Source organism: Mesorhizobium sp. M0615, assembly GCF_040320805.1.
In the GTDB taxonomy this organism is placed as follows: Bacteria; Pseudomonadota; Alphaproteobacteria; order Rhizobiales; family Rhizobiaceae; genus Mesorhizobium.
Window position 1 is genome coordinate 279771 of record NZ_JAMYQI010000005.1, and the last position, 56445, is coordinate 336215.

58 protein-coding genes, 2 tRNA genes and 1 riboswitch (2 of these 61 running past the window's edge) are annotated in these 56445 nt (G+C 64.2%); of the genes, 25 read left to right on the top strand and 35 right to left on the bottom strand.

Going from position 1 to position 56445, the window contains the following annotated elements; all coding sequences use genetic code 11:
• Both NKI46_RS10885 and sucD read left to right on the top strand, forming a co-directional pair.
• Window positions 1–892, top strand: partial view of a malate--CoA ligase subunit beta gene (locus tag NKI46_RS10885; protein WP_352746138.1) — the 3' portion only. It extends 293 nt beyond the left edge of the window; only the last 892 of its 1185 coding nucleotides appear in the window; its start codon lies beyond the left edge, outside the window; the stop codon is at window positions 890–892.
• 14 nt (window positions 893–906) lie between these two features.
• A complete protein-coding gene (gene sucD, locus NKI46_RS10890) occupies window positions 907–1806 on the top strand; it encodes a succinate--CoA ligase subunit alpha (protein WP_352746141.1) in 900 nt (299 codons plus the stop codon).
• 42 nt (window positions 1807–1848) lie between these two features.
• Here the strand turns inward: sucD and NKI46_RS10895 are convergent, their stop codons facing one another.
• A complete protein-coding gene (locus NKI46_RS10895) occupies window positions 1849–2781 on the bottom strand; it encodes a TauD/TfdA dioxygenase family protein (protein ID WP_352746143.1) in 933 nt (310 codons plus the stop codon).
• Window positions 2782–3180: 399 nt separating this feature from the next.
• Between NKI46_RS10895 and NKI46_RS10900 the strand changes: the two genes are divergently transcribed.
• Together NKI46_RS10900 and NKI46_RS10905 are read left to right on the top strand one after the other, a co-directional pair.
• Window positions 3181–4260 carry a sensor histidine kinase gene (locus NKI46_RS10900; RefSeq protein WP_023685214.1) on the top strand — a complete coding sequence of 360 codons (1080 nt, stop codon included), beginning with the start codon at window positions 3181–3183 and terminating at the stop codon, window positions 4258–4260.
• 60 nt (window positions 4261–4320) lie between these two features.
• A complete protein-coding gene (locus NKI46_RS10905; RefSeq protein ID WP_352652252.1) occupies window positions 4321–4728 on the top strand; it encodes a GcrA family cell cycle regulator in 408 nt (135 codons plus the stop codon).
• 198 nt (window positions 4729–4926) lie between these two features.
• On the opposite strand, the gene NKI46_RS10910 is transcribed toward NKI46_RS10905, so the two are convergent.
• Window positions 4927–5011: transfer RNA gene (locus NKI46_RS10910), tRNA-Leu, on the bottom strand.
• A 336-nt stretch (window positions 5012–5347) separates the two neighbouring features.
• Between NKI46_RS10910 and lipB the strand changes: the two genes are divergently transcribed.
• The gene (gene lipB / locus NKI46_RS10915; RefSeq protein WP_023751636.1) at window positions 5348–6091 is read left to right on the top strand and encodes a lipoyl(octanoyl) transferase LipB; all 744 of its coding nucleotides are present in this window, start codon (window positions 5348–5350) and stop codon (window positions 6089–6091) included.
• A gap of 19 nt (window positions 6092–6110) precedes the next feature.
• Here the strand turns inward: lipB and NKI46_RS10920 are convergent, their stop codons facing one another.
• From NKI46_RS10920 to NKI46_RS11050, 27 genes are all read right to left on the bottom strand, one after another.
• Window positions 6111–7361, bottom strand: a complete 1251-nt coding sequence (locus NKI46_RS10920; RefSeq protein ID WP_352562496.1) for a site-2 protease family protein — start codon at window positions 7359–7361, stop codon at window positions 6111–6113.
• A 460-nt stretch (window positions 7362–7821) separates the two neighbouring features.
• Window positions 7822–8505, bottom strand: coding sequence for an ABC transporter ATP-binding protein (locus NKI46_RS10925; protein ID WP_023685211.1), 684 nt, complete (start codon window positions 8503–8505; stop codon window positions 7822–7824).
• On the bottom strand, window positions 8502–9740 hold the full coding sequence (locus NKI46_RS10930) for a lipoprotein-releasing ABC transporter permease subunit (protein WP_031197678.1): 1239 nt from the start codon (window positions 9738–9740) through the stop codon (window positions 8502–8504). The genes NKI46_RS10925 and NKI46_RS10930 overlap by 4 nt, the downstream gene beginning before the upstream one ends.
• A gap of 104 nt (window positions 9741–9844) precedes the next feature.
• A complete protein-coding gene (proS, locus tag NKI46_RS10935; protein WP_023714314.1) occupies window positions 9845–11173 on the bottom strand; it encodes a proline--tRNA ligase in 1329 nt (442 codons plus the stop codon).
• Between the two features lie 728 nt (window positions 11174–11901).
• Window positions 11902–12186, bottom strand: a complete 285-nt coding sequence (locus NKI46_RS10940; protein WP_023823104.1) for a DUF1467 family protein — start codon at window positions 12184–12186, stop codon at window positions 11902–11904.
• The gene (gene mce / locus NKI46_RS10945; protein ID WP_023739140.1) at window positions 12183–12587 is read right to left on the bottom strand and encodes a methylmalonyl-CoA epimerase; all 405 of its coding nucleotides are present in this window, start codon (window positions 12585–12587) and stop codon (window positions 12183–12185) included. The genes NKI46_RS10940 and mce overlap by 4 nt, the downstream gene beginning before the upstream one ends.
• Window positions 12588–12684: 97 nt before the next feature.
• Entirely contained in the window at window positions 12685–14358 is a 1674-nt protein-coding gene (locus NKI46_RS10950; RefSeq protein ID WP_023690300.1) for a ribonuclease J, read from the bottom strand.
• 33 nt (window positions 14359–14391) lie between these two features.
• Window positions 14392–15213, bottom strand: coding sequence for a biotin--[acetyl-CoA-carboxylase] ligase (locus NKI46_RS10955; RefSeq protein ID WP_352746148.1), 822 nt, complete (start codon window positions 15211–15213; stop codon window positions 14392–14394).
• 4 nt (window positions 15214–15217) lie between these two features.
• Window positions 15218–16654: an NADH-quinone oxidoreductase subunit NuoN gene (gene nuoN / locus NKI46_RS10960; RefSeq protein WP_023706136.1), complete on the bottom strand. Its 1437-nt coding sequence runs from the start codon at window positions 16652–16654 to the stop codon at window positions 15218–15220.
• Window positions 16655–16672: 18 nt separating this feature from the next.
• Window positions 16673–18178 carry an NADH-quinone oxidoreductase subunit M gene (locus tag NKI46_RS10965; protein ID WP_023670808.1) on the bottom strand — a complete coding sequence of 502 codons (1506 nt, stop codon included), beginning with the start codon at window positions 18176–18178 and terminating at the stop codon, window positions 16673–16675.
• Window positions 18178–20151: an NADH-quinone oxidoreductase subunit L gene (gene nuoL / locus NKI46_RS10970; RefSeq protein ID WP_023746862.1), complete on the bottom strand. Its 1974-nt coding sequence runs from the start codon at window positions 20149–20151 to the stop codon at window positions 18178–18180. The genes NKI46_RS10965 and nuoL overlap by 1 nt, the downstream gene beginning before the upstream one ends.
• Before the next feature lie 10 nt (window positions 20152–20161).
• Window positions 20162–20470, bottom strand: a complete 309-nt coding sequence (gene nuoK / locus NKI46_RS10975; RefSeq protein ID WP_023670810.1) for an NADH-quinone oxidoreductase subunit NuoK — start codon at window positions 20468–20470, stop codon at window positions 20162–20164.
• A 7-nt stretch (window positions 20471–20477) separates the two neighbouring features.
• Window positions 20478–20738 carry a hypothetical protein gene (locus tag NKI46_RS10980; RefSeq protein WP_023670811.1) on the bottom strand — a complete coding sequence of 87 codons (261 nt, stop codon included), beginning with the start codon at window positions 20736–20738 and terminating at the stop codon, window positions 20478–20480.
• Window positions 20739–20740: 2 nt separating this feature from the next.
• Entirely contained in the window at window positions 20741–21361 is a 621-nt protein-coding gene (locus NKI46_RS10985) for an NADH-quinone oxidoreductase subunit J (protein WP_023670812.1), read from the bottom strand.
• Between the two features lie 124 nt (window positions 21362–21485).
• On the bottom strand, window positions 21486–21977 hold the full coding sequence (nuoI, locus tag NKI46_RS10990) for an NADH-quinone oxidoreductase subunit NuoI (RefSeq protein ID WP_023690956.1): 492 nt from the start codon (window positions 21975–21977) through the stop codon (window positions 21486–21488).
• On the bottom strand, window positions 21977–23020 hold the full coding sequence (gene nuoH, locus NKI46_RS10995) for an NADH-quinone oxidoreductase subunit NuoH (RefSeq protein WP_023685202.1): 1044 nt from the start codon (window positions 23018–23020) through the stop codon (window positions 21977–21979). The genes nuoI and nuoH overlap by 1 nt, the downstream gene beginning before the upstream one ends.
• A gap of 2 nt (window positions 23021–23022) precedes the next feature.
• Window positions 23023–25104: an NADH-quinone oxidoreductase subunit NuoG gene (nuoG, locus tag NKI46_RS11000; RefSeq protein WP_352746153.1), complete on the bottom strand. Its 2082-nt coding sequence runs from the start codon at window positions 25102–25104 to the stop codon at window positions 23023–23025.
• Complete coding sequence (locus tag NKI46_RS11005) at window positions 25104–25388, bottom strand: pentapeptide repeat-containing protein (protein WP_352460286.1); 285 nt, start codon at window positions 25386–25388, stop codon at window positions 25104–25106. Before NKI46_RS11005 ends, nuoG begins: the two co-directional genes overlap by 1 nt.
• An 11-nt stretch (window positions 25389–25399) precedes the next feature.
• Window positions 25400–26092, bottom strand: coding sequence for a helix-hairpin-helix domain-containing protein (locus tag NKI46_RS11010; protein WP_352460285.1), 693 nt, complete (start codon window positions 26090–26092; stop codon window positions 25400–25402).
• A 72-nt stretch (window positions 26093–26164) separates the two neighbouring features.
• Window positions 26165–27469, bottom strand: a complete 1305-nt coding sequence (gene nuoF, locus NKI46_RS11015) for an NADH-quinone oxidoreductase subunit NuoF (protein ID WP_023670819.1) — start codon at window positions 27467–27469, stop codon at window positions 26165–26167.
• 3 nt (window positions 27470–27472) lie between these two features.
• Entirely contained in the window at window positions 27473–27676 is a 204-nt protein-coding gene (locus tag NKI46_RS11020) for a hypothetical protein (RefSeq protein WP_023690953.1), read from the bottom strand.
• A complete protein-coding gene (locus NKI46_RS11025; RefSeq protein WP_352746157.1) occupies window positions 27676–29007 on the bottom strand; it encodes an NADH-quinone oxidoreductase subunit E in 1332 nt (443 codons plus the stop codon). The genes NKI46_RS11020 and NKI46_RS11025 overlap by 1 nt, the downstream gene beginning before the upstream one ends.
• Window positions 29008–30198 carry an NADH-quinone oxidoreductase subunit D gene (locus tag NKI46_RS11030; RefSeq protein WP_352746160.1) on the bottom strand — a complete coding sequence of 397 codons (1191 nt, stop codon included), beginning with the start codon at window positions 30196–30198 and terminating at the stop codon, window positions 29008–29010. It abuts the gene before it with no gap.
• Window position 30199: 1 nt separating this feature from the next.
• A complete protein-coding gene (locus NKI46_RS11035; RefSeq protein ID WP_352746163.1) occupies window positions 30200–30553 on the bottom strand; it encodes a hypothetical protein in 354 nt (117 codons plus the stop codon).
• An 11-nt stretch (window positions 30554–30564) separates the two neighbouring features.
• Window positions 30565–31167, bottom strand: a complete 603-nt coding sequence (locus tag NKI46_RS11040) for an NADH-quinone oxidoreductase subunit C (protein ID WP_352746166.1) — start codon at window positions 31165–31167, stop codon at window positions 30565–30567.
• A 4-nt stretch (window positions 31168–31171) separates the two neighbouring features.
• Window positions 31172–31753, bottom strand: a complete 582-nt coding sequence (locus tag NKI46_RS11045; protein ID WP_023670824.1) for a NuoB/complex I 20 kDa subunit family protein — start codon at window positions 31751–31753, stop codon at window positions 31172–31174.
• The gene (locus tag NKI46_RS11050; protein WP_023670825.1) at window positions 31744–32109 is read right to left on the bottom strand and encodes an NADH-quinone oxidoreductase subunit A; all 366 of its coding nucleotides are present in this window, start codon (window positions 32107–32109) and stop codon (window positions 31744–31746) included. The genes NKI46_RS11045 and NKI46_RS11050 overlap by 10 nt, the downstream gene beginning before the upstream one ends.
• Window positions 32110–32436: 327 nt before the next feature.
• On the opposite strand from NKI46_RS11050, the gene NKI46_RS11055 reads away from it, so the two are divergent.
• From NKI46_RS11055 to NKI46_RS11090, 8 genes are all read left to right on the top strand, one after another.
• Window positions 32437–33639 (top strand): winged helix-turn-helix domain-containing protein, encoded by a 1203-nt coding sequence (locus NKI46_RS11055; RefSeq protein WP_352746169.1) that lies wholly within the window; start codon window positions 32437–32439, stop codon window positions 33637–33639.
• 29 nt (window positions 33640–33668) lie between these two features.
• Window positions 33669–33873, top strand: a riboswitch (cobalamin riboswitch).
• A gap of 38 nt (window positions 33874–33911) precedes the next feature.
• Window positions 33912–34340, top strand: coding sequence for a DUF1636 family protein (locus NKI46_RS11060; RefSeq protein WP_352746171.1), 429 nt, complete (start codon window positions 33912–33914; stop codon window positions 34338–34340).
• A gap of 2 nt (window positions 34341–34342) precedes the next feature.
• On the top strand, window positions 34343–35395 hold the full coding sequence (gene cobW, locus NKI46_RS11065; RefSeq protein WP_023823115.1) for a cobalamin biosynthesis protein CobW: 1053 nt from the start codon (window positions 34343–34345) through the stop codon (window positions 35393–35395).
• A gap of 18 nt (window positions 35396–35413) precedes the next feature.
• Window positions 35414–39088: a cobaltochelatase subunit CobN gene (cobN, locus tag NKI46_RS11070; protein ID WP_352746174.1), complete on the top strand. Its 3675-nt coding sequence runs from the start codon at window positions 35414–35416 to the stop codon at window positions 39086–39088.
• Entirely contained in the window at window positions 39085–40551 is a 1467-nt protein-coding gene (cobG, locus tag NKI46_RS11075) for a precorrin-3B synthase (RefSeq protein ID WP_352746177.1), read from the top strand. The genes cobN and cobG overlap by 4 nt, the downstream gene beginning before the upstream one ends.
• Window positions 40552–40553: 2 nt before the next feature.
• Window positions 40554–41186 (top strand): precorrin-8X methylmutase, encoded by a 633-nt coding sequence (locus NKI46_RS11080; RefSeq protein WP_352746179.1) that lies wholly within the window; start codon window positions 40554–40556, stop codon window positions 41184–41186.
• Window positions 41183–41956, top strand: a complete 774-nt coding sequence (locus tag NKI46_RS11085; protein ID WP_031194705.1) for a precorrin-2 C(20)-methyltransferase — start codon at window positions 41183–41185, stop codon at window positions 41954–41956. The genes NKI46_RS11080 and NKI46_RS11085 overlap by 4 nt, the downstream gene beginning before the upstream one ends.
• On the top strand, window positions 41953–42717 hold the full coding sequence (locus tag NKI46_RS11090; protein WP_023830494.1) for a precorrin-3B C(17)-methyltransferase: 765 nt from the start codon (window positions 41953–41955) through the stop codon (window positions 42715–42717). Before NKI46_RS11085 ends, NKI46_RS11090 begins: the two co-directional genes overlap by 4 nt.
• On the opposite strand, the gene NKI46_RS11095 is transcribed toward NKI46_RS11090, so the two are convergent.
• Complete coding sequence (locus NKI46_RS11095; protein WP_352746183.1) at window positions 42681–43439, bottom strand: cobalt-precorrin-6A reductase; 759 nt, start codon at window positions 43437–43439, stop codon at window positions 42681–42683. The genes NKI46_RS11090 and NKI46_RS11095 overlap by 37 nt on opposite strands.
• Before the next feature lie 208 nt (window positions 43440–43647).
• Between NKI46_RS11095 and cbiE the strand changes: the two genes are divergently transcribed.
• The 8 genes from cbiE to NKI46_RS11135 all read left to right on the top strand — a co-directional run bounded on the left by cbiE (window position 43648) and on the right by NKI46_RS11135 (window position 50453).
• The gene (gene cbiE / locus NKI46_RS11100; protein ID WP_352746186.1) at window positions 43648–44874 is read left to right on the top strand and encodes a precorrin-6y C5,15-methyltransferase (decarboxylating) subunit CbiE; all 1227 of its coding nucleotides are present in this window, start codon (window positions 43648–43650) and stop codon (window positions 44872–44874) included.
• Entirely contained in the window at window positions 44871–45257 is a 387-nt protein-coding gene (locus tag NKI46_RS11105; protein ID WP_023690940.1) for a cobalamin biosynthesis protein, read from the top strand. Before cbiE ends, NKI46_RS11105 begins: the two co-directional genes overlap by 4 nt.
• Complete coding sequence (gene cobM, locus NKI46_RS11110) at window positions 45254–46018, top strand: precorrin-4 C(11)-methyltransferase (RefSeq protein ID WP_352746188.1); 765 nt, start codon at window positions 45254–45256, stop codon at window positions 46016–46018. Before NKI46_RS11105 ends, cobM begins: the two co-directional genes overlap by 4 nt.
• On the top strand, window positions 46015–46821 hold the full coding sequence (gene cobA / locus NKI46_RS11115; RefSeq protein WP_023746870.1) for a uroporphyrinogen-III C-methyltransferase: 807 nt from the start codon (window positions 46015–46017) through the stop codon (window positions 46819–46821). The genes cobM and cobA overlap by 4 nt, the downstream gene beginning before the upstream one ends.
• A complete protein-coding gene (locus tag NKI46_RS11120) occupies window positions 46818–48131 on the top strand; it encodes a cobyrinic acid a,c-diamide synthase CobB (RefSeq protein WP_023746871.1) in 1314 nt (437 codons plus the stop codon). The genes cobA and NKI46_RS11120 overlap by 4 nt, the downstream gene beginning before the upstream one ends.
• Window positions 48128–48895: an adenosylcobinamide-GDP ribazoletransferase gene (gene cobS / locus NKI46_RS11125; protein ID WP_031242630.1), complete on the top strand. Its 768-nt coding sequence runs from the start codon at window positions 48128–48130 to the stop codon at window positions 48893–48895. The genes NKI46_RS11120 and cobS overlap by 4 nt, the downstream gene beginning before the upstream one ends.
• Before the next feature lie 24 nt (window positions 48896–48919).
• A complete protein-coding gene (cobT, locus tag NKI46_RS11130; RefSeq protein ID WP_352746193.1) occupies window positions 48920–49930 on the top strand; it encodes a nicotinate-nucleotide--dimethylbenzimidazole phosphoribosyltransferase in 1011 nt (336 codons plus the stop codon).
• A 250-nt stretch (window positions 49931–50180) separates the two neighbouring features.
• Window positions 50181–50453, top strand: a complete 273-nt coding sequence (locus NKI46_RS11135) for a hypothetical protein (protein WP_155922523.1) — start codon at window positions 50181–50183, stop codon at window positions 50451–50453.
• Here the strand turns inward: NKI46_RS11135 and NKI46_RS11140 are convergent.
• The 3 genes from NKI46_RS11140 to NKI46_RS11150 all read right to left on the bottom strand — a co-directional run bounded on the left by NKI46_RS11140 (window position 50446) and on the right by NKI46_RS11150 (window position 51960).
• Window positions 50446–50598 (bottom strand): hypothetical protein, encoded by a 153-nt coding sequence (locus NKI46_RS11140; RefSeq protein ID WP_352746196.1) that lies wholly within the window; start codon window positions 50596–50598, stop codon window positions 50446–50448. The two genes, NKI46_RS11135 and NKI46_RS11140, sit on opposite strands and share 8 nt — an antisense overlap.
• A 32-nt stretch (window positions 50599–50630) precedes the next feature.
• Window positions 50631–50706 (bottom strand) — tRNA-Lys (locus NKI46_RS11145).
• A gap of 345 nt (window positions 50707–51051) precedes the next feature.
• Window positions 51052–51960, bottom strand: coding sequence for a PhzF family phenazine biosynthesis protein (locus tag NKI46_RS11150; RefSeq protein ID WP_352746199.1), 909 nt, complete (start codon window positions 51958–51960; stop codon window positions 51052–51054).
• Window positions 51961–52073: 113 nt separating this feature from the next.
• Between NKI46_RS11150 and NKI46_RS11155 the strand changes: the two genes are divergently transcribed.
• The 4 genes from NKI46_RS11155 to NKI46_RS11170 all read left to right on the top strand — a co-directional run bounded on the left by NKI46_RS11155 (window position 52074) and on the right by NKI46_RS11170 (window position 55655).
• Window positions 52074–53360: an efflux RND transporter periplasmic adaptor subunit gene (locus NKI46_RS11155; protein WP_023741650.1), complete on the top strand. Its 1287-nt coding sequence runs from the start codon at window positions 52074–52076 to the stop codon at window positions 53358–53360.
• Between the two features lie 4 nt (window positions 53361–53364).
• Window positions 53365–54069, top strand: a complete 705-nt coding sequence (locus tag NKI46_RS11160) for an ABC transporter ATP-binding protein (RefSeq protein ID WP_023685174.1) — start codon at window positions 53365–53367, stop codon at window positions 54067–54069.
• Window positions 54066–55283, top strand: a complete 1218-nt coding sequence (locus NKI46_RS11165; RefSeq protein ID WP_023685173.1) for an ABC transporter permease — start codon at window positions 54066–54068, stop codon at window positions 55281–55283. Before NKI46_RS11160 ends, NKI46_RS11165 begins: the two co-directional genes overlap by 4 nt.
• A gap of 129 nt (window positions 55284–55412) precedes the next feature.
• On the top strand, window positions 55413–55655 hold the full coding sequence (locus tag NKI46_RS11170) for a hypothetical protein (protein ID WP_023690325.1): 243 nt from the start codon (window positions 55413–55415) through the stop codon (window positions 55653–55655).
• Here NKI46_RS11170 and NKI46_RS11175 read toward each other — a convergent pair.
• Window positions 55652–56371 (bottom strand): NUDIX hydrolase, encoded by a 720-nt coding sequence (locus tag NKI46_RS11175; protein WP_023668380.1) that lies wholly within the window; start codon window positions 56369–56371, stop codon window positions 55652–55654. The two genes, NKI46_RS11170 and NKI46_RS11175, sit on opposite strands and share 4 nt — an antisense overlap.
• A 5-nt stretch (window positions 56372–56376) precedes the next feature.
• A protein-coding gene (locus tag NKI46_RS11180; protein ID WP_352746202.1) for an endonuclease/exonuclease/phosphatase family protein crosses the window boundary here: on the bottom strand, window positions 56377–56445 show its final stretch. It continues 1044 nt past the right edge of the window; 69 of the gene's 1113 nt are visible here — the last part of the coding sequence; its start codon lies beyond the right edge, outside the window; it ends in the stop codon at window positions 56377–56379.

The window sequence follows — 56445 nt, forward strand, 5'->3', positions numbered from 1 at the left end:
CGAGGAAGCCGTCGACATAGCGCAGGAGCTCTATGTCGGCTTCGTCCTCGACCGCAAGGAAGAGCGCGTCATGATCGTGGCTTCGGCTGCCGGCGGCATGGAGATCGAGGACATCGTCGAAAAGGCGCCGAACTCCATCCTGCGCACATCGGTCGATCCCGGCGTCGGCATGCAGCGTTTCCAGGCGCGCGAAATCGCCTTCGGGCTCGGCCTCGACCACAATCTGATCGGCAAGGCGACCGAGACCATCTTCAGCTGCTACCAGGTGTTTCGCGACTACGACGCCTCGATGCTGGAGATCAATCCGCTGGTGGTGACCCGCGACGGCAATTTGATCGCGCTCGACGCCAAGATGTCGTTCGACGAGAACGCGTTGTTCCGACGGCCGGAAATCTCCGAGCTGCGCGACAAAAGCCAGGAAGATCCGCGCGAAACCTTCGCCAGCGATCGCGGCCTCTCCTATGTCGGCCTCGACGGCAACATCGGCTGCATCATCAATGGCGCAGGGCTCGCCATGGCGACCATGGACATGATCAAGATCGCCGGCGGCGAACCGGCCAACTTCCTCGACATCGGTGGCGGCGCCTCGCCCGAGCGGGTGGCGAAATCCTTCCGCGCCGTGCTCGGCGACAAGAATGTCGAGACCATCCTGGTCAACATCTTCGCCGGCATCAACCGCTGCGACTGGGTCGCCGAAGGCGTCATCAAGGCGATCCGCGAGGTCGGCGTCAACGTGCCGCTGGTGGTCCGTCTCTCCGGCACCAGGGCCGAGGAAGGCCGCCGCATCCTGGCTGATTCCGGCGAGGCGGTGATCGTTGCCGACACGCTTGCAGAAGCCGCCGAAAAAGCCGTCGCCGCATGGCGCGCGGCCACCAAGAAAAAAGCAGCCTGAGGGAGGTCGAGAAAATGGCAATCCTGCTCAACCGCAGCACCCGCGTCATCGTCCAGGGGTTCACCGGCAAGATCGGCAGCTTCCATGCCGACGACATGAAACGCTATGGCACCAAGCTGGTCGGCGGCGTCACCCCCGGCAAAGGCGGCCAGAAGCATCTCGGCCTGCCCATCTTCAACACGGTCAAGGGCGCGGTGCGCGAGACCCGCGCCGAGGCCAGCATCGTCTTCGTGCCGCCGCCCTTTGCCGCCGATTCGATCATGGAAGCGGCGGACGCCGGCATTAAACTCTGCGTCTGCATCACCGACGGCATCCCGTCGCAGGACATGATGCAGGTCAAGCGCTACATGCTGCGCTACCGCTACGAGGACCGCATGCGGCTGATCGGCCCGAACTGCGCCGGCGTCATCACGCCCGGACAGGCGCTGATCGGCATCATGCCCGGCAGCATCTACCTCCCCGGCCGCGTCGGCATTGTCGGCCGCTCCGGAACGCTCGGCTACGAGGCGGCGTCGCAGATGAAGTCGCTCGGCATCGGCGTCTCGACCAGCGTCGGCATTGGCGGCGACCCGATCAACGGCTCGTCCTTCAAGGACATGCTGAAACTGTTCGAACAGGATGACGACACCGACGCGGTGGTGATGATCGGCGAGATCGGCGGACCGCAGGAAGCCGAAGCCGCGATCTGGGCGCGCGATAATATGCGCAAGCCCCTGATCGCCTACATCGCCGGCCTCTCCGCCCCCAAAGGCCGCCGCATGGGCCACGCCGGCGCCATCATCTCGGCCTTCGGCGAGTCCGCGCAGGAAAAGGTGGAGATCCTCAAGGACGCCGGGGTGATCATCGTGCCGACGCCGTCGTCGTTTGGTGAGGTGGTAGCCGATACGCTCGCGGGCATGAAGAAGGCGGCGTGACAGCAGCCCCCGAGTCCGACTGCGCCTCAGGCAGCCCGAACCTCAGGCAGCCTTGTCGGTCGCGGGCTTCGCGAACTTGGTGCGGGTGGCGCTGCGGCGGCCGTCGATGCTGACGGGAACGTCGCCGTCGACCGTGGCGCGACGCACCACCCGGTGCTGGTCGCCATAGTCGTTGACGGCGTAGTGCTGCGTCGCGCGGTTGTCCCAGATCGCCACATCGCCGGCTTTCCAGCGCCAGCGCACGGTGTTCTCCGGCGCCGTGACATAGGACTGGAACACCTCGTAGAGCTTCGCCGAATCGCTTTTGGAAAGGCCGATCAGCCGTTGCACGAAATTGCCGAGCAGCAGCGTGCGCTCGCCTGTTTCGGGATGGACGCGGACGACGGGATGCTCGGTCTCGTAGATCGTCGAGGTGAAGATTTCCTCGAAGTGCTTCTTTTCCGCGGCGCTCGCACGCGGCCGCACCGCGGCGTAATCGTAGGCGTTGCTGTGAACCGCCCAGAGATTGTCGGCCAGCAGTTTCAACGGCTCGGGCAGGTCCTGGTAGGCGGCCGCGGTGTTCGACCAGATGGTGTCGCCGCCGGCCGGCGGTATGACGACGCCGCGAAGAACGGAGAATTTCGGATAGGCGTCGACGAAGGTGACATCGGTATGCCATTGGTCGGCGCGACCGCCGCCACGGCTGGAATCGAGTTCGAGAATGGACGCCGTTCCCTTGACGGGACCTTGGGTCGGATGCGGGACGAGGTCGCCGAGACGCTGGGCAAAGCGCTCCTGCCCGGCATCGTCGAGATGCGCCTGGTCGCGGAAGAACACCACCTTGTGCCGCAACAGGATCTGGTTGATCGCCGCGACCGTCTGCTGCGGCAGGTCGCCGGAGAGCCGAATGTTCCTGATCTCTGCGCCGACGCGTCCGGTAAGCGGGACAATATCGGAAACCGGGGTGATCTGCTCTACGGGGGTAAGTCTGGTCATGGGAACCTCTTCCTCTAAAGCCGCGGGCTGGTGGCAATGCTCCGCCGTCTGCCGGCCGCATAGCGATCGGCGGAGCAACTCCCTCATCGGGAGCCGACTTGCTTGGCAACGAGAGCACTGATCTCAACTCAGGAGGCGAAGGCCGCCAAGGCTTGCGAGCAGTACCGAGATCCCATTCAAAGCGTAATTCTACAAATTCCATAGACATTTCTTTTCAAAGTTCGGCGGCCCTGAGAAAAATGCCTTCTGTCCAATTCGTTCGTGAGCGGCAGGCGGTGGAGCGCTGCGCGACGCGGCCCGCACCAGTAGTGACGCTGTCGTATCCCCTTCGATATTGGAGATGGCGGGTGAATTGCATGCCTGATATTGATGGCTTCCACGCATCACGCAGGCGCCGAGATGACAGACTCCGATAAGGCTGACGCTGTCGAGCAATTGCTCGATACGCCTGACCTCGCCACCGCGCTGGAAAGCGACCAGTTCAAGAAATTTCTCGACCAGATGCCGATCGCGATCGCCGTCTCGGAATTGATCGCGAAGGAACGTGTCGTCTACGCCAATCCCGAATTCGAGAAGCTCTCGGACCTCAAGGCGCCGAAGCTTGCGCGGGAAAACTGGGCGGCCCTTTCCGGCAGGGGGCTTCATCGGCAGAAGGACAGGCCGCTCGCCGAGGCTGTCGTTGAAGACACCGATTTCGTCGGCACATTTCGTCTTGAGCGCGGCGAGGACAAGCCGGCAATCGTCGACGTTTATTCCAACGTTATCGAGGACGACAACGGCAAGCTCTGCTTCCGGCTGGTGGCGCTTGTCGACGTCACGGCACACGGTGAGACCGAGGACGCGCGACCCGCGGAGGAGCTCATCCGGGAGAAGGACACCCTGTTGCGCGAACTGCAGCACCGGGTGAAAAACAATCTGCAGATGATCACCGCTTTGATCCGGATGGAAACCCGCAACGCCACCGAACCGGACCAGAAGCGTTTCGAAAGGCTTGCCGGCCGGGTAGACGCATTGGCAATCCTCTACCAGACATTGTCGGCTGACCAGCAGAAGGATGAGGTGGATCTTGGCGTGTATCTTAGCCAGATCGCGTCCGCCGTCATGGCGTCGCACGCAGTCGAAGGTATCCGCCTCGACCTTAAGGTGGATACCTATCCGGTATCCATCAACGTTGCCATGCCGACAGGCCTGGTCGTCAATGAGTTGCTGACCAACGCTCTCAAACATGCATTCGTCGGGCGCGATGGCGGCACGATCACGCTGCACAGCGTCGTCAGCGGCGATGGTTGCCGGGTGACTGTCGCCGATGATGGGATCGGTCTGCCGACGGGTGAGACCTGGCCCAGGCCAGGCAAGCTCGGCTCCCTGATCGCGCGGTCGCTGACCGAAAATGCCAAGGCGCAATTCGACGTCAAGTCGAGTGCCGGCGAGGGAACCAGGGTCACCATCGTCTTCAAGCGATCGGCGGCGACGGACTGAGGCTATGCGACGGCGCGCCGGCAAATCCCGGCCGGACAGGTGCTTCGGGCGCTCGCGGGTGTGGCCTTAAGTCGCAAACGATTTGGCTGCAGAAGCGGGGCGCCGGGCTTCTTTGACGGTGCGATCAGCGCCATATGTGGTCCACAGCCCTCCAAAACGAGAGAAGCTCGCTCCGGCGGGTCGCACCGCGGCCGTCAGCCGGCAATGGCTATGAACCAGGAAACTGAAACCATCATGCGTGAAAATATCAGACCAGCGTCTAGAGACGTCCCCCTCATTCAGCTAGGCCTCAACCAGTGCCGCTTCCCGGTGAGCGAAGACCGCTCGGTACCCGGTGGCTACCGTTTTTGTGCCGGGCCGACGTCGCCGGATCGCGTCTACTGCGATCACCACCACACCGTCGTGACGGCCGTTGACCCTCGTCGAGCCCGTCCGGGTCTCCATTTCACGCAACGACGCGCCGCTTAGGTCACCCACATCCCCTGCCCGCCACCGCCAAAGCCGGGACTCGGGTGCAGGAGGCTGGCCGGTGCGAGCCAAGCGGCGTTCGCGTGCGGCTCTGCGACCTCTTGTTGCAACTCTGTTGCGGCCGGTTCAAGCGCCAAAGGCGATGATTTGGCGCCGACGGCCTGAGAAGTCGCAATGATTTCAATGGCCGAAAAATTATGGTGCGGTCGAGAAGACTCGAACTTCCACGGGTTGCCCCACAGCGACCTCAACGCTGCGCGTCTACCAATTCCGCCACGACCGCCCGTGGTAGGAGCCGGAACGAACCGGCTCGCGGCGTGTAGCAAATCGTTTCCGGCGAAACAAGGGCGCGGCGCGCAATAATCGCCGCGAATTGGCATATCGGCCTCTACAGCGCCTCGCGTCCTGTGCGACGCGCAAAGGACGCTGCAGCACTTTGATTTGGCGCATGATCCTTTCCGAAGATCGTTCCTATCTTCGGGGTCGTGCGCGAAGGCCGAAATGCGTGGCGAACTGGACGTTTCAGCCGGATACCGCCATATGAAGGGCAAATGCATTCCGCCCCAAGGCGCAAGGCGATTCGGAAGCCGGCATGCATCACGCGAAAAACGAAAAAGCCATGACCGAACGCAGCCAGATCGCCACGTCGTTCCTGCCCTTGCCCGGGTCAGCGCCGGTCGAATGGCGCATCGAGCCTGGCTTGACCGGCTACACCGATGCGCTGGCCCTGATGGAAGCGCGCGCCGAGGCGATCCGCACGGGTGCGGCCGCCGAGATGGTCTGGCTGGTCGAGCATCCGCCGCTTTACACCGCCGGCACCAGCGCCCGCATCGAGGACCTGATCGACCCCGACCGTTTCCCGGTCTTTGCCGCGGGGCGCGGCGGCGAATACACCTATCACGGGCCGGGGCAGCGGGTTGCCTATGTCATGCTTGACCTGAAGCGCCGGCGTGAGGATGTGCGCGCCTTCGTCGCCGCGCTCGAGCAGTGGATCATCGGCACGCTTGCCGCCTTCAATGTACGCGGCGAACGCCGCGAGGACCGCGTCGGAGTCTGGGTGGTGCGGCCCGAGCGCCCGTCCCTGCCCGACGGCTCGCCGGCTGAAGACAAGATCGCGGCCATCGGCATCCGGCTGCGGCGCTGGGTGAGCTTTCATGGCATTGCCGTCAATGTCGAGCCGGATCTCAGCCATTTCAGCGGCATCGTGCCATGCGGCGTGCCGGATCACGGCGTCACCAGCCTCGTCGACCTCGGCCTGCCCGTGACCATGGCCGATTTCGACCTGGCGCTGAAATCCGCCTTCGAGGATGTTTTCGGGGCAGCGGAGTCAACTTCTGCAGAACCGGCTCGCAAGGCCGGCTGAGTCTCGCCTCGACCAACGCTCAAAGCAACCGCGCCGAGGCCCACAACAGCCCGAAACCGTGAATGGCGAAGACGGCCAGCAGCGCGCCGGCCATGGCGAAACGGTCGAAGATGCGGATCGGCTTCAATTCGTGGCGCGGTTTTACCCCGCTACCCACTGTCATCAGGCTGAGGATGGCAAAGACGGCGCCCGCCACCAGCAGAAAGGTTTGGGAAAAGCCGGCCAGCCAGCCAAGCCACAGCAAGGCCGAGAGCAGGGAAAACGAGGCGAGCGCCAGGGCGACCGGCCCCGGGCAGATCTGGCGCAGTACCTGGCCGCCGTCGAATTTCCAAACCGGCACCAGATTGGCGATGTTGAACAATGCGGCAAAGCCGGCAAGCGTCGCCAGAAGGGCCGCGGCAAGCCGATGTCCCTCGCCGGATGCGAGCCCGCTGGCGACGATCAGCAGCGGAACCAGGAACGCGGAAAAGCCGGCGCCCATCAGCGCCACGAAGGCGACCTCGAAGCGGCTGTCATAAGGCCGGCCACCAATGGCGAGGCCGCCGAGCAGCGGGATAAAGATCATCCGCGCCTTGCGATGACCGGTCAGCCGAAAGGCCGCCATGTGGCCGAGCTCATGCAGGGCGACCACCGAGGTCAGGATCGCGGCCAGCGCCAGGCCGCCGAGATTGAGCCCGAAGAACGGCCACAGGATGAAAGCCGAAAGAACGGCGAAACCGACCTGGCTCAGCGGATGCTCGAACCAACCGCCCTTGCGATATTGTCCGGTCCTCGCCCAGACCTCCAGCTTGCCGAGCTCGCGGCGCATGGCGAAGTAGCGGAACACCAAGAAGGCGACGCCGCGATAGCGATCGGTCTGGCTGAGCGTCACCCGCGTGCCGGCACCTTCCGAGGTGAGTTCAGTGGTCTCATAAAAATCCTTCCAGAACGACGCGTCGAGCGCGGTATCCTCGATGACCCGCATCGAAAAACGACTGCCTTCGACGACGTCCTCGAAGCGCGACCTTCGCTCGATCGGCTGGCCGTCCCGGCCCTCCCAGGACAGCAGGATGCGGGCCGTGCCCTGCCCGTCCAGCGGCTGGGCCGAGAGTATCTCGCCGGACCAGCCGGCATCGCTGCCGAGCGGCCACAGCGCCTGCCAGAGGCGCTGCCGGTCCATTGCGACCACGCGGCTGAGCCTCACCGTGCGCAAACCGAGCGGCGCAGTCATCAGAAGGAAAATCAGTCCGAGATTACCGGCCACGAGAAGGGCCGTCACGATCGGCGACACCTGAGGTTTTTGCTCCCTGTCTTGGCGGGGCAGCCTAGCGTCATGGCGGCAAGAAAGGCTTAACGGCACAGCGCCTTCCTGCCCGCCTAAAACAGTGCGGCGAACCGCAGTTGCATCACATGGCGCCGATCCAGACAGCCATGGAAACCAGAAACGCACTCATGCACACCAACGAAACGACGTCCTGAACAAGATCGCTCATAACTCTCTCCTGTTGTTGATATGTTCGTATTTTGTTCTAACTTTGTTCGAAAGTCAATGGGCGGAAAGCGGCATGCCGACGAATCCTGACAGCCGGTTTGGGCAGGGTTAAGGAAAGGTTGACGGGGTGACGGCAGTGCTGACGCAGGGCGCATCGCATGCCTTTGCGATCGGGACACGCACCAATCACTTCGTGATCCTAGGGCGGAGCAAGGAGCGCAGCGACGCGGCGCAGACCCTAGGATGACGAAGTTGGGGCCTACAACGGAACGACCTTGCCATCCGCCAACGTCACCCGGCGGTCCATGCGCGAGGCGAGTTCGTGATTGTGGGTCGCGATCAGCGCGGCAAGGCCGGACTGCTTGACCAGCGCGCCAAGCGCCTCGAAGACATAGGAGGCGGTGACCGGGTCGAGATTGCCGGTCGGCTCGTCGGCGAGCAGCAGCAATGGCGCATTGGCGACCGCGCGGGCAATGGCGACGCGCTGCTGCTCGCCGCCGGACAGTTCCGACGGCCGGTGCGACGCGCGCTTGCCGATCTGCATATAGTCGAGCAGCTGTGCTGCGCGCTCCGACGCCTCCTTGCGCGAAAGCCCTTTGATCAGCTGCGGCATCATGATGTTTTCCAGTGCCGAAAACTCCGGCAGCAGATGATGGAACTGATAGACGAAGCCGACATCGTTGCGGCGGATCGCCGTGCGTTCGTCGTCGGAGAGCCGTCCGCAGGCGCGGCCGGCCAGAATGACGTCACCGGCGTCGGGGCGCTCGAGCAGGCCCGCCGTGTGCAGCAGCGTCGACTTGCCGGTGCCCGACGGCGCCACCAGCGCCACCATCTCGCCGCGCTTCAGCGAAAAGTCGGCGCCGTTCAAAATGGTGAGCTTGCGCGGCCCCTGGACATAGTGCCGCTCGACGCTCTTCAGCTCGATAATGATCTCGGACTTCATTCGTATCTCAAGGCCTCGACCGGATCGAGCCGTGCGGCGCGCCATGCCGGAAACACCGTTGCTAGGAAGGACAGGCCGAGCGCCATCAGGATGACATAGGTGGTCTCGCGCGGGTCCATCTTTGCCGGCAGCTGGCTGAGGAAATAGAGCTCCGGGTTGAACAGCACCTTGCCGGTCATCCAGGAGAAGAACTGGCGGATCGATTCGATGTTGGTGCAGATGAGCACCCCGAGCAGCACGCCGGCCAGCGTGCCGGTGACGCCGATCGCAGCACCCGTCATCAGGAAGATGCGCAGGATGGCGCCGCGCGAGGCGCCCATTGTGCGCAGGATGGCGATATCGTGGCCCTTGTCCTTCACCAGCATGATCAGGCCGGAGATGATGTTGAGCGCCGCCACCAGCACGATCAGCGTCAGGATCATGAACATGACGTTGCGCTCGACCTGCAGTGCTGAAAAGAACGTCTCGTTGCGCTGGCGCCAGTCGACCATGTCGATCGGCCGTTGCGCCGCCGCATCGACCAGCGGTTTCAGCGCGTCGACATTATCGGGATTGTCGACATAGATCTCGATCGTCTGCGCCCTGCCGTCCATGTTGAAATAGAGCTGCGCTTCGGAAAACGGCATGTAGACGATGGAGCTGTCATACTCCGACATGCCGACCTCGAAGATCGCCGCCACCTTGTAGCCCTTCAGCCGCGGCGTCGTGCCCATGGGCGTCACATCGCCGTCCGGCGAGATCAGCGTGATGGTGTCGCCGAGCACAAGGCCGAGATTCTCCGCCATGCGCTTGCCGATAGCGACGCCCTCGCCGGAGTCGAAGCCGTCAAGCGTGCCTTGCTTGACGTTTTGGGCGACGATGGCGATCTTGCCGAGGTCTTCGGCCCTGATACCGCGCACCAGCGCGCCCATGCCGCCGCCGACATTGCCTTGCGCCAGCACCTGGCCGTCGATCAGCGGTATCGCGTATTTGACGCCGGCCACGCCGTTGATGCGGGCGGCGACCTGCGCATAGTCCTCAAGCGGCGAATCCAGCGGCTGCACGATCAGATGGCCGTTGACGCCGAGGATGCGGGTCAGAAGTTCGGCTCGAAACCCGTTCATGACAGCCATGACGACGATCAGCGTGGCGACGCCCAGCATGACGCCGAGGAAGGAGATCGAGGCGATGACCGAGATCACCGTCTCCTTGCGGCGCGACCGCAAATAACGCCAGGCGACCATGCGTTCGAACATGGAGAACGGGCCGGCGACCGGAGACTTGGTGACCGGAGACTTGGCGACCGGAGACTTGCCAACCGGAGACTGGGCTACCGAAGACTTCGCTGCCGCGGCTTCGCTCATACGGTTGCACCGAAGCGTTTCCTGGCCTCCGCGACCGGCAGCGTCTCGCGCTCGCCGGTCCGGCGGTTCTTGATCTCGATCTCGCCGGCGGCCACGCCGCGCGGCCCGACGATCACCTGCCAGGGCAGGCCGATCAGGTCTGCGGTGGCGAACTTGCCGCCCGGCCGCTGGTCGGTGTCATCGTAAAGCACATCCTTGCCGGCGCTGGTGAAGGCGGCGTAGAGCTCGCCGCAGACGCGGTCGCACTCGGCGTCGCCGGCCTTCATGTTGATCAGGCCGATGTCGAACGGCGTCACCGCTTCCGGCCAGATGATGCCGTTATCGTCATGGCTGGCCTCGATGATCGCTGCGACCAGCCGCGACGGACCGATACCGTAGGAGCCGCCGGAAACGAAATGATCCTTGCCGTCGGGCCCGGTCACCTTGGCGCCCATGGGCTTGGAATATTTGTCGCCGAAATGAAAGATGTGGCCGACCTCGATGCCGCGCGCCGAGACCCGGTCGGCCTCGCCAAGCTTGTCCCAGGCCGCCTCGTCATGCATCTCGTCGGTGGCGGCGTAAGGCATCGTCCACGTCTTGACGATGTCGGCGATCTCGCCGTCATTGCCGAAGTCGGTTTTCTCGCCGGGCACCTGCAGCGACAGATATTCGCGGTCGCAATAGACCTGGCTCTCGCCGGTGTCGGCCAGGATGATGAATTCATGGCTGAGATCGCCGCCGATCGGCCCGGTGTCGGCCCGCATCGGAATGGCCTGCAGCCCCATGCGCGTGAACGTTCGGAGATAGGATACGAACATGCGGTTATAGGCGGCCTTCGCGCCCTCGAAATCGAGGTCGAAGGAATAGGCATCCTTCATCAGGAATTCGCGCGAGCGCATGACGCCGAAGCGCGGCCGCACCTCGTCGCGGAACTTCCACTGGATGTGGTAGAGGTTTAGCGGCAAGTCCTTGTAGGACTTGACGTAGGCGCGCACGATCTCGGTGACCACTTCCTCATTGGTCGGACCATAGAGCATGTCGCGGTCCTGCCGGTCCTTGATGCGCAACATCTCCTTGCCGTAATCGTCATAGCGGCCGCTTTCGCGCCACAGATCGGCCGACTGGATGGTCGGCATCAGGATTTCCAGAGCGCCGGCGCGGTTCTGCTCCTCGCGGATGATGCGGCAGACCTTGTCGAGCACCAGCTTGCCTAGCGGCAGCCAGGAAAAGCTGCCCTGCCCCTGCTGGCGGATCATGCCGGCACGCAGCATCAGCCGGTGCGAGACGATCTCGGCCTCGCGCGGATTTTCTTTCAGGATGGGCAGGAAAAACTGCGACAAACGCATGGACAGGTCCGTGAGAGAGGAGGCTGCGCCGGAATCGGCGCGGCTGGCTTGCTTGCCCCGGCTTCATAGCTATTTCGTGACGGAATGGAAACCCGCCGGCCGCATCGGTCCGAAATCGCAAAAATCGATTCTTCTTCCAAAGACCTTCGCACCGAAAACGATAATGCTTTTGATGCAAAATGATGACCCTGACTCCGAAGTGCTCACACACGCTTTGCGCGTCCGGGCGACGCGGCACACCTGACCAGATTAAGGCGGCAGCCCCGGTGTTGTTCGTTTCGCAAGCAAAGCCTGCCGCACTATTGTGCACTGCAGCACAGATTGCCCGATTGCGGGCAAAATTCTGCGTGACAATTTCATCAGGGTTAGGCTAGTGTGCCCCGATAACCGAGAGGGTGGAGAAAAATCTGCTCTCCTACGCGGTCAAAGTCTTGGGAGGATGCGATCTAGGCGCGGTTACCCGCTGCCGCCGGAAACCGGAAAACAGATCGGAACGCGTTTAAATTGCAAGGCCTTGTGCCTTGCATTTTTTTTGCCCGATCATCTGGTTGATCAACCTGTTCCCAAATCACGTGAGCTTGCGTCAGCCTGACACCAAGGCGTGATTCTAATGCGGGTGGCCATGCCTGGCCGCCGATTGCGCATCGCAAGCTGGCGAGACAAAACCTGAGTTTGGCGCTCCGAAAACAGGCACGAACACCCCACCCGATCTGCCGGCGGGAAAGTGGTTAGTTTGCAGGTGCCTGGCTGGCTTCGGGGATGATGTGCGGGACTTCGTCGAGGCTGTAGCCCAGCCCGTGCGTCAGGCTGTAGAAAACCCCCATGACGACAGCCGTGACGATGGTGGTGCGGATCACGGCACGCAGCATATGCGGTCCGCGCGGCGCGCTCGCAACCGTGCCCAGCGTCACGTCATGGTCGTCATCCTGCGTCTTGACGCTGAACGGCAGCACGATGAACAGCATCAGCCACCAGGTGATGAAGAACAGGGCGGCAAACGAAATCCAGCTCATGCCTGCTCCAGTTCGACCAGCGTGCCGAAGAAATCCTTGGGGTGCAGGAACAGCACCGGCTTGCCGTGGGCGCCGGTTTTGGGATTGCCGTCGCCCAGCACGCGGGCGCCGCTCGCTTTGAGGTGATCGCGCGCGACAAGGATGTCGTCGACCTCGTAGCAGACATGATGCATGCCACCCGAGGGGTTCTTCGCCAGAAAGGCCGCGATCGGCGACCGTTCGCCCAGCGGCTCCAGGAGTTCGATCTTGGTGTTGCCGACATCGACGAACACCACCGTCACGCCATGCTCGGGCAAAGCCTGCGGCGCAGTCACCCGCGCGCCAAGTGTATCGCGATAGGCCGCAATCGCCGCGGCCAGGTCCGGTACGGCAAGTGCTACATGGTTCAGGCGTCCCAGCATGAAGTGCTCCACAAGTTAAGGGAGTAGGGAATAGGCAGCAGGCAGTAGTGATACATCCGCATTTTTCTCCACTGCCTACCGCCTACTGCCTATTCCCTCACCTCGTCACAAACACCGTCACCAGCGGCTTCTTGCCCCAGGCCTCGTTGGCGGCGCCGCGCACGGCGCGGCGCACCGCTTCCTGCACCAGATCGAGGTCCTTGCGGCGCTGGCGTGGGATCGAGTCGACCGCGCCGACGGCCGCGTCGAGCATCAGATCTTCCATGTTTTCGCCACGGGCATCGGCCTCGGCGACGCCGATGGCGACCAGATCGGGATCGCCGGCGAGCTCATATTTATCGTCGAGCACGACATTGACCGCGACATGGCCGGCGAAGGATAGCTTGCGCCGGTCGCGTATGCCCATCGCCTGGTCGGTGCCGATCAGCCTGCCGTCCTTGTAGATGCGGCCGAACGGCACCTGGTCGATGATCGTGGCCGGACCCGGCGCCAGCCGCAGCATGTCGCCGTCGCGCACTTGCGCCACCTGGCCGATGCCCGACGTCGACATCAGCGACCCCTGCGCCACCAGATGCGCGGCTTCGCCGTGCACGGGAACGCCGATCTGCGGCCGCACCCATTCATACATCCTGCGCAATTCGCTGCGGCGGGGATGGCCGGAGACATGCACCAGCGCGTCGCCATCCTCGATGATCTTGATGCCGAGGTCGATGAGGCGGTTCTTGATCTCGAGGATCGCCTTCTCGTTGCCGGGAATGGTGCGTGAGGAAAACACCACCGTGTCGCCGGCCGTCAGCGACACCGACTTCATCTCGTCGCGCGACAGTTTTGCCAGCGCTGCCAGCGCCTCGCCCTGGCTGCCGGTGCAGATGATGACCAGGTTCTCGCGCGGGATGAAGCCGAAATCCTCTTCGGCGATGAACTCCGGCAGCCCGTCCATGTAGCCGAGTTCGCCGGCGACATCGATGACCCGCTTCAGCGAGCGGCCGAGCACCAGGCACTGGCGGCCGGCATCGCGCGCCGCCTTGGCGATGGAGACGATGCGTCCGACATTGGAGGAGAAGGTGGTGACGGCGACACGGCCGACAGCGCTCTGGATGACGCCCCTGAGGCCTTCGCCCACCGCCACTTCCGACGGCGATTCGCCTTCGCGCAGCGCATTGGTGGAATCGCAGACCAGCGCCAGAACGCCCTTGTCACCATAGGCGCGAAACCGCGCCTCGTCGGTTTTCGGACCGATCGTCGGTTCCGGATCGATCTTCCAGTCGCCGGTATGGATGACGGTGCCGGCCGGCGAGGTGATCGCCAGCGACATCGGCTCGGGGATCGAGTGCGCCACCGGAATGGCCTCGATCGAGAACGGGCCGACAGTGAATGTTTCGCCTGCCCGGTAGATCGTCACCGGAATTTTCTTCGGCGCGCCCTGCTCGCCCTGCCGCTTGGCGTCCAGCAGTCCGGCGCTGAACGGTGTCATCCACACCGGCGCCTTCAGCTTCGGCCAGATGTCGAGCAGCGCCCCGTAATGGTCTTCATGCGCGTGGGTGATGATGATGCCGCGCAGGCCGGCGAGGTTCTCCTCGATGAAGCGCGTATCGGGCAGGATCAGGTCGACGCCAGGATGCGCCGCATCGGGAAAAGTCACGCCGACATCGACGACGATCCACTCGCGCGCGCTAGGCGGCCCATAGCCGTAAAGGGCGAAGTTCATGCCGATCTCGCCGACGCCGCCGAGCGGCACGAAGACGAGTTCGGCGTTTTGCGCTTTCGCCATCAATTTTCCCTTCCCGGCCTTTGCGGCCAGCCCCTAAATCTTTGCCGACGCGACGGCGCCGAAATGCACGTCGCCGGCGGCTACCGTCACGACCGACCCCTCATCATCGCGGATCACGAAACGGCAGTCCGCGTCAATGGTCTCGAAGGTACCGCGCACCACATTCCCGTCAATCCTGACAGCAACCTCGCCGCCAAGCCCCGCCGCGCGCGATAGCCAGCGACGCCGGATGGCGTCGAGCCCGCGTCCGTCATCCCACAGCCGGGCATTGTCGGTCCAGGCATCGGACAGCGCCAAGAACAGCGTTTCGGCGTCGCATGTCGCGCCCAGCGCCTGAAGCGATGTCGCCGGATACGGCAAATCCGGCGGATGCGCCACCACATTGACGCCGATGCCCACCGCCACCGCGAAACGGCCGCCATCGAGAATGGCCGATTCCAGCAGGATGCCGGCCAGCTTGGCGCCGGAGGCCAGCACATCGTTCGGCCATTTCAGCTCGAAGCGGTTCTGCCCATGGCTGGCGCCGTCGAGGCCGATAGCGATCCTGCCCTTCGGCACCACGGCGTCGAGCGCGTCGGCCAGCGACAGGCCGGCGACGAAGCCCAGCGTCGCCGCCAGACGCAACTCACCGCCGGTGATGACCAGCAATGTCGCCGCCAGATTGCCCTCGGGCGATACCCAGGCCCTGCCGCGGCGGCCACGGCCGCTTTCCTGCTTCTTGGAAACGACCCACAATTTGCCGGGACCGCCTGCCCTTGCATGGTCCAGCGCCAGCGTGTTGGTGGAACCCACACTGTCATGCGCCTCGAGCCGGAACCCTTCCGTCTCAGAGGTTGGAGCCAGCCGAAATGCCATCCGGTCAGAAAAATGTCTTGGCGGCGGCTTCGGCGTAGGTCGCGATCGGACCGCCGATCAGCACATAGAACAGCACGAAAGCGCCGGAGACACCAAGCACGAGGCGCAGCTCAACCGCCATCGGAACGAAGCCACCGGCCGGTTCGTCGAACCACATGATCTTGATGATACGCAGATAGTAGAAAGCGCCCACGACGGAGGCCAGCACGCCGATGATCGCCAGCGCATAGAGGTTGGCGTTGATGGCGGCGAGGAACACGTACCATTTCCCCCAGAAGCCGGCGAGCGGCGGGATGCCGGCCAGCGAGAACATCAGGATGGTCAGGATCGTCGCCATGATCGGGTTGGTCGACGACAGACCGGCGAGATCGCTGATCTGCTCGACATTGCCTTCCTTGCGCCGCATGGCGAGGATGAAGGCGAAGGTGCCGAGCGTCATGACGAGATAGATCAGCATGTAGATGGCGACGCCGCGCACGCCGGCCTGGCTGTTGGCGGCAAGGCCGACCAGCGCGTAGCCCATATGGCCGATCGAGGAGTACGCCATCAGCCGCTTGATGTTGGTCTGGCCGATGGCGGCAAAGGAGCCGAGCGCCATCGAGGCGATCGAGATGAAGACGATGATCTGCTGCCAGTCGGAAGCGATCGGCTTGAAGGCGCCCATGGTGACGCGCACGATCAGCGCCATCGCCGCCATTTTGGGGGCGGCCGCCAGGAAAGCGGTGACCGGCGTCGGTGCGCCCTCGTAGACATCGGGCGTCCACATATGGAACGGCACCGCCGAAATCTTGAAGGCAAGGCCGGCCAAAACGAAGACCAGGCCGACGACGAGGCCGAGCTGGCGCTCACCGCTGCCAAGCGCCGAGGCGATTTCCTGGAAGCCGACATTGCCGGTGTAGCCGTAAATGAGGCTGATGCCGTAAAGCAGCATGCCCGACGACAGCGCGCCCAGCACAAAATACTTCAAACCGGCCTCGGTCGAACGCAGATTGTCGCGATTGATCGCCGCCAGCACGTAGATCGCCAGCGACTGCAGCTCGAGGCCGAGATAGAGCCCGATCATGCCGTTGGCCGAGATCATCAGCATCATACCGAGCGTGCAGAGCAGGATCAGCACCGGGTATTCGAACTTGTCGAAATGCTCCTGCCTGGCGAAGCGCATCGACATCACCAGCGTCACCGCCGAACCGATCAGCGACAGCACCTTCATGAAGCGGGAGAACGGATCCTGGATGAAGGCGTTGCCATAGGCTGCGCCCTGCCCCGTGGGAAAGATCAGCCATAGGCCTGCGATCACCAGCACGGCGACGGCAAGGACAGTCACCAGAATGGCAGTGTTGGCGCGCGAATAGGCGCCGACCATCAACAGCGCCAGCGCGCCGATGGCGAGGATCAGCTCCGGCGTCGAGAGCGAAAGGCTGGAATAAAGGTCCGGCGTCATGGTTCGCAAAACCTCTGGTCAGTTCGCCGCCGCGGTCTGCGCGGCGCCGATGGATGCGGTGACATTGGTGACGAGCGCCTTGACCGACTGGGCCGTGGCATCGAAGACGGGAGCGGGATAGACGCCGAAGAAGATGACCAGCACGACCAGCGGGTAGATGATCGCCTTCTCGCGCGTCGACAGATCGAGCAGGCCCTTCAGGCTTTCCTTGGTCAGCGCGCCGAAGATCACCCGGCGGTAGAGCCAGAGCGCGTAGGCCGCCGACAGGATGACGCCGGTGGCGGCGAAGAACGCCACCCAGGTGTTGACCCGGAACACGCCGAGCATGGTCAGGAACTCGCCAACGAAGCCTGACGTGCCCGGCAAGCCGACATTGGCCATGGTGAAGATCAGGAACACCGTGGCGTATTTCGGCATGTTGTTGACCAAGCCGCCATAGGCGTCGATCTCGCGTGTGTGCATGCGGTCGTAAATGACGCCGACGCACAGGAACAGCGCGCCCGAGACGAGGCCGTGGCTCAGCATCTGGAAGATCGCGCCCTGCACGCCTTCCTGGTTCATGGCGAAGATGCCCATGGTGACGAAGCCCATATGGGCGACGGAGGAATAGGCGATGAGCTTCTTCATGTCCTCCTGCATCAGCGCCACCAGCGAGGTGTAGATGATGGCGACGACCGACAGCGTGAACACCAGCGGTGCGAACATTTCCGACGCCAGCGGGAACATCGGCAGGGAGAAGCGCAGGAAGCCGTACCCGCCCATTTTCAACAGTATGCCCGCCAGGATCACCGAGCCCGCCGTCGGCGCTTCGACGTGCGCATCGGGCAGCCAGGTGTGCACCGGCCACATCGGCATCTTCACCGCGAAGGAGGCGAAGAAGGCTAGAAATAGCCATGTCTGCATGTGGGCCGGGAAGTTGTGCGTCAACAGCGTCGGGATGTCGGTGGTGCCCGCCTGGAAGAACATCGCCATGATGGCGAGCAGCATCAGCACCGAGCCGGCCAGCGTGTAGAGGAAGAACTTGAACGAGGCATAGACGCGGCGCTTGCCGCCCCAGACGCCGATGATGATGAACATCGGGATCAGGCCGGCCTCGAAGAAGACGTAGAACAGCACGATGTCGAGCGCGCAGAACACGCCGATCATCAGCGTTTCCAAGAGCAGGAAGGCAATCATGTAGGCCTTGACGCGCTTGTCGATCGCTTCCCACGACGCCAGGATGCAGAGCGGCATCAGGAACGTCGTCAGGATGACGAACAGCATCGAAATGCCGTCGACCCCCATATGGTAGGAGATGCCGGAATCCAGCCAGGCAAATTTCTCGACGAACTGGAAGCCGGCCTGCGAATTGTCGAAGCCGGTCCAGATGAACAGCGAGATGATGAAGGTGGCTGCCGTCGTCGTGAACGCGATGGCGCGGATGTTGCGACGCGCATTCGGGCTGTCATCCCTGATGAACAGGATCAGCAGCACACCTACAAGCGGCAGGAAGGTGACCAGCGAGAGGATTGGCCAGGCGGTCATCAGAGCATCATCCAGGTGACGAGTGCGGCCACGCCGATCAGCATGGCGAAGGCATAGTGATAGAGATAGCCGGTCTGTAGCTTGACGACGCGGTCGGTGACATCGACGACACGCGCCGAAATGCCGTCAGGGCCGAGCCCGTCGATGATGGTGCCGTCGCCGGTCTTCCACAAGAACCTGCCCAGCGCCTTTGCCGGCCGCACGAACAGGACGTCGTAGAGCTCGTCGAAGTACCATTTGTTGAGCAGGAAGGCATAGAGCAGCCGATGGTTGGCGGCGACGCTCCGGGGCAGTTCCGGCGAGCGGATGTAGAACTTCCAGGCGACGGCAAAGCCGATGATCATGGCGACGAACGGTGCCAGCTCGACCCACAGCGGCAATTCGTGGATATCGTGCAGGATGTGGTTGTCCGGCAGCGTGAACAGCGAGGCCTTCCAGAATTCGGTATAGCCTTCGCCGATGAAGGCACCATGGAAGATAACGCCGGCAAACAGCGCGCCCGCGGCCAGGATGAACAGCGGCACCAGCATCACCGGCGGCGATTCATGGACATGGTGCATGACGTCGTGGCTCGCCCGCGGCTCGCCGTGGAAGGTCATGAAGATCAGCCGCCAGGAGTAGAAGGAGGTGAAGCAGGCGGCGATGACCAGCAGGACAAAAGCGAGGCCGGCGACCGAATTGTGGCCGGCAAAGGCAGCCTCGATGATGGCATCCTTGGAGAAGAAGCCGGCGGTGCCGATGACGGTCACCGGAATGCCGACGCCGGTCAGCGCCAGCGTGCCGATCACCATCATCCAGTAGGTCTTCGGAATGAGCTTCCGCAGGCCACCCATCTTGCGCATGTCCTGCTCGTCGGAGACGGCATGGATGACCGAGCCGGAGCCCAGGAACAGCAGCGCCTTGAAGAAGGCATGCGTGAACAAATGGAAGATCGCCGCGCCATAGGCGCCGACGCCGAGCGCGACGAACATGTAGCCGAGCTGCGAGCAGGTCGAATAGGCGATGACGCGCTTGATGTCGTTCTGAACCAGGCCGACGGTCGCCGCGAAGAAGGCGGTGAAGGCGCCGATGAAGGTCACCACCGTGAGCGCCGAATGCGACAGTTCGAAGAGCGGCGACAGCCGCGCCAGCATGAACACGCCGGCCGTCACCATGGTGGCGGCATGGATCAGCGCGGAAACCGGCGTCGGGCCTTCCATCGCGTCCGGCAGCCAGGTGTGCAGCGGCACCTGCGCCGACTTGCCCATGGCGCCCATGAACAGCAGCAGGCAGACGATGGTCATGGCCGCCTGCTTGTCCAGCGCATAGCCGAGGAAGGTCAGCACGGCGGCCCCTTGCGGCGCGCCTTCAGCCGGAATGAACGTCGCGGCATTGGCGAAGATGGTGCCGAGATTGACCGAGCCGAACAAAACGAAGACGCCGAAAATGCCGAGCGCGAAGCCGAAATCGCCGACGCGGTTGACGACGAAGGCCTTGATGGCAGCGGCATTGGCCGACGGCTTCTTGTACCAGAAGCCGATCAGCAAATAGGACGCGAGACCCACCCCTTCCCAGCCGAAGAACATCTGCACCAGATTGTCCGCCGTCACCAGCATCAGCATGGCGAAGGTGAACAGCGACAGATAGGCGAAGAAGCGCGGCCGGTTCGGATCGTGGTGCATGTAGCCGATCGAATAGATGTGGACCAGCGCCGACACCGTGTTGACCACCACCAGCATGACCACCGTCAGCGTATCGATCCTGAGCGCCCAGGACGCGTCCAAGCCGCCGGATTGGATCCAGCGCAGTACCGGCACGGTGAACACCTCGCCTTCGCCGAAGCCGACGGAGAAGAAGGCGACCCAGGACAGCACGGCCGAGATCACCAGGAAGCCCGAGGTGATGTATTCCGATGCCTTGGCGCCCAGCGAATTGCCGAACAGACCGACGATCAGGAAGCCGAGCAGCGGAAGGAAGACGATCGCTTGATACATGTTAGCCCCGTCAACCCTTCATCTGGTTCACGTCTTCGACCGCGATCGAGCCGCGGTTGCGGAAGAAGACGACGAGAATGGCAAGACCGATGGCCGCTTCGGCGGCCGCGACCGTCAGCACGAACAGGGCAAACACCTGGCCGACGAGATCGCCCAATGCCGCCGAGAAGGCAACGAAATTGATGTTGACCGCCAAAAGGATCAGCTCGATCGACATCAGGATGACGATGATGTTCCTGCGGTTCAGGAAGATGCCGAACACGCCGAGCGTGAACAGGATCGCCGATACGGTCAGGTAATGTGCGATGCCGACGACCATGGCCAGATCAAACCTTTCCCGGCATTTGTTGAATCATTGAACGCGCGGATACGATGGCGTCCAAAAGGCTGTCTATGGCAGAAGGCTCGAAGATAACTGTTGCATCATTCCGGCCTGCCCCCTGAACGTACGTGAAATCTTCGCTCTTGATGTTCAGCGTAAGATTCCCGTCGCGATTCCAGACGAATACCCAGGCCTTTTCAGTCGAATCAACCCGCCAAGAGGCAACCTGCTCTCCCCAATATTTTTTCTTCAAACGACCGAACATCGTCAGAGCCCCTCGCCCGACTTGACCTTGCGGATTTCCATGCCTGTCGCCGGCGTGCGGCCGACCTGGGCTGCGATCGACTGCCGCTTGATCCCTTCCTTGTGGCGCAGCGTCAGGACGATGGCGCCGATCATGGCGACCAGCAGGATGAGGCCCGAAATCTGGAAGTAGTAGAGGTAGTCGGTATAGAGGATGTCGCCGAGTGCTGCGGTGTTTGTCCGCGCGGCAAGATCCGGGATGGGTTTGGAGACCGTCGAGGCCAGTTGCGGCGCGAAGGTGTAGCCGCCGAGCACCACGATCAGCTCGGCCGCCAGGATCAGCCCGACCAGCGCGCCGATCGGCGCATATTGCAGGGCGCCTTCCTTCATCTCGGCGAAGTCGACATCGAGCATCATGACGACGAACAGGAACAGCACCATGACCGCGCCGACATAGACGACGAGCAGGATCATCGCCAGGAACTCGGCGCCGGTCAGCATGAACAGGCCGGCGGCGTTGAAGAAGGTCAGGATCAGGAACAGCACGGAATGCACGGGGTTGCGCGACGAAATGACCATGAAGGCCGACGCCACCGCGACAAAGGCGAAGAGGTAGAAAAAGGCCGCCTCTAGTCCACTCAGCATTGGGGATCCCCCGGGGTTCCTGTCCAAACAGGACATCCGTCCTGTTTGATTTCTGCGACCGCCTCCGGCCGGCAAGTTGCGTTGTCCTTAGACGAGGCCCCTCGCCCCGTCCATGCGTCAAATGTCAGCGGTAGGGCGAGTCCAGCGAGATGTTGCGCGCCAGTTCGCGCTCCCAGCGGTCGCCATTCGCCAGCAGCCTGTCCTTGTCGTAGTAAAGCTCTTCGCGCGTCTCCGTCGCGAACTCGAAATTCGGCCCCTCGACGATGGCGTCGACCGGGCAGGCTTCCTGGCAGAAGCCGCAATAGATGCACTTCACCATGTCGATGTCGTAGCGCACGGTGCGGCGCGTGCCGTCATTGCGGCGCGGGCCGGCCTCGATGGTGATCGCCTGCGCCGGACAGATCGCTTCGCACAATTTGCAGGCGATGCAGCGTTCCTCGCCATTGGGATAGCGGCGCAGCGCGTGCTCGCCACGGAAGCGCGGGCTGGTCGGCCCCTTTTCGTGCGGATAGTTGATCGTCTCCTTCGGCGCGAAGAACTGGCGCATCGACAGGAAGAAGGCGCTGACGAAATCCTGCAGCAGCAGCGATTTGGCGGCCTGGCCAAGAGCGGACATCACGCAAACCCCGTGATCTTGAGGAAGGCCGCGGTGGCAACGACCATGAACAGCGAGATCGGCAAAAACACTTTCCAGCCGAGCCGCATCAGCTGGTCGTATCGGTAGCGCGGCACGAAGGCCTTCACCATGGAGAACATGAAGAACATCAGGCAGATCTTGAGCACGAACCAGATCACGCCGGGCACCCAGGTGAAGGGGGCGAAGTCGAAGGGCGGCAGCCAGCCGCCGAGGAACAGGATGGTGGCCAGCGCGCACATCATCACCACGGCGACATATTCGCCGAGGAAGAACAACAGGAACGGCGTCGAGGAGTATTCGACCATGTGGCCGGCGACCAATTCGGACTCGGCTTCCACCAGGTCGAAGGGCGGGCGGTTGGTCTCGGCCAGCGCCGAGATGAAGAAAATGACGAACATCGGGAACAGCGCCAGCCAGTGCCAGTCGAGGAAGCTGTTGGGCAGGCCAAGCTTGGTGCCCAGCCCATCCTGCTGCGACAGCACGATGTCCGACAGGTTGAGCGAGCCGACGCAGAGCAGCACGGTGACGATGACGAAGCCGATCGAGACTTCGTAGGACACCATCTGCGCCGCCGAGCGCAGCGCGCCGAGGAACGGGTATTTCGAGTTGGACGCCCAGCCGCCCATGATCACGCCATAGACCTCGAGCGAGGAGATGGCGAAGACGTAGAGGATGCCGACATTGACGTTGGCGATCCCCCAGCCGGCATTGACGGGAATGACCGCCCAGGCCGAGATTGCCAGCACGGCCGACACCAGCGGCGCCAGCAGGAACACGCCCTTGTTGGCGCCGGACGGAATGACCGGTTCCTTGAAGACGAATTTCAGCAGATCGGCGAAAGCCTGCAGCGTGCCCCACGGGCCGACGACGTTCGGGCCGCGGCGCAATTGCACCGCCGCCCAGATCTTGCGGTCGGCGTAAAGCAGGTAGGCAACCCCGATCAGCAAAACGACGATCAGCACGACCGACTTTAAAAGGATGATCAGCGTCGGCAGCACGTAGAAGGAGAAGAAGGTGTCCATGTCTACTCTGCCGCCTGCCTGAAGCCGTTTTTCGCCAGCGCCGAGCATTCCGCCATGACGGCGGAGGCCCGCGCAATCGGGTTGGTCAGATAGAAATCCGTGACCGGCGAGGTGAAAGTGCCCTTGTTCAGCCGCCCGCCGAGCTTCGCCACCCTAGCGACGTCATAGGCATTGCCGGCTTCGACATGATCGATGCGGGCGAGATGCGGGTATTCGCCATAGAGTTTGGCGCGCAACTGCTGCAGCGAATCGAAGGGTAGTTTCTTGCCCAGCACATCGGACAATGCCCTCAGGATCGCCCAGTCTTCGCGCGCATCGCCCGGCGCGAAGCCGGCGCGGTTGGTCTGCTGCACGCGTCCCTCGGTGTTGACATAGGTGCCGGACTTTTCGGTGTAGGCGGCTCCCGGCAGGATGACATTGGCGCGGTGCGCACCGGCGTCGCCATGCGTTCCGACATAGACGACGAAGGCGCCGCCGGTCTTGGACATGTCGATCTCGTCGGCGCCGAGCAGGAACAGAACCTCGCTCTCACCCAGCATGCCGGCAACGTTCTTGCCGCCCTTGCCAGGCACGAAGCCGACATCGAGACCGCCGACGCGCGCGGCCGCAGTGTGCAGCACGGCAAAGCCGTTCCAGTCGGCGCGCGCAGCGTTGACGGCCGTGGCGAGTTTCGCCGCTTGGCCGAGCACCGCCGCGCCGTCGGCACGCGACAGCGCGCCCTGGCCGACGATGATCAGAGGATGCGTCGCCTTCTTCAGCGCCTGGAAGAACTTGCCATTGCCGTCGGCCAGATCTTTCAAGGACTCCGGACCGGCGCCGAGCTGTTCGTAGTCGTAACGCGTGTCGCCGACCTCGCCGATGACGCCGACCGGCAGATTGCCGATCCGCCAGCGTTTGCGGATGCGGGCATTGAGCACCGAGGCCTCGAAGCGCGGATTGGCGCCGATGATCAGCACCGCGTCGGCCTGCTCGATGCCCTCGATGGTCGGGTTGAAGATGTAGCTGGCGCGGCCGAGCGCGGGATCGAGTGCGGCGCCGTCCTGGCGGCAATCGGTGTTCCTTGAGCCCAACGCAGCCATAAGCTGCTTCAGTGCGTAGATTTCCTCGACGGCGGCAAGATCGCCCGCAATCGCGCCGATTTCCTCGGGCGCAGCACTCAACACCGCATCCCTGATCGCAACGAACGCTTCGGCCCAGCTGGCCGGCGCCAGCTTTCCGTCCTTGCGGACATAGGGGCGGTCGAGGCGCTGCGTGCGCAATCCGTCCCAGATGAAGCGGGTCTTGTCGGAAATCCACTCCTCGTTCACCGCTTCATTGACGCGCGGCAGGATGCGCATCACCTCGCGGCCTCTTGAGTCGACGCGGATTGCCGAGCCGACGGCGTCCATGACGTCGATGGATTCGGTCTTGGTCAGCTCCCACGGCCGCGCCTGGAAGGCGAAAGGCTTGGAGGTCAGCGCGCCGACCGGGCAGAGGTCGATGACATTGCCCTGCAGCTCCGAGGTCATGGCGCTTTCGAGATAGGTGGTGATCTCGGCATCCTCGCCGCGGCCGATCAGGCCAAGCTCGGAAATGCCGGCAACTTCCGTGGTGAAGCGAACGCAGCGCGTGCAGTGGATGCAGCGGTTCATCACCGTCTTGACCAGTGGGCCGATATACTTGTCTTCGACCGCCCGCTTGTTCTCGTGATAGCGCGAGGAATCGACGCCGAAGGCCATCGCCTGGTCCTGCAGGTCGCATTCGCCGCCCTGGTCGCAGATCGGGCAATCCAGCGGATGGTTGATCAGCAGGAATTCCATCACGCCTTCGCGGGCCTTCTTGACCATCGGCGTGTTGGTGAAGATTTCAGGCGCCTCGCCATTGGGTCCCGGACGGAGGTCGCGCACATTCATGGCGCAGGAGGCCTGCGGCTTCGGCGGCCCGCCCTTCACCTCGATCAGGCACATGCGGCAATTGCCGGCGATCGACAGCCGCTCATGGAAGCAGAAGCGCGGCACTTCCGCGCCGGCGTCCTCGGCCGCCTGCAGCAGCGTGTAGTGGTCGGGTACAGTGATCTCTTTCCCGTCGACCTTGAGCTTTGCCATCAATTGCCCCTGGCGGTCTGCGCCGTCTCATATGCCTGAAACAGATCGCTCAGCCTGATGCCATTGATCATCATGCCGGCGACTTCAGCGTTTTCTATCTTCAAATTGCTCATATTCACATTGCTGAAAAACGCCGCGTTCGAGAGGTTCGCGTCGTCCACCACGGCCGCCGACAGGTCGAATTTGTGAAACTGCGTGTTCGACAAGTTCACATCGTCAAATCTGGAGTTGCTGACGATGGCATTGCGCACATCGAGAACATCGCTCCTGTCGTGGATCTCCATGCCTGCCACCCCTACTTCTTCGCCTTGGCGGCCAGCGTCAGCGCCGCGGCCTGGCGGGTCCACTCGTCGCGGCCGATTCGGCCGGTGAGCGACAGGTAGTCCTCGACCCAGGCGATCTCTTCTGGCGCCCAGGCGGCGATCTGGGCAAAGGTCCAGATGCCGAGGCCGTTCAGCACCTTTTCCAGCTTCGGCCCAACGCCGGTGATCGCCTTGAGATCCGACGGCTTGGCCGGACGAGCCACGGCCTTGGGCTGTCTGAAATCCTCCGGCATCAATCCGATCGTCGCGCCTTCGGCGACGGCCTCGGTCTTCTCCGACTCGGCATCGACGGTGAGAGCGGCAATATCGGTCAGATCCTGGGCAAAAGTCTGCGCCTCGGCGATCAGGGTTCTGGTCGCCGCGCGCGCCTTGGTGGCGGGGGCGGTCTCGGCGAACCCTTGGCTGCGCTGTTCGAAATCGTCGATGATCGGCTGGAAAATCCGCTGCGATGCCTCGGCAGCACCCGACAAGGCGCCTAGCCACACGCCAAAGGCATGGTTGGCAAGGCCGAAGCCCAGCGCCGACATGGCGGCGGCACCAGCGACAGGATGCGCGAGAAGGTTGACGGCGCTGGCCATCTCCTTCGGCATCATCCTTGTCAAATCCTGGTTCATCTTCTCAAGCTGGTCCAAATTGGGCATCAAAGGGTTCGAATAGGGCGCCATAGACATCTCCTGGTCGTTTCTTCGTCAGCCCCGCCCCTATATTTCCGTCCGGGGCTTGCGCCCGATTTCAATCTACTCAGCAGCCACCATCACCGGTTCGGCCCGGTGCGCGTTGCGCGAAAACTCGTCGATGCGCCGCTCCACCTCGCCGCGGAAATGCCGCATCAGGCCCTGGATCGGCCATGCCGCAGCATCGCCCAGCGCGCAGATCGTATGACCCTCCACCTGTTTGGTGACGTCGAGCAGCATGTCGATCTCGCGCTTCTGCGCCTCGCCGCGCACCAGCCGCTCCATCACCCGCCACATCCAGCCGGTGCCTTCGCGGCACGGTGTGCACTGGCCGCAGCTCTCATGCTTGTAAAAATAGGACAGCCTGGCGATCGCCTTCACGATATCGGTCGACTTGTCCATGACGATGACAGCCGCCGTGCCGAGACCCGATTTCAGGTCGCGCAGCGCATCGAAATCCATCGGCGCATCGATGATCTGCTCGGCCGGCACCAGCGGCACCGAAGCGCCGCCCGGAATGACCGCCAGGAGATTGTCCCAGCCGCCGCGAATGCCGCCGCAATGGGTTTCGATCAGCTCGCGGAACGGGATCGACATCGCCTCTTCGACGGTGCACGGATTGTTGACGTGGCCCGAGATGCAAAACAGCTTGGTGCCGACATTGTTGGGCCGGCCGAAGGACGAGAACCAGGCCGCGCCGCGGCGCAAAATGGTCGGCGCGACCGCGATGGACTCGACATTGTTCACGGTTGTCGGACAACCGTACAAGCCGACATTGGCTGGGAATGGCGGCTTCAGCCGGGGCTGGCCCTTCTTGCCTTCGAGGCTTTCGAGCAGCGCTGTTTCCTCGCCGCAGATGTAGGCGCCGGCGCCGTGGTGCATGTAGATGTCGAAATCGTATCCGGACGTGTTGTTCTTGCCGATCAGCCTGGCCTCATAGGCCTCGTCGATGGCGCGCTGCAGCGCTTCGCGCTCGCGGATGAACTCGCCGCGCACATAGATGTAGGCGGCGACCGCGCCCATGGCGAAGCCGGCGATGAACGAGCCCTCGACCAGCGTGTGCGGATCGTTGCGCAGGATATCGCGGTCCTTGCACGTGCCGGGCTCGGATTCGTCGGCGTTGACAACGAGATAGCTCGGCCTTCCGTCGCTTTGCTTGGGCATGAACGACCATTTCAGCCCGGTCGGGAAACCGGCGCCGCCACGGCCGCGCAGGCCTGACGCCTTCATCTCGTTGACGATCCACTCGCGCCCCTTGGCGATGATGCCGGGCGTGTTGTCCCAGGCGCCGCGCGCCATGGCGCCGGCCAGCGACTTATCGAACAGGCCGTAGATGTTGTTGAAGATGCGGTCTTTGTCAGCCAGCATGACTTACCTCTTTCCCCGCAAGACGATCGAGAACCACACCAGCACGCCCATGCCGGTCGCGGCCATCGATTCCAGGGTATCCGAAAACGGCAATTCGACGAGGCGCCGAAGCCCCTCCAGAAGGATGTTGGCAGCAGCGATGCAGACAACGCCGATGACAATGCTGCGCAGCGTCAGCAAAGATCCGGTGCTTTGCGCTTCAGCCATCAACGTGGCTCCTTGCCGAAGACGCGGATGTATTCGGCGACGCCGCCCTTGGCGAGCGCCTTGGCCTGCTTGCCCCAGTCCTCGCGCTCGATGCGGCCCTGGAAAGCGAGATATCCATCCACCCAGTCGCGCTCGGCCTTATTCCAGGATGCGACCTGTGTGAAGGTGAAGATGCCAAGCGAATGAAGGATGCCCTCGATCTTCGGGCCGATGCCCGAGATCAGCTTGAGATCGTCGACCGCGGCCGGCCTGTCGATTCCGGCCGGACGGTTCTTGTCCTCGAGCGACGGCTTTGCGGGCCTGGCTGCCGGCGCCTTGACGGCCGGGGCCACCGCGGCCTTGACCGCTGGCGCCTTGAATTCCGGCGCAGTGAAGGCAGTTGCCGGCGTGGCGGTGGTCTTCGGGCCATTACGCTGCTTGGCGACCTTCTCGACTTCAGGCGCCGCGGTGTTGGCGTTGGCGGCCGAATGCAGGGGCGCCGGGACGCTCGCCGCTTTTTCCGCCGCCGGTGCAACCTTGGCCCTGGAGGGCGACTTCAACGCCGAGCTGGTTTCCGGCGCATCGGTCTTCGGCTTGCCGGCGTTGGATGGCGCCACCGGGGCGGCCGCTGCAGGAGCGGCAGGCGCCGGAACAGGCGCTGCAATGATCGCGTCGGGCGCCGCGTGGGCAGCCTTGCTCGCCGCCCTGGCTTCCTTGTCGCGCGTCGCTTTGAGGATCGCCTTTTCGCTCTTCAGCGTCGTCAGGCCAGGCGCCGGCTCCGAGCCGGTTCTGCCATTTTGCGGTCCCGTGGGAACCGAGGCGCCCTTGCCTGCATCATAAAGATCGATGATTTCGGCCAGCCGCTCAGGCGTCAGATCCTCGAACGTATCCTTGAAGACCATCACCATCGGCGCGTTGACGCAGGCGCCGAGGCATTCGACCTCCTCCCACGACAGCGTGCCCTTGTCGTTGGTGTGGAACTGGTCGTGATGGATTTTCGAGCGGCACACATCCATCAGCGCTTCCGAGCCGCGCAGCATGCAGGGCGTGGTGCCGCAGACCTGGATATGCGCGCGCGTGCCGACCGGATTGAGCTGGTACTGCGTGTAGAAGGTCGCGACTTCGAGCCCGCGAATGCGCGGCATGCCGAGCATGTCCGAAATCGTCTCGATCGCCGCCTTGGTGACCCAGCCTTCCTGCTCCTGCGCAATCATCAGCAAGGGAATGATCGCCGACTGCTCGCGGCCCTTCGGATATTTCTTGATCCATTGCTTCGCAACCGCCGCATTCGCCCGGTTGAAGGCGAAGGTGGCTGGCTGGACGCTTGCTTCTGCGAGACGGCGGACTGACATTTAGCGATCGACCTCACCAAACACGATGTCGAGGGAACCCAGGACGGCAGTGACGTCGGCCAGCATGTGGCCACGGCAGAGGAAATCCATGGCTTGCAGATGCGCGAAGCCGGGCGCGCGCAGCTTGCAGCGGTAGGGCTTGTTGGTGCCGTCGGAGACGAGATAGACGCCGAACTCGCCCTTCGGCGCCTCGACCGCGGCATAGACCTCGCCGGCCGGCACGCGGTAACCCTCAGTATAGAGCTTGAAATGATGGATCAGCGCTTCCATCGAGCGCTTCATCGCCTGGCGCTTGGGCGGCACCACCTTGCCGTCGAGGTTCGACACCGGCCCGGTGCTCTCCTTGCCGAGCAGAAGGTCGACGCACTGACGCATGATCTTGGCCGACTGGCGCATTTCTTCCATGCGCACGAGATAACGGTCGTAGCAGTCGCCGTTCTTGCCGATCGGGATGTCGAAATCCATCTCGGAATAGCATTCATAGGGCTGCGACTTGCGCAAATCCCAGGCAGCACCCGAGCCGCGCACCATGACGCCGGAAAAACCCCAGGCCCAGGCGTCGGCAAGCGACACGATACCGATATCGACATTGCGTTGCTTGAAGATGCGGTTGCCGGTAAGCAGCTTGTCGAGGTCGTCAAGCGACTTCAGGAACGGGTCGATCCACTTGCCGATGTCCTCGACCAGCTTCGCCGGCAGATCCTGGTGCACACCGCCCGGACGGAAATAGGCCGCGTGCATGCGCGAACCGGAAGCGCGCTCATAAAACACCATCAGCTTTTCTCGTTCGACGAAACCCCACAGCGGCGGCGTCAGCGCGCCGATATCCAGCGCCTGCGTCGTCACATTGAGGATGTGCGACATGATGCGGCTGAGCTCGGAATAGAGCACGCGGATCAACTGGCCGCGCTTCGGCACTTCGATGCCGAGCAACCGCTCGGTGGCGAGCGCGAAGGCATGCTCCTGGTTCATCGGTGCGCAATAATCGAGCCGGTCGAGATAGGGCACTGCCTGCAGATAGGTTTTGTGCTCAATCAGCTTTTCGGTGCCGCGATGCAGCAAGCCGATATGCGGATCGACGCGGTGGACCACCTCGCCGTCAAGCTCCAGCACAAGACGCAAAACACCGTGCGCCGCAGGGTGCTGCGGTCCGAAGTTGATGTTAAAGTTGCGGACGGAGTGCTCGGTCATGCTAGATTCCAAGCCTTTCCTTGGCTGACGGCGTCAGTTCCATGAAGCGGACCGTCTGCGGCCCGGCCACATATTCTTTTGCTCTCTGCTCGCATTGCTCAATGGTCTCGCTGGAAGGCTGGAGATCGGCCAGCTCTCCAGCATCGCGCAAGTCGTTCAAAATCTGGTCCAATTCAATCTGCATCGCCGGCTTGATACGAAATATCGTCGGGCAGTTCTTCACCGTGTCGTTCGCCACGACAGCTCGCGCCGCCGAATAGCAATCCACTCCAGCTACTTTGCAGTCGTTCGCAAAAGCATTCTGCAAGCCGGCACAGCAAAACAGGCTTAGTAGCGCTACGCGGATCATCGCCACGCCGCCGCCCCTCACTGTTTCGCCTTCTCATCGCCCGGCAGGACGTAGTCCGTCCCTTCCCATGGCGAGAGAAAATCGAAGTTCCTGAATTCCTGCTTCAATTCCACCGGCTCGTAGATCACGCGCTTGGCTTCGTCGTCGTAGCGCACCTCGACGAAACCTGTCAGCGGGAAGTCCTTGCGCAGGGGATGGCCCTCGAAACCGTAATCCGTGAGGATGCGGCGCAGGTCCGGATGGCCGGAGAACAGCACGCCATAGAGATCGTAGGCTTCGCGCTCATACCAGTCGGCGCCGGGATAGACAGCGGTGAGCGACGGCACCAGCGTCTCTTCGTCGGCCTGCACCTTGATGCGGATGCGCAAATTCTGCTTCGGCGACAGCAGATGATAGACGACATCGAAACGCTTGACGCGCGACGGGTAGTCGGCGCCGCAGATATCGATGATCGAAATGAACTGGCAGCTCGAATCGTCACGCAGGAAGCTTGTCACCTCGATCAGATTGTCTGTAGCAACCGAGATCGTCAGTTCGCCATAGGCAAGCACTGCATCGGTGACGCGGCCCGGCAGCTTTTCGCCGAAATAGGTCGACAGTTCGCTCAGGGATGCGGCCATGGGTCTACCGTTCGATCGTGCCGGTGCGGCGGATCTTCTTCTGCAGGAGAAGAATGCCGTAGAGCAGCGCTTCGGCGCTTGGCGGGCAGCCGGGCACATAGATGTCGACCGGCACGATGCGGTCGCAGCCGCGCACCACCGAATAGGAATAGTGATAATAGCCGCCGCCATTGGCGCAGGAGCCCATCGAGATGACGTAGCGCGGCTCCGGCATCTGGTCGTAGACCTTGCGCAAAGCCGGGGCCATCTTGTTGGTCAGCGTTCCCGCCACGATCATGATGTCGGACTGGCGCGGCGACGCGCGAGGAGCCACGCCAAACCTTTCAGAATCATAGCGCGGCATCGAGGTGTGGATCATCTCGACGGCACAGCAGGCGAGACCGAAGGTCATGAACATCAGCGAGCCGCTGCGTGCCCAGGTGATCAGCGCCTCGGTCGAGGTGACCAGAAAACCCTTGTCGGCCAGTTCATTGTTGATCTCGAGGAAGAACGGATCGTCGGAACCGACCGGACGTCCGGTATTGGGGTCGATCAGGCCTTTGGGCTTCGGCGCGACGAGCGTTCCGGAACTGTCGTTCAATCCCATTCCAGCGCTCCTTTTTTCCACTCATAGGCAAAGCCGATGGTCAGCACCGCCAAAAACACCATCATCGACCAGAAACCGAGCATGCCGATCTTCGAGAACGACACCGCCCACGGAAACAGGAAGGCCACTTCCAGATCGAAGATGATGAACAGGATCGACACCAGGTAGAAGCGGATGTCGAATTTCATCCGGGCATCGTCGAACGAGTTGAACCCGCACTCGTAGGCGGAAAGCTTCTCCGGATCGGGATTGCGATAAGCCACCAGGAACGGCGCGATGATAAGCGCCAGGCCTACAACCGCAGCCACGGCGATGAAGAGGACGATGGGCAGGTATGAACTGAGGAGTACGTTCATGCTCGGCTTTCCGTTGGCGGCCAATCCACTTTGATTACAGCAACCAACCCTAATGCGGAAGCGCGACAGTTTAACCGCTGAACCGTGTTAGGTGCCTTTGCTGCAACGCGGCGAGGGTTAGCGCACGGCTTTCAGCGAAGCAAGTCAAACCTTGTTCAAAAGACAGTGCTGGACGGCAGGCCGGGAAAAACTGGTCCGATCTCCTCCTGTTTGATTTCCTTCATCTTTCACTCCACTTTTGTCTCCTGACACATCTCCCGCCATTTGCCTGCTAGCATGACCGGAATCGCCGGCTAAAGTCGGGAAAATGGTTCGAGGCAAGACACTTTGACGAAGGACAAAATCTCACTCCCCGCGGCCAGGCGCATCGCGCTCGCCGCGCAAGGATTTCTCGATCCCCGCCCGGTCGGCACGCCCGATCGCCGCCACCTCGCCCGCGTGCTGTCGCGCACCGGCCTGCTGCAGATCGATTCCGTCAGCGCCGTGGTGCGCGCCCACTATATGCCGCTCTATTCGCGCCTTGGCCCCTACCCGCTCACCCTGCTCGACAATGCCGCAATCACCCGCAAGCGCACCGTGTTCGAGTACTGGGCGCATGAGGCCTCGTTCCTGCCGGTCGAGACCTACCCGTTGATGCGCTGGCGCATGCAGCGCGCTGAAAGCGGCGACGAAATGTATCTGGGCCTCGCCAAATGGGGCCGCGAGCACGCCGCCTATATCGAAGAGATCTACCGCGCGGTCGCCGAGCGCGGCCCGATTGCCGCTTCGGCACTGGAGGGCCAGAAAGGTTCGGGCGGCTGGTGGGGCTGGAGCCACGCCAAGCACGCCTTCGAATGGCTCTTCTGGGCCGGACGCATCACCACGGCGCACCGCCGTGGCTTCGAGCGTTTCTACGACCTGCCCGAGCGCGTGCTGCCGCAGGCGATCCTCGACCTGCCGGTGCCGGCGGCCGAGGACGCGCACCGCGAATTGCTGCGCATTTCCGCCCGCGCCCACGGCATCGCGACGTCGGGTGACCTGCGCGATTATTTCCGCTTGTCGCCGGCCGACATGAAGGGCCGGCTGGAGGAACTGGTCGAGATGGGCGAACTGCTGCCGGTAAACGTCGAAGGCTGGGACAAGCCGGCTTACCTCTATAGGGACGCCCGCCTGCCGCGAAAGATCGAGGCCCGCGCCTTGCTGGCCCCCTTCGATCCGGTGGTCTTCGAGCGCGCGCGCACCGAGCGTCTCTTCGATTTCCGCTACCGCATCGAGATCTACACCCCGGCCGACAAGCGGCAATATGGCTATTACGTGCTGCCTTTCCTGCTCGGCGACAAGATCGTCGCCCGCGTCGACCTCAAGGCCGACCGTCCCGCCGGCGTGCTGCGCGTCCACGCCGCCTACGCCGAACCCGGCGCGCCGCCGGAGACAGCTGCAGAGTTGTTCGAGGAATTGAAGCAGATGCAGGGCTGGCTTGGCCTTGAGCGCGTCGAAGTGACGCCGGCCGGCAATTTGGGGAAGCCTTTGGCCGACATCGCCATGTCGTAGCCGTGCGTTGACACAACTCCCCGCAACAGCCTAAATCCGTTCCAGACGGTCCCCTGCCCGCAACGGCAAGGGCCAAGAGGGAATGCGGTACGGGACGAAAATCCCAAATCCGCGGCTGTCCCCGCAACTGTAAGCGAAGAGCCAAGGCCGAAAGCCACTGGGTAACACCGGGAAGGCGGCTAACCAAGGCGATGACCCGCGAGCCAGGAGACCTGCCGTCTGAGACAAAGTATCCGATCGCCTGGCGGGTTTCCGGGCAAGGAGCACGGTTTTTGGACCAGAACAGCAGTTTTTCGGCTGGCACAGCGGATGTTTCGTCTGCCGATAGCGACGCGTTGGCTGGCGTGACCGTCATCGTCTGCGCCTCATGCCGCGATGAAACCGGCTCAGACGCTCACCCCCGCGCCGGCGAACTGCTGGCCGACGACACGCGCCTCGCCGCTGCCGATGACAACATCCGCGTCCGCACCGCCGAATGTCTCGGCAATTGCAAGCGCCGGCTGAGCGCTGCCATCCTGCGTGACGGCTGCTGGAGCTATGTCTTCGGCGATCTGACCGCAACCAGCGGCGCCGACCTCGTTACCGGCGCAAAGCTCTTCGCGACTTCGGCCGACGGCCTCATCCCGTGGCGCGGCCGGCCCGATAGCCTCAAGCGCGGCCTCGTTGCCCGCATCCCACCCCTCGACATGCTGAAGGACTGACGATGAACGCTTCAAACCCGGCCGCCAACCTCTCCCGTGTTCCCTGCACTGTCGTTACAGGCTTCCTCGGCGCCGGCAAGACGACGCTGGTCCGCCATCTCCTGGAAAATGCCGGCGGCAAGCGCATCGCCATCATCGTCAACGAGTTCGGCGACATCGGCATCGACGGGGAAATCCTGAAAGGCTGCGGCATCGACACCTGCCCCGAGGAAAACATCGTCGAACTGGCCAATGGCTGCATCTGCTGTACAGTCGCCGACGATTTCGTGCCCGCCCTCGACAAGATCCTCGCGCTGACACCGAGGGTCGACCACATCCTGATCGAGACCTCGGGCCTCGCTCTGCCCAAGCCGCTGGTCCAGGCGTTCCAGTGGCCAAGCGTGAAGAGCCGGGTGACCGTCGATGGCGTCATCGCCGTGGTCGACGGCCCGGCGCTGGCCGAAGGCCGCGTCGCCAACGACATGGACGCGTTGCAGGCACAGCGCGCTCAGGACGAAACGCTCGACCACGACGATCCGGTCGAAGAAGTCTTCGAGGACCAGATCGCCTGCGCCGACCTGATCATCCTGTCGAAAAGCGATTTGATGGATTCAGCCGGTTCGGCCCGCGCCAACGCCATCATCAATGAGCATTCCGCTCGCGCGGTAAAAATCGTGCCGACTGCGCATGGCAAGGTCGACCCGTCGGTGCTGCTTGGCCTCGGTCTCGCCGTCGAAGACGACATCGAGAACCGCAAGTCGCATCACGACGGCGCTTTCGATCATGAGCATGACGATTTCGACACCTTCATCGTCGACATCCCCTCGATCGCCAATCCCGACGACCTGGCCAAGCGCGTCGCCACCGCCGCCGAACAGGAAAACGTGTTGCGTGTAAAAGGCTTCGTCGATGTCGGCGGCAAGCCGATGCGGCTTTTGCTGCAGGCCGTCGGCCCACGCGTCAACCATTACTATGACCGCGCCTGGACGGCCGAGGACGATCGCCGCTCGCGTCTCGTCGTCATTGGCCTGAAGGGGCTGAACCGTCCGGCGATCGAGCGTATACTCGCCGGTTGATCTCAGGCACGAGCCGCGATGCATATACTCGCCACGACCTCCGCCTCGCTCGACGATCTCGCCGAGCCAGTTGATCTCCGGCAGACGCCGGCGGATATCGTGGCGCTGTCCTTCACCGACAGCGACCTCGCCGGCCTCGCGGCGGCTTGGAAGGCCGATGCCGTCCGCCTGCCGTCGATGCGGCTGGCGGCGCTGCGCGACCTGCGCCATCCCATGTCCGTGGACCTCTGGATCGACAGCGTCGCCCGCCACGCCAAGGTGATTTTGGTGCGCATCCTCGGCGGGTATGACTGGTGGCGCTATGGCTGCGACCAACTCGCGGTGACTGCTCGCGAACGTGGCATCAAGCTGGCGCTGCTGCCGGGCGAGAGCCACGACGAGGATCTCAGGCTGATCGAAGCCTCGACGCTGCCGCGCGAGGAGCTGGACGGCCTGCTGGGCTATTTCCGCGAGGGCGGGCCGGAGAATATGGCAGCGCTGATGCAGCGGCTGGCGGGGTTGGCTGGGCAGGATGCGGCGGCGGCTGAGCCGGTCAGCGTGCCGAAAGCTGGCTACTACGAGCCTGGCCGCGGCGTCGTAGGCAAGTTGAATTTTGCCGATGTCGGCGTTCCTTCACACCCCCCTCTGTCCTGCCGGACATCTCCCCCGCAAGGGGGGAGATCAGCCGTTACCAAAGGCGGCTCCTCTCCTGCTCCTTTGGAGATCTCCACAAGGTCTGCGATTGGCGAAAACATTTATGAGAGCACAATCTGCCCCCTTGCGGGGGAGATGTCCGGCAGGACAGAGGGGGGTGGGCGGGAACTCGGCGCAGACAACATCAACCTTCCCATCATCCCCATCCTATTCTACCGCTCGATGCTGCTGGCCGCCGATGTCGCGCCAATCGATGCCCTCTTTGATGCACTCCGCCAGCGCGGCATGAGACCGATCCCGATCTTCGTCTCCAGCCTCAAAGACCCGACCTCCCTGGCCTTCGTCGGAACCGCGCTGGCCACGCTCAAGCCCACCGCCATCATCACCGCAACCGCCTTCGCTTCCGGCGCCGAACCGGGCGTCGAAACGCTCTTCGACCGCGCCGGCGTGCCTGTCTTCCAGGTCATCGTCGCCACCACCCGCCGCGACGTCTGGGACAACAACCAGCGCGGCCTGGCGCCCGCCGACCTCGCCATGCATGTCGTGCTGCCCGAACTCGACGGCCGCATCCTCGCCGGCGCAATTTCCTTCAAGGGCGAGAGCGAGACCGACCCGGCGCTCGGCCACCGCGCCTTCGCCAACCGGCCGGAACCGGATCGCGTGGCGCAAGTGGCGGACAGGCTAGCGGCGTTCACACGGTTGCAGCAGACGCCCCGCGCGACGCGTAAGTTGGCGATCCTCATTCCGGATTATCCGAGTGCGCCCGGCCGCACTGGCTATGCCGTGGGCCTGGATGTGCCGTCCAGCGTGTTGGCCATGCTGCATGACCTGAAGGAGCAGGGCTATCGCGTTGACGGGATTCCAGAAACGCCGCGTGCGCTGCTGGACGCGTTGGAGCGGAGCGATGGTGGGCTGGGGCTGGATGAGTATCTGGACTTCTCAAAGGATTTGCCGGCTGAGGCACTGGCTGCAGTCGAGGCGGCATGGGGCGCTCCTTCACCCTCCCCCTTGTGGGGAGGGTTGGTTCGCGACATTCGCGAAGCGGATGGCGCGAAACGGGGTGGGGGTAGCGGTGCACCACCCCCACCCGGCCCTGCGGGCCACCCTCCCCACAAGGGGGAGGGTAAGAGCGGCTTCCCCTTCCGCGCCGCCACCTTCGGCAACATCACTGTCGCTCTCGCCCCCGACCGTGGCCGCTCGGCCGACCGGCGCGCCGATTACCACGACCCGACGCTGCCGCCGCGCCACGATCTGCTGGCCTTCGGCCTGTGGCTGCGCAAATCGCTCCGCATCCATGCTCTCATCCATGTCGGCGCCCATGGCACGCTGGAATGGCTGCCCGGCAAGACGGTTGCGCTCTCACAAAACTGCTTCCCCGAGATCGTCACCGGCTCGTTGCCCGTCATCTACCCCTTCATCGTCTCCAATCCCGGCGAAGCGGCGCAGGCGAAGCGGCGCATAGCAGCCGTCACGCTTGGCCATCTGCCGCCACCACTGGCAGCTGCTGGCCTTGATGAAGAGCAGCACAAGCTCGAGCGCCTCGTCGACGAATACGCCCAGGCCGACGGCCTCGACCGCCGCCGGCGCGATCGTCTGGCCAAGCTGATCGTCGACACCGCGCAAAAGACCGGCCTCGCCTCCGAAGCCGGCGTCGCCAAAACCGACGCGCCCGACGAGGCGCTGCGCCGCATCGACGCCTGGCTCTGCGACCTCAAGGATTTCGCCATCAAGGACGGCCTGCACATCTATGGCCGCGCTCCCGACGACGAGCCCGACGCCATGCGCCGGCAAAGCGCCGAAGCCGAGAAGGCCGCGCTGCTGGCGGCGCTCGACGGCCGTCACATCAAGGCGGGTCCGGCGGGCGCACCGGCGCGTGGCCGCTCCGACGTGCTGCCCACCGGCCGCAACCTGTTCACCTCCGACCCGCGCACCATGCCGACGCCGACCGCCTACGATCTGGGAAAGGCGGCGGCAGAAGAAGTCGTGCGCGGCTATATGCAGTCGCATGGCGACTGGCCGCGCTCGCTGGTCATCGACCTCTGGGGCTCGGCCTCGCTGCGCACCGGCGGCGAGGAGATCGCGCAAGGCCTGGCGCTGATGGGCTGCCGGCCGCAATGGGATTCGGCCACCGGCCGCATCACCGGCATCGAAGTGCTGCCGCCGGCCACGCTCGGTCGCCCGCGCATCGATGTCACCTGGCGGATTTCGGGTCTGTTCCGCGACATGTTCCCGACCCAGATCGCGCTGATCGACGCCGCCGCCAACGCCGTTGCCGCGTCCGACGAGGACGATTCGGAAAACCCGCTCGCCGCCAGAACCCGTGCCGATGGCAAGATCGGCCCGCGCATCTTCGGCACCTCGCCCGGCACCTACGGCGCCGGCGTCGAGGACCTGCTGTCCAGCGGCGACTGGGTCGGGCGCGAAGAAATCGGCCGCGCCTATCTCGATGCGACATCACATGCTTATGGCGGCGCAGAGGGCGAAGGCATCGCCTCCCCCGGCGCTTTCGAGACCCGCGTCGCCGAGGCCGATCTGCTGGTCCACACCGGCGACGATCCCGGCCGCGACATTCTCGAGGGCTCCGCCGACGTCGCCTTCATCGGCGGCTTTTCGGCCGCCCTTGCGGCATTGGGCCGAAATGCCGACGTCATCGTGCTCGACACCACCGACCCGCAAAAGCCGAAGCCGCGCTCGGTCGGCGAGGCGGTGTCGCGGGTTGTGCGGGCGCGAGCCGTCAATGCGCGCTTTATAGCCGGCCAGATGCGGCATGGTCCGCGCGGCGCTTCCGAGTTTGCCGAAACCGTCGACCGCCTCATCGGCTTTGCCGAAACCACGCACGCCATTTCGGGCGCGTTGATCGAGGCCGTGCATGACGCCTATGTCGGCGATCCCGATGTCCGCGCCTTCATCCTGCGTGAAAATCCGGCCGCTGCCAAAGTCATCGCCGAGCGCTTCCTGTCGGCGCGCCGGCGCGGTCTCTGGCATCCCTTGCGCAACTCGGTCGACGACGATCTCGCGGCGTTGATCGCCGAGGCCGAGGCGCTCGGGGTCGCGGCATGAACGCCTTCTCGCGCCGCGGCGCCTGTCCGGCTCTCTCGGCGCCGATGCAGACCGGCGATGGCCTGCTGGTGCGGCTCAACCCGGTTGCTGGAGGGCTTTCCCCCAAGTCGCTGATCGGACTCTGCGAATCCGCCTTGAAGCGCGGCAACGGCATCATGGAAGTGACCGCACGGGGCAGCCTGCAGATACGCGGCCTGACGGCGGAAAGTGCCGTGCTGTTGGCGGCGGAGGTCGATGCACTGGGGATTGCAGTGCGTACCGGCGTGCCGGTCGAGACCGGGCCGCTGGCCGGCATCGATCCGCGGGAGATTGCCGATCCGCGAGCTTTGGCTGAGCGGATCAGGGCTGCGGTCGAGGAAGCTGGGCTGACGCCAAGGCTCGGACCGAAGGTGTCGGTGGTTGTCGATGGTGGTGGGCAGCTGACGATGGATGGGGTGACGGCCGATGTCAGGCTGAAGGCGGTGCGGGAGGGCGGCAACGTTATGTGGGCTTTGTCTGTTGCCGGCGATGGCCAAAGCGCGAGGCCGCTTGCGACGGCCGATGAGGATGCAGCGCGCGATATTGCGGTTGCTGCCCTCAGGATGACCGCGGAGAAAGGCCGGGAGGCACATGCGAGGGATTTGTCGGAGAGGCAGCTAGCGTCTCTCGCAGGTTGGCATTCCTTCGCGCCCCCCTCTGTCCTGCCGGACATCTCCCCCACAAGGGGGGAGATCAGCAGCTTCGCTGTCAGCTCTTCGCCTTCGACGTTGAAAACTGGCGAAACCGGCGGCGACAGCACAATCTCCCCCCAAGTGGGGGAGATGTCCGGCAGGACAGAGGGGGGCGCCGTAGAGCGCTCTCGCTCGCCGATTGGCCTCTTCGACTTGAACACCGGCCACGCCCTCGGCATCGGCCTGCCCTTCGGCAGCATGCCAGCGCAAAACCTTATCGACCTTGCCAGCCGAGCGTCGAACCTCGGCACCGCCGAAATCCGCCTCGCCCCCGGCCGCGCCTTGCTGTTCCTCGGCCAACCACCAGCCGCGAACCCCCTCCTCCAAACCACCGCCACCGCGCTCGGCTTCGTCACCGCCGCCGCCGACCCGCGCACCCGCATCGCCGCCTGCCCCGGCACTCCTGCCTGCGCATCCGGCCAAATCGCCACGCGCGACATCGCCGAGACAATCGCCGCCGAAAACGCTGATATCCTCGACTTCACACTGCACATTTCCGGCTGCGCCAAGGGCTGCGCTCACCCCGGCTCTGCCGCGCTAACAATCGTCGGCGGCGAAAACGGAGCCGGACTTGTCGTGAACGCGACGGCAAAGGCCCTTCCTGCGGGCTACAGGCCGGGCTATGACGCCGCACGCGGCGTCAGCAGCGTCGCGGCGATGGTCCGCAGCGCACGATTTCAGGGCGAAACCGCCGCCGCTTGCCTGACAAGGCTCGGGCCGGCGGCAATCGCCGAAAGCTACCGACAGGAATAAGCATGGCCGCCTACGATTACATCCATGACGGCAACGCCATCTATGAGCGCTCTTTTGCCATCATCCGCGCCGAGGCCGATTTGTCCCGCTTTTCCGAGGCCGAGGCCGACGTTGCCATCCGCATGATCCATGCCTGCGGCCAGGTCGAAGCATCAAGTCATTTTGTTTTCTCCAGCGATTTCGTCGCCGCCGCCCGCAGCGCCTTGACGGCCGGCGCACCGATCTTCTGCGACGCCGAAATGGTCTCGCATGGCGTCACCCGCGCCCGGTTGCCGGCCGGCAACGAGGTGATCTGCACCTTGCGCGACCCGCGCACGCACGACATCGCCAAGGAGATCGGCAACACCCGCTCGGCCGCGGCAATCGATCTGTGGGGCGAGCGTATGGCCGGTTCGGTGGTCGCCATCGGCAATGCGCCGACGGCACTGTTCTATCTCCTGGAAAAATTGCGCGACGGCGCGCCGAAGCCGGCAGCCATCATCGGCATGCCGGTCGGCTTCGTCGGTGCCGCCGAATCCAAGGATGCGCTGGCCGAAAACTCCTATGGAGTGCCCTACGCCATCGTGCGCGGCAGGCTTGGCGGCAGCGCCATGACCGCAGCCGCGCTCAATTCGCTGGCGAGGCCCGGCCTGTGAACGCGGCCGTCAAAGAAGATCTGGCAAAAGGCCGTCTTGTCGGCGTCGGCACGGGGCCTGGCGACCCCGAGCTGCTGACGCTGAAGGCCGCGCGCGTTCTGGCCGAGGCCGATGTCGTCGCCTACTTCGCCAAGCGCGGCAACAACAGCAATGCGCGCGCCATCGTCGAGGCGCGCTTCCGGCCGGATATGCTGGAACTGCCGCTGCTCTACCCCGTCACCACCGAGATCGACAAGGATCACGACGACTACCGTTCGCAGATCACCGATTTCTACGAGGAGTCGGCCGAGAAGGTCGCCGAACACCTCGAAGCCGGCCGCATGGTCGCCGTGCTCTCCGAAGGCGACCCGCTGTTCTACGGCTCCTACATGCACCTGCATGTCCGCCTCGCCCATCGCTTCCCGACCGAAGTCATCCCCGGCGTCACCGCCATGTCGGGCTGCTGGTCGCAGACCGGCGTGCCGATCGTCCAGGGCGACGATGTCCTGACGGTTTTGCCCGGCACGATGAGCGAGTTCGAGCTGACGCGCCGTCTCGCCGACACCGACGCCGCCGTCATCATGAAGGTCGGCCGCAATCTGCCCAAGATCAGGCGGGCGCTGGAGGCCACCGGCAAGCTCGCCCGCGCCGTTTATGTCGAGCGCGGCACCATGGCCGGTAGCATCTCGATGAAGCTTGCCGACAAGCCGGACGACAAGGCGCCTTATTTCGCCATCGTGCTGGTCGCCGGCTGGTCCGGCCGGCCTGGCGTTATGGAAGCCAAGCCATGAGCGGCCGGCTCACCGTCATCGGCCTTGGGCCAGGCAATGCCGATCAGGTGACGCCGGAGGCGAGCCGGGCCGTGGCGCAGGCAAAATTCTTCTATGGCTACAAACCTTATCTCGACCGGCTTGATCTTCGCACCGACCAAACCCGCGTCGCCTCGGACAATCGCGAGGAACTCGCCCGCTCCAAGGACGCGCTGGTCAGGGCTGCCGAGGGCCATGACGTCGCCGTCGTTTCCGGCGGCGATCCCGGCGTCTTTGCCATGGCGGCCGCGGTCTGTGAGGCGATCGAGGCCGGCCCGGCCGAATGGCGAACCGTCGATGTCACTGTCGTGCCCGGCGTCACCGCCATGTTGGCGGTTGCCGCCCGCATCGGCGCGCCACTCGGCCATGATTTCTGCGCCATCTCGCTGTCCGACAATCTCAAACCGTGGGATCTGATCGAGCTGCGCCTTTTGGCGGCGGCCGGCGCCGGCTTCGTCATCGCGCTCTATAACCCGATCAGCAAGGCGCGCCCTTGGCAGCTCGGCCGCGCCTTCGAATGCCTGCGCGCCATCCTGCCCGGCACCACGCCGGTCATCTTCGGCCGCGCCGCCGGCCGCCCGGACGAGCGCATCGAGGTTTTTCTGTTGGCCGATGTCGAGGCGGAAAGGGCCGACATGGCGACCTGCATCATCATCGGCTCGCCGGAGACAAGGATCATCAAGCGCGGTGACAAACCGGCGCTGGTCTACACACCGCGTTCCGCGACGGGGTCGAGACCATGATCGATCATCGCGGCCAATGCTTCGACAGTTTCGGCCGACGGCACCTCCGGCAGGATGGGCCTGCGCACCATCACCACCTCGATACCGAGCGCCCGCGCCGCCGCGATCTTGCCGTAGGTGGCCTCGCCGCCGCTGTTCTTGGACACGACAACATCGATGCGGTGCTCCTCGAGCAGTGCGCGTTCATCCGCCTCGCGAAACGGCCCACGCGCCAGCAGGTAGGCCGCATCCGGCACCGCCAGTTTCGGCTCGACCGGATCGACGCTGCGGATGAGGTAGTGATGCTGCGGCGCCGCCTCGAAAGCCGCGACCTCTTGCCGGCCGAGCGCCAGGAAGGCGCGGCGCGGCGTCGATCCAAGCGCGTGCACCGCATCGCCTGTCGTATCGACCTGCGTCCAGCGGTCGCCGTCGACAGGCTTCCAGCCGGGACGGCGCAGCGCCAGGATCGGCACACCGGTCAGGCGCGAGGCTTGCGCCGCATTGGCGGATATCTGCGCCGCATAGGGATGTGTGGCGTCGATCAGCAGGTCGATGCCCGCCTCCCTGAGATAGGCGGCCAGCCCGTCGGCGCCGCCAAATCCGCCGCTGCGCACCGGCACGCCTTGCGCGACCGGGCTTTCGGTGCGGCCGGCCAGCGACAGGGTGACACGGAAATCTTCCACCAGTTTTTCGGCCAATTGGCGCGCTTCTGTCGTGCCGCCAAGGATCAGAATCTTCTTCATGAGCACCATGTTGAACAGCGTCGGCGCTGCCCCTCACCCCTACCCTCTCCCCGTGAAGAACGGGGAGAGGGAGGCGTCAGCGCCGGAGCGTCTCCCTCCTCCCCGTCACTACACAGGGAGGTGAGGAGTGGTCTGGCTGGCAGACGAAAAGTCAATTGCTTGACTTTTCGAACGACGAACGCCTCAGGCGGATGAGGGGCGGCGCGACATGTCAAAAAAACAGCCCACGCCAAAATGGCTTACAATCGTCGGCATCGGCGAGGACGGTTTAGCGAGTCTCGGCGACGAGGCCAAGCGGCAGATCGCTGACGCCGAGACCGTCTTCGGCGGCAAGCGGCATCTGGCGCTGGTGGCTTCGCTCATCAAGGGTGAGCAGCGCCCATGGCCGGTGCCCTTCGATGCCGGCATGGCAGACGTGCTGGCGCTGGCCGGCCGGCAGGTCTGCGTGCTCGCCTCCGGCGATCCGTTCTTCCATGGTGTCGGCGCTACGCTTGCCCGCAAGGTGAAGCCTGGGCAAATGCATGTTATCCCCGCGCCGTCAGCGATTTCGCTGGCCGCCGCACGGCTCGGCTGGGCGTTGCAGGACATCGAGACGATCTCGCTGCATGGAAGGCCGCTCGACCTGATCCGGCCGCTGCTGCAGCCCAGGGCGCGCATCCTGGCGCTGACATCGGACGGCGATGCACCCACAGCAATCGCGGGTCTGCTCGTCGAACTCGATTTCGGCGCTTCGCGGCTGACGGTTTTGGAAGCGCTGGGCGGACCGAACGAGAAGCTTCGCTCGGCACGTGCCGACGCTTTCGACGTCAGAGACATCAATCCGCTCAACGTGCTGGCGCTTGAGCTTGAATCGACACAAGAGGCCCGCATCCTGCCGCTGAGCGTTGGCCGCGCCGACCATCTGTTCGAGCATGACGGCCAGATCACCAAGCACGACATCCGCGCCATGACGCTTGCGGCGCTGGCGCCGAGGCGTGGCGAATTGCTGTGGGACATCGGCGCCGGTTCCGGCTCCATCGGCATCGAATGGATGCTCGCTCACCCCTCGATGCGCGCCATCGCCATCGAGGCCAACAGCGACCGCGCCGCCCGCATCGTCCGCAACGCCGCGCATTGCGGCGTGCCCGGTCTTGTCGTGGTGGAAGGGTCGGCGCCCAAGGCACTGGCCGGGCTGGACACGCCGGATGCGATCTTCATCGGCGGAGGTGGCAGCGACGTCGGCTTACTGAACGCCGCCATCAAGTTGCTGCCATCCCGTGGCCGTCTCGTTGCTAATGCGGTGACGCTGGAGATGGAGGCGCTGCTTCTCGCGGAGCACATCAAGCGCGGCGGCGACCTTACCCGCATCACCATTTCCCGCGCTTCTCCTGTCGGTTCGATGCAGGCCTGGCGCCCGGCCATGCCGGTCACCCAGTGGAGCTGGGTGAAGCCATGATGGTGGCGGGCATCGGCAGCCGGAAGGGCGTGAGCGTCGAAGACGTGCTCGCGGCGATCGAAACCGCCCTCGAAGCGCACGGGCTGGCGATAACCGCGCTGTCGGCCTTGGCCACCGCCGCGCTCAAGAAAGACGAAGAAGCGATCTCTGCCGCTGGCCGCACGCTCAACCTTCCCGTCATCATCGTTGATGACGCAGCACTTCAGGCCGTCTCGTCGGAGGCACTCAGCAAATCCGATCTCTCGCAGGATCTCGCCGGCACACCCTCAGTCTCAGAAGCCTCCGCCCTTGCCGTTGCCGGCCCCGGTGCAAAGCTGCTTGGTCCACGCACCGTGCTCGGCCCGGTCACCTGCGCCATCGCCATCAGCGGAGACGCGCCATGACCGTGCATTTCATCGGCGCCGGTCCCGGTGCCGCCGACCTCATGACACTGCGCGGCGCCAAGCTGCTGGCAAGCTGCCCGGTCTGTCTGCATGCCGGCTCGATCGTCGCGCCGGAATTGCTGCAACACTGCGCACCGGGGACCAAACTGATCGATACGGCGCCGATGTCACTCGACGAAATCGAGGTCGAATATGTGACAGCCCACCAGGCCGGCCACGATGTCGCCCGCCTGCATTCCGGCGACCTCTCGGTGTGGAGCGCCGTGGCCGAGCAGATCCGCCGGCTGGAAAAACACGGCATTCCTTACACGCTGACGCCGGGCGTTCCCTCTTTCGCCGCCGCAGCCGCAGCCCTTCGCCGCGAACTGACCATTCCCGAGGTGGCGCAAAGCCTGGTGCTGACCCGCGTCTCCGGCCGCGCCTCGAAAATGCCGCCGGGCGAAACGCTGGCCGGCTTCGGCCGCACCGGCGCCACACTGGCCATTCATCTCGCCATCCACGCCATCGACCGAGTCGTCGCCGAATTGTCGCCGCATTATGGCGGCGATTGCCCGGTGGCGATCGTCTTTCGCGCTTCATGGCCGGACGAGCGCGTGCTGACCGGCACGCTAGCGACCATCGAGGCGCTGCTCGCCGCCGACCCGATGGAGCGCACGGCGATCATCTTCGTCGGCCGCTCGCTGGCAGCGGAAGGTTTTGGCGAGAGTTCATTGTACGACGCCCACTATCAGCGGCGTTTCCGGAGACGGGACGGATTGTGAGCGGTAAAAGCGAAAACACCACGCTCGAACAGGCCCTTGCCCGGCTGAACTTCAAGCCGCGCCGGCTTGAGCCGGGCCATGTCTGGCTGGCCGGCGCCGGCCCCGGCGATCCCGGCTGCCTGACGCTGGAAGTGCTGGCGGCATTGGCCGAGGCCGACGCCGTGGTCTATGACGCGCTGGTCTCCTCTGACGTTGTCGCCGTTGCGGACAATGCCCAGCTGTTCTTTGCAGGAAAACGCGGCGGCAAGCCGTCGATGAAGCAGGACGACATCACCGCTCTGCTGGTGCGGCTGGCGCGCGATGGCCGCCGCGTCATCAGGCTGAAGGGTGGCGATCCCTATATTTTCGGCCGTGGCGGCGAAGAGGCGCTGGCGCTGGCGCGCGAAAAAATCCCGTTCCGCGTCCTGCCCGGCCTGACATCGGGGCTGAGCGCGCTGGCCGCCACCGGCATTCCCGCAACCATGCGCGGCATCAACAAGGCGATCATCCTGGCGACAGGTCATGCCGCCGGCACAGATGACGATCTCGACTGGGGCGCGATCGCCCGCACCGGCCAGCCGGTGGTCATCTATATGGGCATGGCCAATCTGCCTGTTATCGCCGCGTCGCTGCTCGAAGGCGGGCTGGCGCCGTCGACGCCGGCGGCTGTCATCGTTTCGGCGACGACACCGCAGGAGCGGACCGTCGTCGCGACACTCGCCACCATTTCCGAAGCGGCCGCCGCGGCGGAATTGGCCTCGCCGGCCCTCATTGTCGTCGGCGGCATCGTCGCCATGCGCGCAGCACTGGCGGGTAATGCATGACCCGCGCCATCATCATCGGCGCGCCGCGTTCCGGCTCCGGCAAGACCAGCGTCACCATCGGCATTTTGCGCGCGCTCGCCCGGCGCGGCATCAAGGTGCGCGGCGCCAAGTCCGGCCCCGACTATATCGATCCGGGTTTTCATACCGCCGCCACTGGCCTGTCCGGCGTCAACCTGGACAGCTGGGCGATGTCGCCTGACCTGCTCAACGCGTTGGCCGGCAATGCCACCGAGGACGCCGATTTTATCTTCCTCGAAAGCGCCATGGGCCTGTTCGACGGCATCCCGGCCGGACAAGGCCGCACCGGCTCGGCCGCCGATCTGGCGCGGCTCTACCACCTGCCGGTGCTTTTGGTGCTCGACGTCTCGGGACAGTCGACGACGGCGGCCGCCGTCGCCAAGGGTTTTGCCACCTACGACTCGGATGTGCGCATGGCCGGAATCGTGCTCAACCGTCTCGGCAGCGAGCGCCACCGCAAGCTGTGCAGCGAGGCGATCGAAACGCTCGGCCTGCCGGTCGTCGGTGCCATCCTGCGCGATCCCACGCTCAATTTGCCGGAGCGCCATCTCGGCCTCGTCCAGGCCGGCGAATATGCCGACCTGATGACGCATCTCGACCGCCTCGCCGACATGGTCGAGAAATCCCTCGACCTTGACGCCATCATGGCGCTGGCCGCGCCGTTTTCGCCGGCATCAGGCAGTTTCGAACATGCCTTGCAGCCGCCCGGCCAACGAATCGCGCTCGCCGAAGACGCCGCTTTCACCTTCCTCTATCCGCACGTCGCCGGCCACTGGCGTCAGGCCGGCGCCGAGATCGTGCCGTTCTCGCCGCTCGCCGACGAAGCACCGGCGCAGAATTGCGATGTCTGCTGGCTGCCCGGCGGCTATCCCGAGCTTCACGCCGGCAGCCTCGCCGCGGCAACCAATTTTCGAGCTGGCATGGCCTGGTTTGCCGAGACCAAGCCGATCCATGGTGAGTGCGGTGGCTTCATGGTGCTGGGCGAAGCGCTGGAGGACGCGGCCGGCGAGACGCACGCCATGCTTGGCCTGCTCGGCCATTCCACCAGCTTTGCCAAGCGCAAGATGAACCTCGGCTACCGCGAGGCACGCCTGCGCGCCGCCTGTCCGCTGGGGCCGCAAGGCGCGCTGATCCGCGGCCATGAATTCCACTATGCGCAGATGATCGCCACCGGCAATGACGAGCCGCTGGCCGACCTAGCCGATGGCCAGGGCAATCCGCTCGGCGCCTCCGGCTATCGCCGCGGCCTTGTCAGCGGCACCTTCTTCCACGCCATTGCGAGGGGTGCATGACCGCCGTGCCCTCACCCCGGCAAGCGCTCGACGACGTCGCGCTTTGCCTCGTCTTCTTCACCCGGCTGCCGCTGCCGGTCTTCGACTTTCGTGGCCGCAGCCTGGCCGATGCGATCTGGGCGGCGCCTGCCGCCGGCCTCGCGGTCGCTTTGGTCGGCGCCGTCGTCTACGCCATCGGGGTAAAGCTCGGTCTCGCCGCTGGGCCGGCGGCCGCACTTGCGCTTGCAGCAACCCTGCTCGCCACCGGCTGCCTGCATGAGGATGGGCTGTCGGATGTCGCAGATGGCTTTGGCGGCGGCAAGACACGCGATAAAAAACTGGAGATCATGCGCGACAGCCGCATCGGCGCCTATGGCGCAGCAGCTCTTGGCCTGTCGATGCTCATCCGCTGGAGCGCGCTGTCGCAACTGGCCAATCCGACAGGCGTGCTCTTCGCGCTGATCGCCGCCCACGCCGCATCGCGCGGCCTGCTCGGCGCGTTCATGCATTTGGCGCCGGCGGCGCGCAGTGACGGCCTGTCTGCCGGCGCCGGGACCGTCTCGACCCAGACAACTGTTCTCGGCGCCGTGCTCGGGGCCATCCCGCTTCTGACTCTGGGGCTCGGCGGCGCCTTTGCCGCACTGATCCTGCTCGCTCTCGTGTTCAGCGCCTTGCGCGCGCTCTGCCTCAACCAGATTGGCGGCCACACCGGTGACACGATCGGCGCCCTGCAGCAGTTGGGCGAGATCACGGTCCTGCTCGTCGCTTCCATTTCCCTGTCCTGATTCTTCCCCGGAGATTCCTTCCCCATGCCCTTCAAATCATTCGATGAACTGCGCGCCGCCTGTTTCGATCTGCCTGCCGGCAGCGATACCGCCGCCAATGCAGTCGCCCGCCGCCAGGACACGCTGACGAAGCCGCAAGGCAGCCTGGGCCGGCTGGAAACCCTCGCCGCCTGGCTGGCACGCTGGCAGGGCCGCGACATGCCGAAACTCGATCGCGTCAAAGTCTTCGTGTTCGCCGGCAATCACGGCGTCACCGCGCAGGGCGTGTCGGCCTTCCCGTCGGAAGTGACCGTGCAGATGGTGGCGAATTTCGCCGGCGGCCGCGCCGCCATCAACCAGCTGGCCCGCATCGCCGGCGCGGAACTCGACGTCATCCCGCTCGATCTCGATCATCCGACCGGCGATTTCACTGCCGTGCCGGCGATGAATGAAAAGACATTTCTCGCCGCCGTCTCGGCTGGCTATGACGCGGTGACGAAAGACCTCGACCTCGTCTGTTTCGGCGAGATGGGCATCGGCAACACCACACCGGCGGCCGCCATCTCGACCGCCCTGTTCGGCGGCGGCGCTGAAAAATGGACCGGGCGCGGCACCGGCGTCGACGATGCCGGGCTGAAGCGCAAGGTCACCGCCATTGAATCCGGCCTCAAGCGCCATGCCGACGCGCTGTCCGACCCGCTGAAGATCGCCGCCGCCCTTGGCGGTCGCGAACTCGCCGCCATCTTCGGCGCCACGCTCGCCGCCCGCCACAACAATGTGCCGGTGCTGCTCGACGGTTTCGTCTGCACGGCCGCCGCAGCACCCCTGGCGCGACTGCACCCCTCAGGCCTCGCCCACACCATCGCCGCCCATGTCTCAGCCGAATCCGGCCACCGCCGCCTGCTCGAAGCGCTCGGCCTGCCGCCGCTGCTCGACCTCGGCATGCGGCTCGGCGAAGGCTCCGGCGCCTGCCTCGCCGTCAACATCGTCCGCTCGGCACTGGAATGCCATGTAAGGATGGCGAGCTTTGCCGAGGCTGGCGTTTCGGAGAAGTAGCTAGAGCGATTTGACGGGAGGGCGCCGGCCCGAACCTTCACTGACCATCGTCGGGCCGATCACTGGCATTCCGGGCTGGTGGCTCGAACAGCACGGCCGCTGAAAGATTCCCCACCTGGGGGTTGGCCCGCTGCTTCTGTGGTGGGCTCTTTTTACTGGCACTATTCGCCGCCGTTGCCGACAAAATGTGATTGACGTAACGGTGACCAGGCGCAATCATTACGGATTGTGCAGGGTGAGGGCGTTTTCAATGAAACTCGTTGTCTTTGGCGTAGCAATAGTATTGGCCGCTACCGGAGCAGCTGTTGCGAAAGAGAAGAAAAAGGTGGCCACCGCTCAGGCTACAACCTCGTGTTCTACAGCTCATAAGAAGGCTGGCAGCAAGCCGACCGCGAAACCGGATTGCAAATCGACAGGCACCGTGGTTGCGCGACCGTCAAATAGGGCCGAAAACTTCCTGGATCATTATAATCCGCGCTTAGGGTATGACACCAGTCCGTGGTTTCAAACTGGCTTTAATTGATGGCGGCTTCGGCTTCCGGGCCTTTCTTAATCCAGCGCGGCCTTCCCTCCTTCGCCAAATAGCGCACCGGCTTACCGGCCGCCGGATTTAAGGCAAACCTGCCCCATAATTGAGGCATGTCGAGGCGCGTCAACGCGTCCGGCATTCCAAGGTCTTCCACCAACTTTTCTAGAAATTTGGTGGGTGCGCACAGGATTGAACTGTGGACCCGCTGATTAAGAGTCAGCTGCTCTACCAACTGAGCTACGCACCCACTCGACCGGTAAAACCGGCGTTGGCGGGCATATAGCCGCCGATACCGGTCCTGTCCAGCCCTGCCGGAATCATTTCCCGACAAATCGCTCCGGGCTTCGGTTTCGAGTGTTGCAGCGAAGCAAAAACCAGAGTCGTCGGCGGGACAGCGCCCCCCTCTGCCCTGCCGGGCATCTCCCCCACTTGGGGGGAGATTGGCAGCCTTGCCGTTTCGCCTGTCTTTCGGCGTTGGAGATTGGCGAAAGCCAATGCGACATCCGATCTCCCCCCTCGTGGGGGAGATGTCCGGCAGGACAGAGGGGGGCGTGAAGGATCGCCGACAGCGACGATCTCAGCCACGGGCCACTCAAACGAACAGCTTGCCTTCCGCCACCTTTACCGCATGGCCGCCGATGCGCGCCGAGGCCAGTTTTCCGCCTTCGACAGTGAGTTCGAGGCGGATGCGCGAAGGGCGGCCCATCTCCAGCCCCTGCTCGATCCACAGCTGCGAAATGCCGTCGGTCGGGCCATCGAACTGCATGATGGCGCCGGCAAAGGCCGCCGCCGCCGACCCGGTCGCCGGGTCCTCATAGGAGGGAGTACCCGGCACGATCATGCGGACATGGAAGGCGCTGTCATGGTTCACCGTCTGGCGGCAATAGACGTACGGGCTGGCGAAGGCCCATTCGCTCTTGCGCGGCGCCAGTTCCGACCAGGCCTGGTTGTCGAGCTTGATCCGGCCGGCAGCCTCCAGATTGGCGACCGGAATGGTGACGTAAGGCACGCCTGCCGACCAGAACGACACCAGGTGATTCTCGAAGCCGATCTCGTGCGGCGCCAGCCCGAGGGTGGCGCCGATCGCCTCCGGGTCGGCATCGAGCTTCAGCGGCTCCGGCAGCTTCACCAGGTCGAACTCGGCAAAGGTGGCGCCATCGTGCCGGCTGACGGCGCAGCGCACCGGGCCGATATTCTCCTCCAGCACGAAGATGCCGGCTTCGCCCTCGCCTGTCAGTTCGGCCAGCGCGATCGCGGCGCCGACTGTCGGATGTCCGGCAAACGGCATCTCATAGTCGGGCGTGAAAATGCGGATGCGGTTGCGATGTTTTGGATTGTCCGCTGGCAGCACGAAGACCGATTCGGACAGGTTGAACTCACGCGCAATAGCCTGCATGGCGGCTGTATCCAGCCCTTGGCTGTCGAGCACGACAGCCAGCGGATTGCCGGCCAGCCGCTCCGTCGTAAACACATCGTAGAGCAAGTAATTGCGGGTCTGCATCTTGAAAAACCTTCCGCCTCAATCCGAACATGGCCGAAATTTAATTTGATATTCGAACCACCAAGCCTGATCTGTGCACAACAAGGGACATTACGCTTTCATAGGGGTCCGGCGTGGACCAGCTTGTCAATCTGCCAAAGACGGAATCGGATTCCGCCATCGAGGCGGCGCTCGGGCTTGATCAGAGCGGCGTGCGCAAGACGCGCCGCCGGGGCTGGCTTTACGCGCTGCTGGCGCTGATCGCACTTGCCGCCGGGTTGGCTGGCTACCAGTGGTTTGCCGGCTCCCCGGCCAAGATCGACTACACCACCACGCCGGCTACCATTGCCGACCTCACCGTCGCGGTTTCGGCGACCGGCACGCTGCAGCCCCTCACCCAGGTCGACATTTCAAGCGAGCTGTCCGGTATCATCCGCTCGGTCTCGGCCGAAGAGAACCAGCAGGTCAAGAAGGGCGACGTGCTGGCGACGCTCGACACGGTGAAACTCGAGGTCCAGATCGAACGCGCCGAAGCCTCGGCCAAGGCCGCTGCCGCCAATGTCGAGGACGCCACGGTAACCCTGAAGGAGAACGAAAGCGCCCTCACCCGCGCGGCCGAACTGACCAGGCGTGGCATGGCGACCGATCAGTCGCTCGAGGCGGCGACTGCCACGCGCGACCGCTCCAAGGCGGCGCTCGATAGTGCGCAGGCCAATCTTGCCATCGCCCAGGCCGATCTCAAGGCGCAGCAGACCGACCTTGCCAAGAGCACCATCTATGCGCCGATTGACGGCATCGTCTTGACGCGTTCCGTCGACCCCGGCCAGACGGTCGCCTCCTCGCTGCAGGCGCCGGTTCTGTTCATCATCGCCGCCGATTTGAGGAACATGGAATTGGTGGCGGCGGTCGACGAGGCCGATATCGGCGCGGTCAAACCAGGCCAGCATGCACGCTTCACCGTCGATGCCTTTCCGGAGCGGCCGTTCGACGCCGAGATCCGCGACATCTCCTACGCCTCGGTCACCACCGACGGCGTCGTCACCTACAATGCACGGTTGGAAGTCGACAATAACGAGCTTTTGCTGCGGCCCGGCATGACCGCCACGGTTTCGGTCGTCACCAGGCAGGCCAAGAGCGTGCTCACCGTGCCGTCCACCGCTTTCCGCTACCGCCCGGCGCAGCAGGCCGCGCGCGCGTGGAGCCTCAGCGATCTGTTCACCGGCCGCATGAGCCGTGGCGGCAACCGCCGCCAGCCGGTGAAGGCGCCCACCGACGGCTCACGCACGCTCTATGTGCTGGAGAACGGCCGGCCGCACCCGGTCAACGTCAAGATCGGCTCCACCGACGGCGAACTGACCGAGATCACCTCCGGGCTGGATGAAGGTGCAGAGGTTATCACGACCTCGCAGCTGCGGAGCTGACGCCATGGCCGCGGGCCTCATCGGTTTCGACACGGTCTGGAAGAGCTATGGCCAGGGCGAAGCCAAGGTCCATGCGCTGGCCGGCGTCGACCTCGCCATCCAGCGTGGCGAATTCGTCGCCATCATGGGCCCGTCCGGTTCGGGCAAATCGACCGCGATGAACATCATCGGTTGCCTCGACACGCCGACGGCCGGAACCTACTCCTTCATGGGCATCGACGCCGGGCGGCTCGACCGCAACCGCCGGGCGCTTCTGCGCAATCTCTATATCGGCTTCGTCTTCCAGGGTTACAATCTGTTGCCGCGCACCACGGCGGCGGAAAATGTCGAGCTGCCGCTGATCTATCGCGGCGCGCCGGCCCGCGAGCGCCGCGATCTTGCCATGCAGGCGCTGGCGGAGGTCGGCCTGGTCGGGCGCGAACATCACACGCCGGCCGAACTCTCCGGTGGTCAGCAACAGCGCGTGGCGATCGCGCGCGCCATCGTCACCAGGCCGACGCTGCTCGTCGCCGACGAGCCGACCGGCAATCTCGACACCGCCCGCACGCATGAGATCATGGAGTTGTTGACGCGGCTGAACCGGGAGCTCGGCTTGACCATCGCCATGGTCACCCACGAGGCCGATGTCGCCGATTATGCCGAGCGCACCATCCGCTTCCTCGACGGCCACGTCGCGTCCGACACGGCCAAGTCGGAGTTGGCGTCATGATCTGGGAAACCGTCCGCCTCTCTCTGCGCTCCATCCGCCGCAATGTGCTGCGCTCGTTCCTGACGCTGCTCGGCATCGTCATCGGTGTCGCCGCCGTCATTGCCATGCTGACCATCGGTTCGGGCACCACGGCCAAGGTCAAGTCGGACATCGCCAAGCTCGGCTCGAACCTGCTCGTCGTCCGTTCCGGCCGCCCGGCAGGCACCGGCGGACCAGGCGGGCTCGACCAGGCGGTACGGCCTCTGGCCGACAAGGATGTAGCCGCCCTCGTAGCCCACCTGACCGGAGCGCGCGCCATTGCGCCGGCGTCGCAGAAACAAGTCCGCGTCATCTTCGGCACCGAGAGCCTGACCTCGGGCGTCACCGGCACCGACAGCGCCTATCTCGACGCCCGCGACTGGAAGCTGGTGTCGGGCCGCCCGTTCTCGGATTCGGAAACACGCTCCGGCACCGGCGTGTGCCTGATCGGCGAAACGGTGCGCCAGCAATTCTTCGGCGCCGGCGAACCCGAGGGCGAGATCATCCGCGTCAACCGCACCTCGTGCAAGATCATCGGCCTGCTCGAACCCAAGGGCTATACCGGCTTCGGCCAGGACCAGGACAATGTCGTCTTGATGCCGCTTGCCGCCTATCAGCGCCGCATCGCCGGCAACCGCGACATCGACAACATCTACGTCGCCGCCGACGACCGCACCCCGACCACCGAATTGCAGCCGCGAGTCGAGGACATTTTGCGCGACACCCGCCGCATCACGCCGGACCGCGAAGACGATTTCTCGATCCGCGACATGACCCAGATCGCCGACGCCATGGCCAGCGCCACCACCACCATGACCGGCATGCTGGGCGCCGTCGCGGGCGTCAGCCTGCTGGTCGGCGGCATCGGGATCATGAACATCATGCTGGTCTCGGTCACTGAGCGCACCCGCGAGATCGGCATCAGGCTCGCCATCGGCGCGCATGAAAAGCACATCCTCATCCAGTTCCTGGTCGAGGCGACGGTGCTGTCGCTGCTCGGCGGCATTATCGGCATCCTGATCGGCCTGGCGCTGGCCGGCCTCGCCTCGGCAACGCTGGCCATACCGTTTGCGCCGAGCCCGGCGGTCATCCTGCTCGCCGTCGGTTTTTCGGCGCTGATCGGCATGGTGTTCGGCTTCTTCCCGGCGCTGCGCGGCGCCAGGCTCGACCCGATCGACGCGCTGCGCCACGAATAAGCGCCAGATCAGCTCCACCGCAACCAACCGCTATCCACAAGGATGGGTGCTTGTCGACATCGGCAATACTTGTTGTCGTCCGGTCTGCGATGCTAATTTTAGAGCAAAGCATCTGGTCAAGGAGTGGCAATGAGCAAGAAGGCGCGGCTGATTCTGACGATGGTGATCATCGAAGGCGCCCTTGCGGGACTTTGGTGGTATCTCGCCCGCTACGGCATGGCCAATCCCGATCGTGTCACCGCCGATTTTCAGGCAGTCGTCGGCCAGACGATGGGCATGGTCATGGGTGGATTGCTGGGCATCGGCGTTATCCTGTTCCTCGTCGCCGCCCGCAACGACCGCAAGGCGGCGCAGAACAATCCGCGCCGTTAGCCCCCGCCACCGCCAAAATGCCACTCGACCAGCGGCTTCATATGCGGTGCCAGCCCTTCCGGCAGGTCGGCGGCGTGGCGGATGATCACCGGCCCCTCGATCTCCGGCTCGGTCTCGGTCGCGACGAAGGCGCCGATGCGCCGCGCAATCTCGTCGGCCGGCGCATCGACGTGGTAGCGGCGGAAGAGGACCGTGCCGGTCGAAGTCGACAGCGCATGGTAGCGCTTGCCGCGCGCAGCGCCTGTCAGGTCAAGCCCGGTCTCCTCGCGCACTTCACGGATCATGTTGAAATCGACATCGACGCGGCCATCGCGAAAATCGATCGGCTCGAACGAGCCGGCAGCGAAGTAGACACTGCCGGCCGGGACCGTGTGCGCGCCCATGCGGATCGCCACCAGGGCGTTGTCGCCGGCGACCAGCATGGCGTGACCATAGGCATGCTCGGCGCCCGTCCCCTGCCGGTTCTTTCGCCACAGCAGGAAGGTCGAGTACTTCACCGCGTGACAACGCCCGACGATCCGGTTGTCGCGCCAGGCGAGCGCCGAGAGCAGCACCACCGTGCCGTCGAACAGCGCCGGATTGGCCGTGACCTCGCGCCGCCAGTTGTCAGTGATCGCCTGCGCGTTGTCGCGCTCGAACGGATGCGGGCCGGGGTCGAGCCGGACGTCGATTTCGTCGACGGGCAGGATGACGTTGCGCGGCAGGTCGAAGCTCACCGTGCTCAAGCCATGTCCAGGGTAATTGCGACGGGACAATGGTCCGACGCCTTCGGCCGGTCCCAGCCGGCGCG

Coding starts and splice junctions, on each gene's coding strand:
- sucD (WP_352746141.1), top strand. CDS start 907: ATGGCAATCCTGCTCAACCGCAGCACCCGCGTCATCGTCCAGGGGTTC.
- NKI46_RS10895 (WP_352746143.1), bottom strand. CDS start 2,781: ATGACCAGACTTACCCCCGTAGAGCAGATCACCCCGGTTTCCGATATT.
- NKI46_RS10900 (WP_023685214.1), top strand. CDS start 3,181: ATGACAGACTCCGATAAGGCTGACGCTGTCGAGCAATTGCTCGATACG.
- lipB (WP_023751636.1), top strand. CDS start 5,348: ATGACCGAACGCAGCCAGATCGCCACGTCGTTCCTGCCCTTGCCCGGG.
- NKI46_RS10925 (WP_023685211.1), bottom strand. CDS start 8,505: ATGAAGTCCGAGATCATTATCGAGCTGAAGAGCGTCGAGCGGCACTAT.
- NKI46_RS10930 (WP_031197678.1), bottom strand. CDS start 9,740: ATGTTCGAACGCATGGTCGCCTGGCGTTATTTGCGGTCGCGCCGCAAG.
- proS (WP_023714314.1), bottom strand. CDS start 11,173: ATGCGTTTGTCGCAGTTTTTCCTGCCCATCCTGAAAGAAAATCCGCGC.
- NKI46_RS10940 (WP_023823104.1), bottom strand. CDS start 12,186: ATGAGCTGGATTTCGTTTGCCGCCCTGTTCTTCATCACCTGGTGGCTG.
- mce (WP_023739140.1), bottom strand. CDS start 12,587: ATGCTGGGACGCCTGAACCATGTAGCACTTGCCGTACCGGACCTGGCC.
- NKI46_RS10950 (WP_023690300.1), bottom strand. CDS start 14,358: ATGGCGAAAGCGCAAAACGCCGAACTCGTCTTCGTGCCGCTCGGCGGC.
- NKI46_RS10955 (WP_352746148.1), bottom strand. CDS start 15,213: ATGGCATTTCGGCTGGCTCCAACCTCTGAGACGGAAGGGTTCCGGCTC.
- nuoN (WP_023706136.1), bottom strand. CDS start 16,654: ATGACGCCGGACCTTTATTCCAGCCTTTCGCTCTCGACGCCGGAGCTG.
- NKI46_RS10965 (WP_023670808.1), bottom strand. CDS start 18,178: ATGACCGCCTGGCCAATCCTCTCGCTGGTCACCTTCCTGCCGCTTGTA.
- nuoL (WP_023746862.1), bottom strand. CDS start 20,151: ATGTATCAAGCGATCGTCTTCCTTCCGCTGCTCGGCTTCCTGATCGTC.
- nuoK (WP_023670810.1), bottom strand. CDS start 20,470: ATGGTCGTCGGCATCGCACATTACCTGACCGTATCGGCGATCCTGTTC.
- NKI46_RS10980 (WP_023670811.1), bottom strand. CDS start 20,738: ATGTTCGGTCGTTTGAAGAAAAAATATTGGGGAGAGCAGGTTGCCTCT.
- NKI46_RS10985 (WP_023670812.1), bottom strand. CDS start 21,361: ATGCTGAGTGGACTAGAGGCGGCCTTTTTCTACCTCTTCGCCTTTGTC.
- nuoI (WP_023690956.1), bottom strand. CDS start 21,977: ATGTCCGCTCTTGGCCAGGCCGCCAAATCGCTGCTGCTGCAGGATTTC.
- nuoH (WP_023685202.1), bottom strand. CDS start 23,020: ATGGACACCTTCTTCTCCTTCTACGTGCTGCCGACGCTGATCATCCTT.
- nuoG (WP_352746153.1), bottom strand. CDS start 25,104: ATGGCAAAGCTCAAGGTCGACGGGAAAGAGATCACTGTACCCGACCAC.
- NKI46_RS11005 (WP_352460286.1), bottom strand. CDS start 25,388: ATGGAGATCCACGACAGGAGCGATGTTCTCGATGTGCGCAATGCCATC.
- NKI46_RS11010 (WP_352460285.1), bottom strand. CDS start 26,092: ATGGCGCCCTATTCGAACCCTTTGATGCCCAATTTGGACCAGCTTGAG.
- nuoF (WP_023670819.1), bottom strand. CDS start 27,469: ATGCTGGCTGACAAAGACCGCATCTTCAACAACATCTACGGCCTGTTC.
- NKI46_RS11020 (WP_023690953.1), bottom strand. CDS start 27,676: ATGGCTGAAGCGCAAAGCACCGGATCTTTGCTGACGCTGCGCAGCATT.
- NKI46_RS11025 (WP_352746157.1), bottom strand. CDS start 29,007: ATGTCAGTCCGCCGTCTCGCAGAAGCAAGCGTCCAGCCAGCCACCTTC.
- NKI46_RS11030 (WP_352746160.1), bottom strand. CDS start 30,198: ATGACCGAGCACTCCGTCCGCAACTTTAACATCAACTTCGGACCGCAG.
- NKI46_RS11040 (WP_352746166.1), bottom strand. CDS start 31,167: ATGGCCGCATCCCTGAGCGAACTGTCGACCTATTTCGGCGAAAAGCTG.
- NKI46_RS11045 (WP_023670824.1), bottom strand. CDS start 31,753: ATGGGATTGAACGACAGTTCCGGAACGCTCGTCGCGCCGAAGCCCAAA.
- NKI46_RS11050 (WP_023670825.1), bottom strand. CDS start 32,109: ATGAACGTACTCCTCAGTTCATACCTGCCCATCGTCCTCTTCATCGCC.
- cobW (WP_023823115.1), top strand. CDS start 34,343: ATGAACGCTTCAAACCCGGCCGCCAACCTCTCCCGTGTTCCCTGCACT.
- cobN (WP_352746174.1), top strand. CDS start 35,414: ATGCATATACTCGCCACGACCTCCGCCTCGCTCGACGATCTCGCCGAG.
- cobG (WP_352746177.1), top strand. CDS start 39,085: ATGAACGCCTTCTCGCGCCGCGGCGCCTGTCCGGCTCTCTCGGCGCCG.
- NKI46_RS11080 (WP_352746179.1), top strand. CDS start 40,554: ATGGCCGCCTACGATTACATCCATGACGGCAACGCCATCTATGAGCGC.
- NKI46_RS11090 (WP_023830494.1), top strand. CDS start 41,953: ATGAGCGGCCGGCTCACCGTCATCGGCCTTGGGCCAGGCAATGCCGAT.
- NKI46_RS11095 (WP_352746183.1), bottom strand. CDS start 43,439: ATGAAGAAGATTCTGATCCTTGGCGGCACGACAGAAGCGCGCCAATTG.
- cbiE (WP_352746186.1), top strand. CDS start 43,648: ATGTCAAAAAAACAGCCCACGCCAAAATGGCTTACAATCGTCGGCATC.
- NKI46_RS11105 (WP_023690940.1), top strand. CDS start 44,871: ATGATGGTGGCGGGCATCGGCAGCCGGAAGGGCGTGAGCGTCGAAGAC.
- cobM (WP_352746188.1), top strand. CDS start 45,254: ATGACCGTGCATTTCATCGGCGCCGGTCCCGGTGCCGCCGACCTCATG.
- NKI46_RS11120 (WP_023746871.1), top strand. CDS start 46,818: ATGACCCGCGCCATCATCATCGGCGCGCCGCGTTCCGGCTCCGGCAAG.
- cobS (WP_031242630.1), top strand. CDS start 48,128: ATGACCGCCGTGCCCTCACCCCGGCAAGCGCTCGACGACGTCGCGCTT.
- cobT (WP_352746193.1), top strand. CDS start 48,920: ATGCCCTTCAAATCATTCGATGAACTGCGCGCCGCCTGTTTCGATCTG.
- NKI46_RS11135 (WP_155922523.1), top strand. CDS start 50,181: ATGAAACTCGTTGTCTTTGGCGTAGCAATAGTATTGGCCGCTACCGGA.
- NKI46_RS11140 (WP_352746196.1), bottom strand. CDS start 50,598: ATGCCGGACGCGTTGACGCGCCTCGACATGCCTCAATTATGGGGCAGG.
- NKI46_RS11150 (WP_352746199.1), bottom strand. CDS start 51,960: ATGCAGACCCGCAATTACTTGCTCTACGATGTGTTTACGACGGAGCGG.
- NKI46_RS11160 (WP_023685174.1), top strand. CDS start 53,365: ATGGCCGCGGGCCTCATCGGTTTCGACACGGTCTGGAAGAGCTATGGC.
- NKI46_RS11165 (WP_023685173.1), top strand. CDS start 54,066: ATGATCTGGGAAACCGTCCGCCTCTCTCTGCGCTCCATCCGCCGCAAT.
- NKI46_RS11170 (WP_023690325.1), top strand. CDS start 55,413: ATGAGCAAGAAGGCGCGGCTGATTCTGACGATGGTGATCATCGAAGGC.